Origin of the sequence: Corallococcus sp. AS-1-12 (assembly GCF_020036995.1) — a bacterium.
Lineage (GTDB): Bacteria > Myxococcota > Myxococcia > Myxococcales > Myxococcaceae > Corallococcus.
In genome coordinates, this window is record NZ_JAIQDD010000032.1 from 1 (window position 1) to 57,671 (window position 57,671).

Here is a 57,671-nt window from a genome sequence, read left to right on the forward strand (position 1 = left end):
CTGGGGGCTTCTTCTTGCGATGTCACCCCACCTCTATGCGGCTCGTAGGACTGCTTATTCCGCGCAGACCTCCTGTCCGACAAGTTTGAGAAGCGCGGCCAGGACGGGCTCTCCCCTCCGAACCGCAAGAACCTGTCCGACTGTCCGACAAGTTTGAGAAGCACGGCCAGGAGGGGCTCCGCCCATCCGCACCACGCGAAACCTGTCCGACTGTCGGACAGGTTTTGGGCGTCCGAGTCGGGCGGGGAGACTGGTCAACATGGAGGGCCGGCGCTTGGAGCGTGGCGGACTTCGGCCGCTTGCGCGTCACCCGGTGGCGCTCAGGTGAACATCCCGAGGACTCGGTCCTCGCTGTAGCCGGGGAACACCTTCGTCAGGGCCACTCCAGGACGACAGGTCCGGAGGGCTTCGGACAGGGGGGCGCGGACGTCGGTCCAGGAGGGCACGTCCCGTCCGTCCTGGAGGCGGTCCACCGTGAGGGACTCGAAGCGGCCGTGCACGCCGCCCTTCACTCCGCCTCCCAGCGCGAACATCACGCCGCCCACGCCGTGGTCCGTGCCCTGATTGCCGTTCTCCTTCACCGTGCGGCCGAACTCCGTCATCACCAGCACCGTCACCGTGCCGAGCTTCGGGCCCAGGTCCGCCGCGAACGCGGCCAGCGCGTTGCCCAGCTCCTCGCACCGCTTCGCGAACGCCCCCTGGGTGACGCCCTGCGCGACGTGCGTGTCCCAACCGCCCATCTCCGTCGCGGCGACCTCCAGCCCCACGTCGCCCTTGATGAGTCGCGCGATGTCCTGGAGTCGGCGGGCCAGCGGCGTCGCCGGATACGTCACGCCGGGCGAGGCGGGCAGCTTCGCGAGGCGGGCTCCATCCAGCTTCTTCATGGCCTCGAAGGCGTCCGCGCCCGCGCCTTTCAGGGCCTGATCCACCGCCCCGGCGTAGAGCGCGGAGAAGCCCTGACGGGCGTCGCCATGCTGGCGTCCGGTGCGCAGCCGGAAGTCCTCCAGCCGCCCCAGCGCAAGAGCCCCCGCGTTGCCGTAGAGCGCGCGGGGCAACGTGGGTTGCAGCGCCACGGCTCGCAGGGGTGCGTCGTCCTTCGCGTCCAACAGCGCCCGGTTGAGCCAGCCGTCCGCGGTGGACTTGCGGCCCGGCGTGCCGGTCTCCAGGAAGTCCTGCGCGTCGAAGTGCGAGCGCGGCGCGACGGGCAGCCCCACGCCGGGGAGCACCGCGAACCTCCCTTCCGACCACAGGGGCATCAGTGCGCCGAGCGCGGGATGAAGACCGAAGGGGCCCGTGAGCCTCGGTGCGGCGTGCTCGCCCTCGAACTTGAGCGCGAGCGTGGGCCTTGCGCGCTGATAGGCGTCGTCTTCAACGGGCGGCACCAGCGACAGGCCGTCCGCGCCGCCGCGAAGGAACACCGTGATGAGTGCGCGACGGGCGGGCGCATCGCCTGGACTCGAGGCCCAGGCGCGGGACAGGAAGGACGGCGCCAGCACGAGGCCCGCGCCCGTCATGCCCAGGGATTGAAGGAATCGCCTTCGGGAGAGCCGTGCGGTCATTGTTTCTGGAACTCCGGCGAGCCGAGCAGCAGCCCCGCGATGAGCGGCACGTCCACGGGTGGCGCTTCGTCCACGGCGCTCGCGGCCTCTCGCTTCTCCGCCAGCGCCGCGAGGATGGTGGCCTTTGTCTCTTCCGACGGCTTCGCTCCCAACAGCGCCTGTCCCAGGCCTTCCACCCACTCCACCGCCGTGGGTGCCTGCCTGGGCGCGAGCGCGTCCAATGACACACGCGCTCCGGGCAGCCTGCCTCCCACCAGGTCCAGGCCGAAGTTGAGCCTCGCCACCAGCGCTCCGCTGTTCACCCAGGGCTCCGCCACCTCCGGGAAGCCCGTGGGCGCGGGGGCCCGGTAGAGCGGCTCGCCCATCAAGGCCAGGTGACGCAGCAGCCGGGGCGTCACCTCCACCTGTGCGTTCGTCGCTCGCAGCGCGGATACCACGTATTCGAACGGCGTCTTCACCTTCGCGGCCCGTGCCCGCGGCGACTGGAACTCCGGCGACTGGAACAACGCCCGATACACCGCGCGCAGGTCCCCCTTCGTTTCGAGGAACACCTTCGCCACGCGGTCCACCAACTCGGGGGAGGGTTCATCCGCGACGAAGCGTCGCGCGAGCTTCAGCGCCATGTGACGCGCGGTCGCGGGATGGCTCGCCAGCAGATCCAACACCCGCTCCCCGTCCTTCTCCCCGCCTCCCGCCGGAATCGCCTTCCCCAGCACCACCTTCGCGTCCCCGTCATGCGCCACCTTGCGGAAGACGAACGCGGGCTCCTTTCGCGGCTTGCGGATGCTCCAGCCGGTGAAGCAGCGCGCGACCTCGCGCACGTCGTCCTGCGTGTAGCCGCCGTCCACGCCCAGCGTGTGCAGCTCCAGCAGCTCGCGCGCGTAGTTCTCGTTGAGCCCCAGCTTCGGCTTCGCGTCTTCTTCGTCCTCCGCGTCCTCCAGCATCGCGGCCTGCCGGCGGAAGCGGCGCGGGTGGCGCAGCTCCTCCTGGCTCAGCCCCTCACGCGTGCTGCGCCAGTTGTCCAGGTAGAAGAGCATCGCCGGGTGGTGCGCCGTCGCGCCCAGCAGCTCCCGGAAGGTGCCGAAGACATGCGGCCGGATGGCGTCGCGCTCGTAGGACGTGGCCAGCCACTTCACCACGCCATTGTCCTCGGAGACGTTGAAGTGGTTGAACCAGAAGTCCACCAGCACCTCCTCCAACTGGCGCGGACTCTCCACCGCGCGCAGCACCCGCGCGGAGGAGCGCTCGAAGACGACGCGCGCAGGGCCCCGCTCGCGCTTCTCCTCGGGGGGCATCTCCGGTGGTGGCCTGGGGTAGTCCTCCACGATCTGCTCCATGGACATTCCCAACGTGGGGAACGCCTGGAGCTTCGCGCTCAACCCGGGCGGCAGCGCGGCACCGGACGCGGGCTGGAGCTGGGCGTCCACCCACCCGTCCACGCCCAGCCGCTTCATCTCCGCCAGGTCGCGCGCCGAGGGGCCGTACGCCAGCCGCTGCAGCACGTGCACCGCGCGCGCCTCGTCGAAGGGCGCGGGCGCTTCAGGTGCCGTGACCTGCGACCGCGACGCACACGACAGGCACACGGCCACCAGGGACCAGACAGGGAGGGCGCGCATGGTGATGCATTCAACCCCGGACGCGCCCGGAAGTTACGTGCCGGCCTTGAAGCTCAGTGCAGCATCGCGCCGAAGAGCGACATGCCCAGGTTCACCGCCGACGCGATGACCAGGCCCGCGCCCACCAGACCCGCCGCCGTGAGGGCCATGGGGTTGCGGTCCGCGATGCGCAGGCCCTTGTGCAGGGTCTTCTTCAGCATCGTGCGCTGGCAGTGCACGTGGATGCGGCCCTCCAGCGCGGCCTGCAACTGCGCCACCATGTCGTCCACGGACTCGAAGCGGTCCTTGGGGTCCTTGCTCATCCCCTTCTTCACGAACCACATCAGCTCCGCGGGCACCGGGCCCTGCGCGCTGTGCTTGTGCATGGCCCCCATGCTCAGCTCGCGCGTCTGCACCGCCGTCATGATGTCCGGCACGGACTGGATGCCTTCCAGGTAGTGCGACAGCGACAGGAGCTCGTGGAAGAGCACGGACAGGCTGTAGACGTCGCTGCGCGCGTCCATCGCTTCATGCTCGCCGCGCGCCTGCTCCGGGGACATGTAGAGCGGCGTGCCCACCACGGAGCCCAGCTCCGTCTGGAGCGGCCGGGCCGAGTGCAGGTCGTTGTTCGGCGTGCCCTCCGGGAGGGCCCTGACCGCGGACGCCCCCACGCGGCGCGCGAGGCCCCAGTCCAGCACCGTCACCTCACCGAAGGGGCCCACCATGATGTTCGCGGGCTTCAGGTCGCGGTGGATGAAGCCCTTGCCGTGCGCGTACGCCACCGCGTGCAGCACGCCCAGGAAGATCTGCACCCGCACCTGGAACGGATAGCGCACCAGCGCGTCCAGCTCCGAGTTGCGCAGCCGGGCGATGATGGACTCCAGCGTCTCGCCCTTCAGGTGCTTCATCAGGAAGTAGTACCGGCCCTGCTCATCCACGCCCACGTCGTGCACGGGCGCAATGTTCGGGTGGTCCAGCATGCCCACCGTGCGGATCTCCTCCACGAAGCGCAGCACCCGGTCCAGGTCCGCGCCCGGGGGCAGCCGCTTGAGCGCGACCTCCCGCTCGATGTCGTGGTCGCGGATGAGCACCACCTCGCCCATGCCGCCCTGCCCCAGCGGGCGCACTTCCTCGAAGCGCTCGCGCTGCAGCGGAATCACGCTGGGCTGCTGCCCCTTCCACTCCACGCGCGGCAGCACCGTGTTGCGCCGCTGGGTCGTGGACGCACCCGGGGTGAGCGTGGGAGCCAGCGCCGCGGCTCCCGAGTTCGGAGAAATGAGCGTGTTTTCCAGGCCGGCCGCGAGCGTTTGACTCATGGGACGCCAGGAATAGCAGGCACTCCCCGCGCGCGCCCACCTACGCGCAGTCCATGACGCAACCGCGCGAAACCACTGGGCCGGCAGGCGGCCAGGCGTCACCCCGCCGGGGTGAAGGGCACGTCCAGCACCGGCAATTTCGTAGCGCCGGGCAGGTCGTAATGCCACCACTCCATCCGGTTGCGCTGGAAGCCGGCGCCCTCCATGGCCTTGCGCAGCACCTCGCGGTGCTCGCGGGAGGCCGGGGTGCCGCCGGTGTAGCCGTGGTGCGCCGCGGGGGTGAAGTCGTCGAAGGGGGTGGGCATCTCCACCTCCGCCCCGTCCTTCGTCACCAGGGTCAGGTCCACCGCCCCGCCCCGGTTGTGATTGGAGCCCTTGCGCGGGTCCGCCACGTAGCCGGGCTTGGGCAATATCTTCCACATCTCATACTGCACCGCGCGCGGCCGGTAGCAGTCGTACACCTTCAGCCGGTAGCCCTGGGCCCGCAGCACCTCCGCGGCCCGCGACAGGCGCTTCACCGAGTCCGGCAACAACAGACACCGCGCGCCGTCCGGGTACACCTGCCGCTTGAGGAAGTTATCCTTCGTCGCGTAGCGCAGGTCCAGCACCAGGTCCGGGATGACGGTGGCCGCGTCCACCAGCTCCGCCTTCGGCGCGCCTCCGAGCAGCGCCAGCGTCAGCGTGAGGCCTGCCGCCGGGAGCATCAGCGCACCCCGTCCGTGTACACGGTGGGGTCCGGCACGCCCGCCTCCTGGAAGCCCTTCGCGCGCAGGAGGCAACTGTCGCAGCGGCCACACGCGCGGCCCTGCGCGTCCGGGTCGTAGCAGGAGTGCGTCATCCCGTAGTCCACGCCCAGCTTCACGCCGGCCTGGATGATCTGCGCCTTGGTGAGGCCGGAGAGCGGCGCGTGCACCTTGAAGGTCGCGCCCTCCACGCCCGCCTTGGTGGCCAGTTGGGCCATGGACTCGAAGGAGCGGATGAACTCCGGGCGGCAGTCCGGGTAGCCGCTGTAGTCCACCGCGTTGACGCCAATGTAGATGTCCGTGGCGCCCACCACCTCCGCCAGGCCCAGCGCCATGGAGAGGAACAGCGCGTTGCGCGCGGGCACGTAGGTGACGGGGACGTCGTGGGACATGGCGTCCTCCGTGCGGTCCTTGGGCACGGGGATGTCGTCCGTGAGGGCGGAGCCGCCCACCTGCCGCAGGTCCACCGTCACCACGCGCACGTCGCGCACGCCCATGGTGGCCGCGACCTTCTTCGCCCGCTCCAGCTCCACCGCGTGGCGCTGCCCGTAGGCGATGGACAGGCACACCGGCTCGAAGCCGTCCGCCTTCGCCATCGCCAGGCACGTCGTTGAGTCCAGGCCTCCGGACAGGAGCACCACCGCACGCTTCGCCATTCCATCCTCCACTTCGGGGCGGCGCACGTTACACGACGGGGACGGGCCCCGGGTGTTTCAGTCGATGCGGTCGCCGCTCACCGTGTACACGGTGGTGCAGGTGCTGGGGTTGCACGTGCAGCTCTTGCTCCCGCTCTTGCTCGGCAGGAAGACGTCCGTGAGCGTGCCGCACGCGAGCGACACGTCGTAGCCGTTCTCCGTGGGCGCGGGGAGGTCGCCCTCCGGCACGCCGCCGTCCAGGCGCTTGCAGTCGCGGGCCACGTTGCGCGCCTGGCTGTCGCTCAGGAGCATGACGTCCATGGCCTCCTCGATTTCGGAGTCCTCGCAGCCGGTGCCGCACGAGTCGCGGCGCGCGATGGCGCGGTGGGTGGAGGACACGCTCTGGCCGGTGTAGCCCGCGTCGCGCGAGAAGCCCTGCACGGTGAAGAAGCCCGTGCCCGCGTCGGTGTCGCGGGAGAAGGTGCCCTCGAAGTAGAAGCTGCCCGCGTCGTCCAGTTGCGCGAAGTCGCGCGAGCCCGCGTCACACGTGGTGCGCGCCGCGTCCAGCTTCGCCTGGAAGCGGAACGTCCCCATCACCTGGTCGCCCGGGTAGACGGGGTCGTTGAAACAGCCCACCGCCACGGCCAGGGCCGCCGCGGGGAAGAGCGCCACTGCCAGTCGCTTCAGGTGCATGACGCGCTCCAGGTTAGGCGTCCAGCGACGCCAGGGCCAGTTGGCGGAAGGCCTCGCTGCGGGACAGCACCGCTCCCACATCCACGCCGGCCGGGTCACCGCCGCGCACGTCCGAGTCCAGCCGCGCCAGCACGCGCCCCGCCGCCAGCGACGCGGGCATCGCGCGCCAGGCCGCCACCGCCGCGTCCTCCCACGCCAGCACCGCGCCGGGACGGGTGAGCTCCACGCCCTCCGAGCCCAGCGCCAGCGCCAGCGCGCACAGCCAGCCCAGCTCCACCGCGCCGAAGCAGCCGAGCGCGCCCGCGCCCAGCACCAGCGCGTCCGGCGACGTGAGGTACGCCTCCACGCCGCCGCGCGGGTCGACGGACACGCGCACGCCCTGCGCGCCCAGCGACTCGAGCACCGGCTTCAGCGCGACGTGCAGCCGCGCGAGGCTGGCCTCCGTCACCGGCACCAGGCCCTCCGGCTCCGGGTGCTGGAAGTCCTGCACGGGCCGCTCCAGCCGGGACACGGGCGCGCGCGGCGCGGGGGCGTCGCTGCCCACGAGCGCGGCGCCGATGCCGTCCGTGCGCTCCGCCTCCGGACGGCCCAGGGCGCGCAGCGCCTCCGCGTACAGCGTCCAGCCGTCCACGTCCGGCCACTTCTCCCGCAGGAGCGCGGGCCAGAAGCGCACCGCGAGCACCGCGCCGTCCGGAGTCGGCGAGAAGCGCTCGGTCACCCACCGCGTCAGCGCGGGCGTGAGCTGGTTCGCGTCCGCGAGCCGCTCCGCCAGCCGCACCGCCGGGCCCACGAGCTGCGCGTCCAGGTAGCCGCGGAGGATGACCTCCAGCTCCGCGGGGTCCCGCGTGAGGCGCTCGCGCAGCCGCAGCGCCTCGCCCACCAGGCCGCGCGCCTCGGCGAACTTCACCCGGCGGGCCAGCCGCTCGTCCGAGTCCGGGAGCTGCTCCAACTGCGTGGCGGCTTCGGCCCAGCGCTGCTGTGCTTCGTAGGCGTCCGCCAGGCGCTCGCGGTACGGCGCCCACGCGTCGGCGCCCGCGAGCTTCGCGAGGGTGTCCGCCAGCGCGAGGAACACCGTGGACTCGCGCGCCTCGTCCACCAGCGCGAGCAGCGCCCGCACGGCGGCGAGGCTGTCCGCGTCGTCGGTGAGGGCGGCCTCGAAGGCCTCGCGCGCCTCGGCGGGCTGGGCCAGGGGGCCTTGCAGCAGCTCGCCGCGCTCCAGGTGCAGCAGCGCGCGCGCCTTCGCGTCCTTCGTGTCCTGGGCGATGAGCGCCAGCGTGCGCTCCGCGGACTCCAGGTGGCCCAGCTCGCGCTCCAGGGCGTAGCGCTCGCGCAGCAGCTCCTCGCGGCGCGCGGGCCAGCCGTCCGCGGCGAAGGCCAGGGACTCCAGCCGCGCGGGCTCCGGAAGCGCGCGCACGCGGGCGAGCACCGCCTCGGCCAGGGCCTCCGGCTCCAGGCCCAGCTCCGGCAACAGCAGCAGCAGGCGCGCGCCGAGGCCGGGCTCTCCACCCACCTCTTCCAGGGCGCGCAGGCGCGCGAGCGCCGGGGCCGGACGGGCGCGCAGCACCTCGTCGCGCAGCGCCACGGCGAAGGCGGCGTCCCGGTCGTAGGACAGGGCCGCCAGCTCCAGCAGGCCCTCCCACTCCGCGTCCTCGCGCAGTCCGTCCGCCAGCGCGGTGGCGTGGGCGGGGTCCGCGTCCGGCGTCGCGACCAGGGCCCAGAGGGCCACGCGCGTGCGGGCCGCGTCGCCCGCCTGCGCGGCCATGGCCAGCGCGTCGGTGTACTCGCCCGCGGCCATGGCGGGCGCGAAGCCCACGTCCAGGGCGCGCGCGAAGGCGCCCAGGCGGGCGAAGCGCTCGGCCAGCTCCGACGCGGACAGCATGTCCGGCGCGTCGGTGGCGATGCGCTCGACGACCTCCAGCGCCTCGCCCATCTCGCCCGCCTTCTCCCAGAGGCCGGCGGCCTCCAGCAGCAGCGGGGGGCGCTCGTCCGGCGCGGCGAGCCGGGCCGCCTGGAGCAGCGCGCGGGCGGCGCGGGGCGCGTCCCCGGAGGCGCGGTGCAGGTGCGCGACGAGCAGCGCGGCGCGCAGGTCCGGCTCCGTGGCGACGGCGGCCTTCGCGGCCTTGAGCGCGTCCTCCAGCAGGCCCGCCTTCTCGAAGGCGCGCGCGGCGGCCACCAGCAGCGACACGCGCTGCTCGCCCGACGCGAGCTCCGCGCGGGCCACGCGGACCTCAGCGCGGCGCGCGTGCGCGTCACCGAGCAGCGGCTCCAGGGCCTCCAGCGCGTCGGCGTAGCCGGCACCGGAGGCGCCCCGGGCCACCACCGCCTCCAGCGCGTCGCGAGCGGCCTCCTCGCGGGCCGCGTCCCTGGCCAGCCCCGCGAACTCCAGCCGGAGCACCGCGGACTCGTCCGCGTCGTCCGTGAGCGGGATGAGCCGCTCCAGCGCGGCGAGCAGCTCCGTGGACGCCTTGCGCGCGCGCAGGCCGTCCACCAGGGCGCGCAGGGCGGCCGGGTTCTCCGGGTCCGCCTCCGCCGCGCGGCGCGTGAGGGCCCAGGCCGTGTCCGCGTCCGACAGCGACTCGTTCGCCACGGACGCGGCGGCGAGCAGCAGCTCCGCGGCGCGCGAGCCTCCCGCGGCCTCCGCGCCCGCTTCGTAGATGCCCAGCAGGTCGCCATGGCGGCCCAGGGCGCGCAGGCCCTCCACCGCGCGGTCGATGACGCCCGCGTCTGCGGGGCGCAGCCGCGCCAGGGGCACCAGCGCGTCGATGGCCTCGCGCGGGTCGTCGAAGAGGTCGGCCGCGCGGCGCAGCAGCACCTCCTCCGTCGCCGCGTCCTGGGCCCTGCGCGCCAACTGCAACGACGCCCGGTACAGGCCGGGGCCGTTGCCCGTGCGCGAGTGCACCTCCGCGAGCAGCGACAGCGCCTCGCCGCCGCGCGCGCCCTCCGGCTCCAGCGAGACCACCGCTTCGAAGGCATCCGCCGCGTCGTGGAACGCGCCCGACGCGAGCGACGCGTGGCCCAGGCGCAACCACGTGCGCACGCGGACCGGCACCGGCAGCGAGTCCCCGCCCAGCGCCAGCACCCGGCGGTCATACGGCTGCGCGGCGGCGGGGCCTCCGCCCTGGGCGGCCAGCTCGGCGCGCGCGCAGAGGGCGTCCACGTCGCCGCCCGCGCGGCCCAGGTAGTCGTCGAAGGCCTCCGCGGCCTTGAGCGCTTCGCCCGCGTCCAGCAGGCGCTGGGCCCGCTCGCGCAGCAGGGGCAGCGCCTCCGTGGGGGCCACGGCCTCCGCGCGCTGGCCCAGCAGGTCCGCCAGCCGGCGCACGTCTCCGGCGGCGCGCTCGCGCACGTGCTGGAAGGCCTCCGCGTTGGCGGGGTCCAGCTCGAAGGCGCGGTCCTCGCAGAGGATGGCGCGCTCGCGGGCCCCTTCTTCGCGGAAGGCGCTGGCGGCGGCGAGGTAGCTCGCGGCGGCCTCGGCGGGCGTCTGGCGCTCGGCGCGGCGGAGCATCAGCTCGGCCAGGGCCTGGCGCTCGCCGCTCTCCTCCAGGTAGGCGCGGTGGCGCGTGAAGACGGGCTCCCGGAAGGGGTCCGCCTCCAGGAGGATGGCGTCGAACTCGGCGGCGTCCGCGGGGCGGCGCACCTGGTGCAGCAGCTCCGCGGCCTGCGCGGTCAGGTTCAGGTCGTCCGGCTTGGCGGCGCGCGCGGCGATGAGCGCGGCGGCGGCGGCCTCCGGCTTGTTCGCGCGGTCGCGGTAGAGGACCGCGGCCTGGTACAGCAGCGCCGCGTGGCGGTCGGCGTCGATCTCCGACTCCGCGCACTCCTCGTACCAGGCAGCCAGCTCCGCGAGCCGGCCGTCGCGCTCCAGCAGCTCCGCGAGCAGGCCTTCGGCTTCCGCGAGCCACCGGTCCTGGCGCAGGGCCTGGCGCAGGAAGCCCTCCGCCTTCGCCGTGTCCGCGAGCTCGCCCAGGTGCAGGCGGGCCAAGCGCAGCAGCACCGCCGCGCCCTCGCGCGTGCCCGTCATCCGGGGCAGCCCGCGCTCCCACCAGCGCGCCTCGGCGGCGGCGTCGTCGCGGCGCTCGGCCAGGGCCGCGCCCATGCGCGCGGTGTCCAGCTCCGCGGCCAGCCCGAAGGCGCGCTCCAGCGAGGCCTCCGCCGCGTTCAGGTCCAGCTTCACGTCGCGCAGCAGCTCCGCGCGGCGGCGCTCGCACGCGGCGGCCTCGGCGTTGCGCTCACCGGCGGCGAGCAGGTCGCGGGCGTTGGCGAGCGAGCGCAGCGCGTCGTCCGTGCGGCCCATCGACTCCGCGAGCCGGGCCTCCTCGTCGTAGGCCGCGAGCGCGGCGTCCACGTCTCCAGCCTCGAGGCTGAGCGCGGCCACCGGCTGGAGCTCCGCCAGCAGCTCCGCCGTGCGGCCCGTCTCGCGGTAGAGGGCGACGAGCCGGCGGCGCAGCGGCAGCGGCTCCTTCGCCATCTTCGCCGCGTGGGACAGCAGGGACGCGGCGATGCCCGCGTCCGCCAACGCCTCGCGCGCCCGCTCCGCCAGCGACACCAGCCGCGCGACGGTGTCCTCGGACGGCGCCAGCACGCGCGCGTGGGCGACGCGCACCTCGAAGGCGCCGCGCGGGTCGTCGCGCTCCAGCAGCGCGGAGAGCCGCTCCACGGCGCGCTCGCACAGCGGGCGCTGCGTGAGCAGGGACCGGTACGCGGCCACCGCGCGCTTCACGTCGCCGGCCTGCTCGGCCAGGTCGCCCAGGCGCAGGCTGGTGGCCTCCGCCGCCTCCGGGGCCGCGCGGAAGTCCGCCGCCTGGACCAGGGCCTCCTGCAACGGCAGGGCCTCGCGCACCGCGCCGCGCGCGTAGAGCAGGTCCGCCAGCGTGGCCAGGTCCTCGCCCTTCGCGGGCACCCGCTCATGCGCGCGACGCGCCAGGGCCAGCGCCCGGTCCAGCTCCTGGGCCTGCCGCGCGTAGGTGACGCCCTCGCGCAGCAGCGCCGCGGCCTCGGCGGCGTCGGCGTCCTCCGCCGCGGCCTCCAGCAGGCCCGCGGCCTCCAGCAGCTCGCCCCGGCCGGCCACCAGCGACACCAGCCGGCGGCGCACCGCCGCGTCCGCCGGGGCCAGCCGCAGCGCCTGGCGCAGCGCGGCCTCCGCGGGCGCGCCCTGCCCCAACCGGTCGAGGTAGAGGCTCGCGAGCTCCGAGTACAGCGACGCGGCGGCGGCGGGCGGCGCGTGGGGCGCCTCGGCGGCGAGCAGCTCCGCGAGCCGGGCCCAGTCCTCCAGGTCGCGCAGCACGCGCTGCAACGCGAGCGTCGCCTCCTCGTGGCGCGGCGCCAGGGTGAGCGCGGCCTCCAGGTCGCGCGCGGCGGCCTCGCGGTCCTCCTGGGCTTCGAGCAGCGCGGCGCGCAGCAGGAGCGCCTCCACGCGGCGGGCGATGGGCCCCTGGCGCGCGGCCTCGGCCAGCGCGGCGGCTTCGTCCGCGGGCTTGCCTTCGCGGCGGGCCAGCTCGGCCAGTTGGAAGAAGGCATCGCACCGCGCGTCGGCGGGCGGCTCCAGCGCGATGGCGGCGCGCAGCGCGTCTCCGGCGGAGGCGCGCTCGTCCTTCTCCATCAGCACGGAGGCCAGGGCCAGCAGCCGCTCGCGGGCGCGGGCGCCCAGGGTGGCGTCGGCGGCCACGGCGCGGCGCCACGCCTCCAGCTCCGCGGGCGCGTCCGACGCCTCGCGCGCCAGCTCCGCCAGCATCAGCAGCAGCGGCGCGGGCCGGCGCGACAGCTTCGCGGCCTGGGCGCAGTCATCGCGCGCGGGCCCCGTGCGGCCGGCGCTCCGGTGCAGCGCGGCGCGGCGCGCGAGCAGCTCGGCGCGGGCCTCCCCCGACGCGGCGGACACCAGCGTGCCCAGCAGCTCCAGCCGCTCGGACTCTTCCTCCGGCGTGCCCGTGCCGGGCGGGGGCAGCAGCTCCAGCAGCGCCTGCGCCGCCCACGCGTCCTGCGGCTCCTCCGCCAGCAGGCTGCGCAGCGAATCCGCCGAGGCGCTCGCGCGGCCCAGGGCGAGGCACAGCTCGGCCAGCTCGCGGCGGGCCTGACGGCGGGCGTCTCCGGAGAGGCGCGGCCACAGCTCCACCAGCAGGTCCGCCAGGGCCTCGCGGGCGCCGGCCTTGCGGTGCAGCGCGGCCAGCTCCAGGCGCGCGTCCAGGTCCTCCGGCGTGCGCGCGCAGAACTCCGCGAGCAGCCGCCGCGCCGCGTCCGTGCGGTTCGCGCGCACGGCGGCGGTGGCGGCCTTGCGCGTGAGGGCCACGCGCTCCGCCTCGCGCGGGGCGTCCACGTCCGCGGGCGGCAGGGCCAGCACCGCCTCGAAGTCCTCCAGCGCGGCGCGGGCATCCGTGGCCAGCCGCAGCTCGCCCCGGCGGATGCGCGCGGGCGCGAACGTCGCGTCGCGCTCCAGCGCCTCCGCGAGGAAGGCCTCCTCGCGGCTCGTGCCCGCGGCCAGCAGCGACGCGCGGAAGAGCAGCTTCGAGCCCGCCCGCGCATCCGGCACCAGCGTGGCCCGCCGCGCGTACAGCCGCGCCGCCTCCAGCTTCTCGCCGCGCTCCAGCTCCAGCTCGGCCAGGGCCTCCAGCACCTCCGCGGCGAGCGGACCCTCGGGGCTCGCCTCCAGCGCGGAGGCCAGGCGCATCAGCGCGGCGGCCTTCTCCCCGCGCTCCAGCAGGGCGCGAGCGCTCTGGAGGAACAGGGGCGCCGCCTCCTCCGCCCGGTCCGCGCCCGCCAGCGCCTGCGCGCGCGTGGCCCACAGCTCGGCCAGCGCCTGCGTCTCGCCGGCCTCCGTGTAGAGGGCCTCCAGCCGCGTGGCGAGCACGTCGTCCAGCCGCCGCAGCGGGAACGCCTGCGCGTACGCGGCGATGGCGCCCTCGCGGTCACCCAACAGATCGCACGCGCGTCCCAGCCGGGCGCGCACGTCCGCCAGCTTCTCCGGCGCCGCGGTGCGCGGCAGCGTGGCCAGCAGCGACTCCAGCGCGCGCCGGGCGTGCTCGGGCCGCTCGCAGCGCAGGCTCAGGTCCGCCAGGTCCAGCAGCACCGCCGCGTCCGGAGCGAGCCGCGCGGCCTTCTCCAGCGCCACCAGCGCGTCGCCCACGCGGCCCAGCCGCGCCTCCAGCACGCCGGCCAGCTCGCGCAGCGCCGCCGCCGCCAGCCGCTTGTCGCCCTGCGCCTCCGCCACCCGCGCGCGGTCCTCCAGCGCGGTGGCGAGCCCCGCCAGGTCGGAGCGCTTGCGCTGCAACGCGCACAGCTCCCCCAGCGCCGGCAGGTCGTCCGGCTCCGCGCGCAGCACCTCCTGCAACGCGTGCACGGCCAGGTCCAGATCAAAGGCCAGGTCGCGCGCGGCCACCGCGAGCCGGCGGTACTTCTGCGCCCGCTCCTTCGGCTCCGTCGTCAGCCGCGCCAGCGCCGCGAGGCACCGGGTGAGCTGCGCGCCGTCGCGGCGGGCCTCGGCCAGCGCCAGCAGCGACTCCAGCGCGGGCCGGTGGTCGCCGTCCGCCTCCAGCGCGAGCGTGAGCAGCTTGTCGGCCTTGTCCGCCTGCTGGAGCTTGCCCCGGTACAGCTCGCCCGCCTCGGCCCACAGCGCGGCGCGGGCCTTCGGCTCCTCCTTGAGGGCGGCGGCCTTCTCCAGCGCCTCGGCCAGCTCCTGCGAGCGGCCGGTGACGCGGAAGTACGGGATCAGCTCCTCCAGCGCCACCGCGTCGCGCGGATCCAACGCGAGCGCCGCTTCCAGGTGCTCACGCGCCCGCGCGGGGTCGCCCAGCTTCGCGCGCGACAGGCGCGCCAGCGCGTGGTGGCTCTCGTGCGCGGCGTGACGGACGCTCTCCGAGCGCGGCGCCGGCCCCGCCAGCTCCAGCGCCTGCTGGTAGCCGCTCAGGGCCTCCTGCAACCGGCCCAGGCCTTCCGCCACGCGCGCGGAGGCGAACAGCGGCTCCGGCTCACCGGGCAGCAGCGACACGGCCTCGCGGTAGCGCAGCAGCGCGTTCTCCGGCTGCTTCAGGCCCTCTTCCCACACCCGGCCCGCGAGCAGGTCCGCCTGTCCCACGCGGTCCAGCTCATGGCGCGCCATGGACACTTCACGCAGCCGGTCCAGCGCCTTCAGCGCGCGCAGGTGCTCACCGCCGCGGTGGCACAGCTCGCCCAACAGCAGCAGCGCGTCTGGCTGGTCCGGCGACAGGCGCAGCGCGGCCTCGCAGTGCAGCCGGGCCCCCGCGATGTCGTCCTCCGTCTGCGCGCACAGCCGCGCCAGATGCACGTGCGCGTCCGCGGCCTCCAACGGGTCGCGAGCCAGCGCCGCGAGCCGCCGGTACGCCCGCACCGCGCCCGCCCGGTCGCGCGCCTGATCCGACGCGCGCGCCAGCGCCTTCAGCGAAGGCAGGTGGTCCGGCTTGAGGCCCAGCAGCTCATGCAGCGCCTTCACCGCCACCTGGGGCGCGGTGTCGCGCGAGGAGCGCGCGGCGGCCTCGGCGGCGAAGAACGCGGCGGCCTCTTCGGAAGTCCTACGGGCCAGCGCGCACAGCGCCAGGTAGCGCTCCGCCGCGCGGGCACCTTCTCCCCGGCGCTCGCGCACCACGGCCTCGCCCCACAGCGCCGCGGGGCTGCGGTCCCGGCGGCGTGACAGCGTGGCCGCCACGTCCAGGGCCAGGTCATGCGCCTGCGGATCCGCGACCAGCAGCGCCAGCAGCCGCTCCGCCGCGAACGGGTGCGCGTCCTGCGCGTCCCCGGCCTGGAGGTACGCCTGCCGCGCCTCCGCGAGCCGTCCCTGCGCGACCAGCCCCTCCGCGTCCGCGAAGGCCCGGGCGCCCTCCAGCGCCAGCATCAGCTCCTCGTCCGGCGCGGCGGGCGGCGGCAGCCCTCCGGCGGCGAAGCGCAGGCGCAGGCCGGTGCTGGAGACCTCCGCCGCGGACAGGCGCGCGGTGTCCAGCGTGGGCACCTTGTAGCCCCGGCTCAGCGCGGCCCGCTCGCACAGCGCGGGCAGCACGCGGGTGGAGAAGCCGGTGGCGCCGCGCACCTCCACGTCCGGCAAGAGCCCCAGCGCGCCCACGGCCTCCGACAGCAGGCCCGGCAACTGCACGGACGGCGTGGCGGAGAAGCCATACAGCCGCACGTCGTAGACGTAGACGGCCAGCCGGTCCCCGTCCGCGTCGAAGGCGATCTTGAACGTGAACGGCGTGCGCTCCGGCGCCGGCAGCCGGCCCTGGCCCTCCAGGTAGCCGGGGCGGAAGTGCAGCCGCAGCTCCTCCACGCCCGCGAGCCGCCCAGCCAGCTCCGCCACCTTGCGCGTGACGAGGTCCGCGTCGACCGTCAGCTCCAGGAAGCCGAAGAGCAGCTTCTTGCGCTGGTAGCGCGTGGCGCCCGCGCTGACGTTGAACGGGAAGCTGACGTCCGGAATCTGGAGCGCGAAGTCGGCGATGCGCAGCCCGGGCTGGACCTCCAAGGCCGGAAAGCCCACGAACGCACGCCGATCCAACAGGCGAAGCTCGGGGGCGGCGCCGGATGCAGGCGCGACGGGCTTGGGGGACTCGCTATCGGTGGCCATCGGTGGAGGGTGGGGAGGCTACCATGACCCCTAAGCCCTGGAATTTTTAGGCAAACCCTTGGCTGGGAAGCAGGCGGCGGGGCACGGCATACCCAGGCGTTCTCCAGGTGATTCCGTCCTGGAGGAACGTCATGCGCCCAAAGCGGAAGCCGTGCAAGATGCCGCGCCGTGCTGGCCCCCGACGCACTGGTCCTCGACGGTCGATTCCGGGTTCTCAAGCCCCTGGGCTCCGGGGGCATGGGAGAGGTGTACCTGGGTGAGCAGGTCTCCCTGGGCCGCAAGGTGGCCATCAAGGTCCTGCACCACGACCTGCACGCCCAGGCCGGCATGGCCGAGCGCTTCAAGCGCGAGGCGCGCCTGCTGTCCGCGGTGGAGCACCCGGCGGTGGTGCGCATCGTGGACTTCGGCCAGTCCGGCGACGCCGCGTGCCTCGTCATGGAGTTCGTGGAGGGGCAGAGCCTCCATGACGCGCTCCAGGGCGGACCGCTGCTCGCGCCCCGGGCGCTGGCGCTGCTCCAGCAGTTGGCGGAGGGGCTGGCCGCCATCCACGACAAGGGCATCATCCACCGCGACCTGAAGCCGGAGAACGTCCTCATCTCCCCGTCCGCGCGCGGAGAGCAGGCGCGGCTGCTGGACTTCGGCATCGCGCGGCTGGTGGAGCCGGAGGCGGGCAGCGCGCTCAGCCAGGTGGGCGTGGTGCTGGGCACGCCGGAGTACCTGTCCCCGGAGCAGGCCGTAGGCGCGAAGGTGGACACGCGCAGCGACCTGTACTCGTTCGGGGTGCTGGCCTACCGCGTGCTGTCCGGGCGGCTGCCCTTCGACGGGCCTTCGCCGCGCCACTTCCTGTCGCAGCACGCCTCGCACGCGCCGCTGCCGTTGGACCGCGCGGCCCCGCAGTTGTCGCGCTACGTGGGGCTGCTGTCGCTGGTGATGCGGCTTTTGGACAAGGACCCGGCGAAGCGTCCGCAGACGGCGAGCGAGCTGGCGGACGCGCTGGGCCTGGCGCACGCGGCGCTGATGGCGTTCACGCCGAGCCAGGGCACGCCCATCGTCCACGCGAACATGACGCCCTCCAGCGGCACGGCGGCCTTCGGGATGAACCCGGCGGCGCCGGCAGGCCCGGGCTCGGGCACGGCGGCCTTCGGCGTGGCGCCGGCGCCAGCGGGGACGACGCCCCCGGCGCAGGCACAGCCGCGCACGGGCACGGCGGCGTTCGGGACCACGGGCCGGCTGTCAGGCCCGATGGCGGCGGTGACGGGCGGCGCCGCGGCGGCGAAGGCGCAGAACGTGACGGTGATGCTCACCGACATCCAGGGCTTCACCGACCGGATGAGCCGGCAGACGCACGAGGAGAACGCGCGGATGCTGGACACGCACGACCGGCTGCTGCTGCCGCTGGTGCGAGAGCACGACGGCAAGCTGGTGCAGAAGCGCGGAGACGCGCTGGTCGCGGTCTTCCGGGCCCCCACCGCCTCCATCCGCTGCGGCATGGCGATGCAGCAGGCGCTGTGGCGCTACAACCAGACGGTGCCGGAGGAGCACCAGCTCCACATCCGCGTGTGCCTGCACGCGGGCGAGGTGCTGGTGACGAACGACGCGGTGCTCGGCGAGCCGATGGAGGTCGTCAAGGCGGTGGAGCACGTGGCCGCCGCGGACGAGGTGACCTTCACCGAAGCCGTGAACATGGTGCGGAACCGCGCCGACGTCCCCGCCGAGCCCTGCGGCACCATCCCCCTGCCCGGACGCGAGGAGAAGGTGCAGTTGTACCGGCTGGCGCGCGCGACGGAGGGCTCGCCGTTCGGCGCGGCGCTGGGCACCCCCGACTCCGGGGCGAAGCCGTCACCGCTCGATGTGCTGCGCGCGAAGGCGCTCCAGGGCGTGGCCTTCCTGCGGCAGCGTCCGCGCGTGATGGCGGGCGGCGCGGGCGCGCTGGCGCTGGTGGTGGCGGGCGCCGCCTGGATGGCGCACGCGAATGATCCGCGGGTGCAGGCGCGCGGGCTGCTGGACGACGACAAGCCCCGGGAAGCGCTCCAGCGGTTGGAGGCGCCGGACGCGCCGGATGACGCGGAAGCGAGGCAACTGCGCGCGGCGGCGAAGCACGCGCTGAACAGGCACAACGAGGAGCACGGCCTCATCCTGGGCCTCGACGAGGAGGGCCGGCGGGCGCCGGAGCCTCGGCTCCTGGACGGGCTGGCCGAGGACTTCGGCAACAACGAGAAGGACCTCTCCGCGCGCAGGGCCCTGGAGGCGCTGCCCGCCACGACGGTGCGCTCCCATCTCGAGTCCCTGGCCAAGGGGGCTCCCTCGATGAAGCAGTGGGGCGCGCTGCGCTATCTGGACGCGAAGGACAACGCGGGCCTGGAGCTGGTGGGGCTCTACTCCACTGCGCTGGAGTCCAGCGACTGCGGCGTGCGCACGAAGGCCGCGCTGCGGCTGGTGAGCCTGGGCAACCCCAGCGCCCTGCCCGCCCTCACGCGCGCGGCGGAGAACCCGCCCGGCGGCAAGGCCTGCAACCCGCAGACGTTCAACCGGGCCATCGAGGAGCTGAAGAAGAAGTCCGCGCCGTAGCGTGGCTCCAGGGCCGCGCATGCGGCACGCAGGCCGCACGTTCCGTGCGGATCCGCTGTGCACCCATCTTGCACTCGCGGCGGGCCTCCCTTGCCGTCCCCTTCCGGAGCCCCATGAACCCCCTGCGCTGCATCACCCTCATCACCGTCCTCGCCTGTGCCGCCACCGCCTCCGCGGCGCCGCCCAAGACGAAGAACTCCAAGGCCGCCAAGCCGGAGGAGACCGTGCTCGCGAAGGACGTGCGCGTGCGCCGCATCGCCCCTGGCGTGTGGATGCACATCACGAACGCGGGCAAGGACTGGGGAGGCACCGCCGCGAACGGGCTCCTCGTGGAGGACGGTGACGCGTCCATCCTCGTCGACACCGGCTGGACGCCCGAGCAATCCCAGGCGCTGCTCACCTGGGCGAAGGACACGCTCCACCACCCCGTGCGCGCCGCGCTGGTGACGCACTTCCACATTGACCGGACCGGCGGCATCCCCACGCTCGACGCGCAGGACATCCCCGTCCACGCCCGGGAGGACACCGCGCTGCGCGCGGGCAAGGAGAGCAACCCCGTCCCCTCGAAGCGGCTGACGGACGCGCAGGACTTCGGGCCGCTGTCCGTGTTCTTCCCCGGCGCGGGGCACTCGCCCGACAACCTCGTCGTCATGCACCCGGCGTCAGGCATCCTCTATGGCGGCTGCTTCATCAAGGACGCCCGCGCCAAGAGCCTGGGCAACCTGGAGGACGCGGACGTCGCCGCGTGGCCCGCGAGCTTCAAGGCCGCTCGCGCGCACTTCCCCGATGCCCGCATCATCATCCCCGGACACGAGCAGCCCGGTGGAACGGAGCTGCTCGACCACACCGAGGCCCTGCTGAAGAAGGCCTCACGCTGAACCGCGCGGGGCTTCAGTCGTCCCGGTGCGCGTGGCCCTTCTTCTTGCCACGCCCCGGGCCGTCCCAGTCGTCGTCGTCCCAGCCGCGGCCGCCCTTGTCCTTCACCTTGTCGTTCACCTTGATGAGGTTGCGCGAGTACGCGTCGTAGTCCAGGTGCAGGTGGCCCTTCTGGCCCCGGCCGTCCACGCGGAACTTCACCTTCCACACGTCGTTGCCGGTGAGGTGCGCCTCCTGCAGGTCACAGCGGTAGCCGCGCGAACGGCACTGGTCGAACCCGCGCCGCACGGCTTCGTCGTAGCCCATCGCCACGGGCCGTGACGGCGGAGGCCTCGGAGGCGGCCTGTGCGGACGCGTCTCCGCCACGATGCAGCCGGACGACAGCAACAGGCTTCCCAGGAGCAGGGGCAGTCTCATGCGCGGGATGACGCCACAGCCGCGTCTGGATTCAAACGCGCTCGCGGTGCGAGCAGGCCCCAGCGACTGCCGTGAGACTACAAAGCTCCAGGTGAGGCGAACGCGACGAACAGCTCACCCGCGAGGTACGCGCGCATCCCCTTGCTCGCCGGTCGGATGAAATCGTTGAGCAGCGCACCGGAGTTGAGCTTGTGCACCGTGGGGCGCGCCAGGTTCATGCGGCTGCGCGCCACGCCCTTGCCGCCCCGGTGGATGAACGTCACGGTGCCGTCCGGCGCCACGCTCTCCACGACCGCGATGTGCGTCATGCCGTCGTTGCGCTTGCCGTCGCGGTTGCGGTCGTACGTCTCCTTGAAGAACGCCAGGTCGCCCGGACGCGGGTTCAGCCGGTGCACCGCGCCCGCCGCCTGCGCGCGCCGGAAGATGCCCGTCACCGCGTTCTCTCCCGCGAGGAAGCCGTGCGCCACCAGGTCGATGCCGGCCTGCAGGTACGCCAGCCGCACCAGCCCCGAACAGTCATTGGGCACCGAGCGGTCCAACCGCCGCGCGCCCACCAACTGCGCCGCGCGCGCCACGATGCCGCGCGCCAGCTTCGACGGCGGCGGCAGCAGCTCATCCCAGAAGCCGCCCGGCCCCTGCGTGGGCCCGGTGAAGAGCGCCGCGGCCTCCAGCGCCGCCGCGATGACGCCCGCCTCCTCCGGCACCGGGTGCGGATCCGCCTCCAGCAGCGCCGCCAGTCCCTCGCTGCCCTCCGGCGTCACGAAGGCCAGCGGCGGAGGCGCTTCGGACTTCACGTTGAGTGCGCCCACCGCGCCCACCGGCGCGACGCTTGGGGCTTCCACGGAAGGCCGCGCGACGGGCGCGACCGGGAGTTCCACCGCCATGCGAGGCGCGGCGTCCGGGACGTGCGCACAACCCACCAGGCAGCCCAGCGACATCAGGGTGACGAGCGACGAACGGCGCAGCAGCAACAAGTCCTCCGGGGGTGAACGCGGGCGCATTCAACCCCGGATTCGTTTTACGTCAAACAGGGATCATCCCTCCCAGGTCGCGAGCAGGTCGCGCACCCGGGCGTACTTCTGGAGCAGGGCTGCGCGGTGGGCGCTGAGCACCACCATGAATCCCACCACGAGCAGCCCCAGCATCGACAGGAACAGGGCGCCCACGCGGTGGTCGCGCATGCCAAAGCGCACCAGGTTGGCGGCCACCGCCGTCACCAGGAACGCCGAGCCCAGGTACACGTAGGAGCGGATCCGCAGCGCGATGCCCGCGCCCACGCCCACGAGGCAGAGGAACACGCACAGGAGCATCGCCTCGCCGTCGTTGAAGAGCAGCGGCTTCCACGCGCCCGCCACGTAGATGCCCGTCACCGCCAGGGCGCGAAGCTGCGCGTAGGCGTCCTGGGACAGGGACTTGCGGAAGACGCGCAGGAGCAGGAGCAGGGAGAGGCCCGCGGGGATGACGTAGTACTGCGGCTCGCCGGAGCCCGTGCCCAGCCACACGAGGTACAGCGCCGTGTTGAAGGCGGCGACCGACATCGTCGACGCGAGGCCCCGCTGCTTCGTGAACGCCCCGAGCGCCGCGAAGTGCGCCGCGTAGCCCACGAGCAGCGCCACCGCGATGAACGGATGGCTCCACGGCACCGTCAACAGGCCCGCCAGCGGGAAGAGCCACGCGCCCGCCACGGCGGGACGACGGAAGGCCTGGAGGCCCGAGCCCTCGCGCCGCACGAAGAGGTGCAGGCCGATGAAGACCGCGCCGCCCAGGATGGACACCAGGCTGTCCGCGGCGTCGGGCCGTGCGTCCAGGCCGATGAAGCGCACGCAGAAGTAGCCCAGCGCCACCGTCGCCTGCGCGAGCCACGCCGCGGCTTCGTCCTCCTCGCGCGCCGCGTGGCGCACCAGGGCGAACAGCAGGACCACCAGCCCGCCGCACGCCACCCACGCCTCGCGCGCGGCGCCGCCCGGCAGACGCACCGCCAGCACCGCGAACAGGACCTCCGTGAGGGCGATGAGGGAGAACGCCCGCCCCATGCGCCCGCGCACCGCCCGGCCCGCCACGGACAGCACCAGCGTGGCGAGCAGCGCCGTCGCCGCGCCCAGGTACGGCAGGAGGAACTGCGCGCCCCGGCCGGTGGAGTGCGTCGCGCCGTAGTGCAGGAGGAAGGCGTGCTCGGCGAAGAGGGACGCAATCCATCCCACCCACTCGCGGTCGCGGCGGCGCAGCACCACCACCCACGCCGTGGTCCACGCGAAGAACACGCACAGCGGCATGCCCGGGTGCGTGAGCGAGCGCAGGCCCGCCAGGGACAGCAGCGCCAGCACCGCGCCGCCGTGGTGCAGCGCCGCGCCCACCGCCACGCCGCGCCTGTCCAGCGCGAAGCCGGCGGCGGCCAGCAGCAGGCCCGTGCCCGCCACCATCGCGGGCGCCCACAGCGGCGGCACCGCGGCGACCAGCACCAGCCCGAGCAGCGCCGTGGCGGCGTTCATCATCAGGCGCTCGCGCGTCACCATCAGCGTCAGCGACGCGGCGCCCGCGACCAGCGCCACGGACAGGGGCAGCTCGCCCGGCCCCGCGTCCAACAGCCGCATCCCCACGAGCAGCGCCACGGTGCCAGCGCCGCCGGCCCACAGCGGCTCGCTCCAGGTGCCCTCGATGCCGGGCGTCAGGCGCGCGGTGACGTTCGTCAGCGTGCGCTGCACGGCGCCGGACTGGCACAGCGCGGACAGCAGCGCGGAGGCCAGGCCCACGGCCGCGACGAGCAGGGCCCCCTCCGGACGCCACTCGCCCACCGCGTGGGTTCCCGTCTGGCCCAGCGGCGCCAGCGCGAACGCCGCCACCGCCGCGGTGAGCAGCCAGCGCTGCGACAGCAGGAACGCGGACACCGCCACCACCGCGCCCAGCACCGTCAGCGCGCCAGGGGTCGGCGACACCAGCGTGGACATCGCGGCCAGCGCCAGCGCCGAGCCCGTGGCGGAGGCGCGCAGCGCCGTGTCACGCGGGCTCCGGAAGAAGGAGGCCAGCGCCTGGGGCGCGTGGTGCTCCGCCAGCGCCAGGGCCAGCAGCAGGCCCGTGGCCCAGGGCCGCGCCTCCGGGATGAACATCAGCAGCAGGGACGCGCCGATGACGCGGACGGAGGGCAGCGGGCCCGGCATGGGCACCAGCGCGATGGCGCAGAACAGGGCCGTGCGCTGGCTCAGCTCCTGCTCCGGGACCAGCAGCGCCAGTCCCCCCAGGCACGCGAGCGCCACCTGCATGCTCATGGACAGCTCATGGCGTGGGCGCTCCTCCCGCGCGCGCAGGAGCAGCGAGGCGGCGGCCGGCACGTGCTCCACGACGCGCACCACCAGCAGCGGGAACAGCGGGAGCAGCGCGGTCCACGCGAAGGGCGGGTGCCACGCCATCAGGGTCACCACGCCGTAGGGCACCATCAGCGCCGCGGCGAAGGGCCGGTGCAGCGAGCGCGTCCACAACAGCGGAAGCAGCGCCGGGCCGATGAGCGCCAGTTGCGTGGCGCCGCGAAGCGCCGACAGCGCGTGCCCGTCCCACGCCAGGGTGGCGTCCGCCAGCACCACCATCGCGCTCAGCGTGGCGACGATGCGGAAGGACTCGCCACCCGCGGCGATGCGCCGCACCACGGGCACGTCCTCCAGGAGGGCCAGGACGCTGAGGAACGTGGCGAGCCCCAGCAGGGCCAGCGGGCCGGACGTGTGCAGCGCGAAGACGGCCTCGATGGAGGCCAGCATCAATCCCAGCGTCACGGGCAGCGTGCGGGCGGTGAAGAGCGCCGCCAGCGCCGCGCCCATCAGGAACAGGGTCTGTTCGCCGGAGCGGGACAGGGCCACCGGCACCAGCGGCAGGAGGAGCGCGAGGATGCCCGCCGTGGTGGTGCTCGCGCTCTTGCCCTTGCGCGCGGCGACGATGGAGCCCGCGAGCGATGCGGCGGCGAGCAGCACCAGCGACAACCCCGGCGACAGCCCCCATGCGGTGTAGCCGTGCGGCACGTCCGGCAGGAGCGCGAGGCCCACGAGCACGACAGCGAACGGCCGCACGCCGGGGAAGCTGCGCGAGGCCACCGCCACCGTCGCGGCGGCGGTGAAGAGCACGGGGCCCATGAAGATGTGGTTGGTCAGACCCCACATCACCGCGAGCCCGGCGTACAGGAGGCCCGGCACGCCGAACCGCTTGAGCAGGCCGCCGCGCTCGCCCAGGAGCGCCAGCGCCAGCGAGCCGCCCACCATCGCCGCGACCAGCGCCTGCGTGGAGTGGGCCGCCGCCAGCTTCGGCAGGATGGCGCCCGCGAGGAAGGCCCCGTAGGCCAGGAAGTTCTCGTCGCGCAGCCGGTACGCGGCCAGCAGCGCGCCCGCGGCCCCCAGCGTCATGCCCACGACGGGCGCGGCGACGGGGGTGGTGCCCAGCGCGATGGCGAACCCGCACGTCGCGATGACGCCGGCCACGGCGGAGATGAAGCGCCGCGTGCGCTCGTCCGCAAGACGCCACACGAGGCCCGCGAGGCCCAGGGCGAGGACGCCGGACACGACGGCCGCGGGGGCCGCGCCGTAGACGCGGAAGGCGCTGAAGGGCAGCAGGCCGAAGAGCACCGCCCCCACGGCGGACAGCGGGAAGCGCTTGAACAGCAGGCCCGCGCCCAGGGACATCCCGGCCAGGGCGAGCGTGGCGAAGAACGAGGGGCGCGAGTCGGGCCCCAGGTGGGAGTAGAGGGCGAACGCGGGCGCGGCCCAGGTGGTGCAGCGCAGCAGCACGTCCGCGAGCCCCAGGGCGCGAGCGTCACCGGTGCGCTCGCCGCGCCGCTGGGAGAAGAACGCGAGCACCAGGCCCGCGAGCACGAACGGAAGGGCCGTCAGCGCGCCGTACTGGAACGGCAGCGGCGCCGAGGGCGGGTAGCCCATGCGCGTCTTGATGGCGTTGAGGAGGAGCGTGAGGGCGTGGGGGATCAACTGCGCGCTGGACGCATAGCTGAAGTAGGCGCCCGCGTACGCCGGGTAGAGCCACGGCAGGCGGTTCACGGGGCCGCGCGACAGCGACACGAGCGTGCCGGTGAAGATGGCGGCGGTGAAGAAGAAGGCGGGCCGAGTGCCCACGACGGCGCCCGCGAGGCAGGCCACCTGGAGCGCGATGGTGATGACGGCGAGCGGATCCGCGGCGCGCTTCTCATCGAGCGTGCGGAAGCGCAGGCAGGTGGCGAGCAGGAACGCCGCGAAGGGCGCGTAGGTGCCAGGAGGAACGGCGGTCCCCAGGGCGCCCAGGGCCAGGTGCAACCGGATGGCGAACATCGCGGTGAGGAACAGGGGCGCGGCGAGCGCGAAGGTGAGCGCGCCGCCCTGCCGAGGGGTCGCGGGGGCCTTGCTCGACAGCAGGAAGAAGAGGAGGCACGGCAGGGCGTTGAGCCACACCGCCGGGACGCCCGCGCGCGCGGCCACGGGGGCCAGGCCCATGATGAGCGTGGCGCCAACGAGGCCCAGTTGGATGAACGCGCGCGAGGGCGCGTCGAAGGACTCGACGGGCTTGCGGGCGAGCCACGCGGCGACGCCGGACCAGGCGAAGAGGAGCGGCACGAGCAGCAGAGGGCGCACGCCGTCGAGTTGGAGCGCGTCACCGAAGCCCAGGGGCCCCAGCGCGACGCCGCCGAGCGGAGCCACCGCGGAGCCGATGAGACCGAGGATGTGACCCGGCTTGCGCAGCGACTCGCGGCGGGCGAGGAAGCCGCCCCACACGGAGAAGCCGACGGAGTAGCCCACGGTCATGAGGAAGACGGTGAGCGAGCGGGTGACGGACGTCATCCCGGCCCAGGACTCGAAGACGAAGTAGAGCGTGCCGGAGAGGATGAGGAACGCGCCGATGAACCACGCGATGCTCTCGTAGAGGAACGGCCGCCACACGCGGCTCCACGTCGAGGTCTCCTCGACGATGCGGGCGGTGCGGCTCTTCGGAGCGGGGGGCTCCATGAACGGCTCGGCCGGGTTCGGAGGCAACTGGCGAGCGGTCCGCTGCGCGTTGACGTCGCGCGCGCGGGATTCAGCGGAGACACGGCCCGCGTTCAACCGGCGAGCCGCGGAGCCATCCGACAGCGAGGCGATGCCCAGACACGCGATGAGGTCGAGCGAGTTGAAGTGGAAGGTCGCGCCCGTGCCCGTGGAGCCCGGAGTCGCGGATGCGTCGGAGGCAGCCTCGTTGGTGACAGCGGAGTGCGCGTCCTGAGCGACAGCGGCGTGTTCAACGGCGGCAGCAGAGGCGGAGGCGTCCGAGACGGAGTCATCGACAACAGCAGCGTGAGCGGCGAAGTCATCCGCGGAGCCCTGCGTGACGGACACCACCGCGGCGTCGGAGGTCACGGCCTGCGCGACAGGGGTCACATCGGAGGCCGCGTCCACGGTGGGAAGCGACACGGGGCCGAGGGCGACAGCGCCCTCCCCCATCGTCGGAGGCGCCACGGCCTCGTCGCGAAGCTCGACGGGCGCGGACGGCAGCGCGTCGACGGGCGTCTCGGTGAGGACGGAGAGGAGGATGCGGGCCTGGCGCTCGTAGCGCTCGGTGAGGCGGCGGGCGACGTGGGGTGGCACGTCGTGGACGTCCCAGCGGCGCACCTCGTCCAGGAGGAAGTGGACATGCGCGAGCTCGGCCTCGATGGCGGAGCGGGCGCGGGCGGCGAGACGATTGCCACAGACGACGCACTGGGACGCGCTTCCCAGGCGTTCTTGTCGGCAGGCAGGACAGTACATGGAACTTCCCCCTCTACAACGACCGTGCCACGGAGAATGCCCTGGAAAGGCACGGGATTGAAATCCACCGGGGTGCGTCGGGCGAGTGGCGGTTGTGCAGGGCGCTGCACAGGTGCACACCGGTCGCCGCTGGCCGGAGGCCGTGAGTCATGGGACCGTGGAGGTCATGAGCACGGAACTGACGTTGAGGCCCATCGAGGCCCGGGACGACGCGGCGGTGGCGGCGATCATCCGCGCGGTGATGCCAGAGTTCGGAGCGGACGGCCCGGGGTTCGCGATCCACGACCCGGAGGTGGACGCGATGAGCGCGGCCTACGGCCGTCCCCGGCACGTGTACTTCGTGGTGGAGCATGGGGGCCAGGTGGTGGGAGGCGCGGGCATCGCGCCGCTGGACGGAGGAGCACCGGACGTCTGCGAGCTGCGGAAGATGTACTTCCTGCCCACGGCCCGAGGCCACGGCATGGGCGAGCGCTTGTTGAGACACTGTCTGGAGTTCGCGCGAAGCGCCGGCTTCAAGCAGTGCTACCTGGAGACGCTGGCGGGCATGGATCAAGCCCAGAAGCTCTACCGCAAGGTCGGCTTCGAACCGCTCTGCGCCCCCATGGGCCGCACCGGCCACTTCGGCTGCGACCGCTGGTACGCGATGAACCTGACCCAGGGGACGTGAGCGCTAAGGCATGACCGCGCGTCGCCCGAGGACCTTGCCCTCGGGCGATACGGCATACAGCTCGAACCAGTCGAACTCCAATTGACTGCCCACGGGCCATCCACACCGGTCGAGCCGCCGGTCGACCCGGACGAAGTAGACGCCGCCCTCCAGCCCCACCACCACGTCCAGCGAACGGGCGGACGACTCACAAGCCCCCGCTTCCTGCTTGGGAAAACTGGCAAGGACGCGCTGGAGCGCGGCATGGGCCGCCAGGACAGCGGGCCCATCCAGCGTCGCGAGCGGGCGCAGGTCCGTGGGCCACTGGATGCCTGCGTCCGATGCGCCTCCATCCACCTTTGCAGGAACCCCGGCATCGGGCCGAAAGGGCGTGCTTCCACCATCCGCCACGAGCGACACCAGCAGCAGGACGTGATGAGGCTTCAGCAAAGGGCACCTCGCCAGTGGAAACGATGGACTCGCATCATCGGGGGTAGCACTTTGGAGGAGAAAGGGTCGACCCGATATTGCTGGGAGGCGCGGGCTCGCATCGGGCCGCGAGCCGCCAGCTTCGCTCCGGCTCGCTCCAGCGGAAGACCTCCCCCTCGAAGTTCCATTTCAGGAACCGAGGTTCGTCCGCATGTCCTGTCGCCAACCAAGCCCAGGCGGGAATGGGGCGCCCACGGGAGTCCCGAGCAGGCTTCCCACCAGGAGACACGGCGTACTCAATCATCGTCCAGCGTGCCTCGCCGAGTCTGACGGCCGGAAACACCCGCAGGTCCGCGCTGCTCATGTCCGTTCCGCATGGATGGTTATGGGCGAAGCCGAAGATGGGCAGGTCGCTTCCGAAGTCCTGGTCCACGACACCGCCCATGGGAGGCTGACAGCCTCCCCGCTCCCCCATCTGTTTCCGGACGGGCCAGGAGACACGCCAGTCCTTCGGCGTCCGATACACCGCAAGGCAGTACTCGGTAGCATCGGGTCGCGGGCGTCCCGTGTTCGCATCACACGCATCCGTGGCCCCTGGAAGCGCCATCAAGGCCTTGAGCGCGGGGAGCACCAGGTCATCAGGAACGGCGCCCATGTCCGCGTAGACCACGGGGACCTCAGGATGCGCCCAGGGTCCAGGCGCGACAATCAGCTTCGGGTTGTTCTCCAACTGGGGCAGCTCACTGCTCAGGAAATAGATCCTCGGACTCGCGCAAGCGAGCACCAGCAGCAGGAGCGTCCAGAAGGGATGTGGCCGTATCACCCCGCCAGCCTGACCGCCCGCCCACCGGCCCGGCAAGTGCGCCCGGCCCGTCATGAACTCCGGACCCAACTTCCCAGGTCAGGAGGCGCGCATGGCGCTCAAGAAGCAGACGACGGCAGGTCCACGGCGGGCGCCACGCATCCAGAGCGCCCGCGCCGTGCACGCGGCTCCGTCAGACACGGACAAGCTCCCCTTCGACATCGAGGAGGTCCTCCGCCGCGTGCGCCATGAAGTCCGCTCCTTCGCGGACGCCGCCATGTTCGAGCTCGCCGCGAAGGGCCACGGCTCCCTCTTCGAACAGCTCATCGCGTGCATCCTCTCCATCCGCACGCTCGATGAAGTCAGCCTCCCCGCCTCACTCCGCCTCCTGAGCCGCGCGCGCACGCCCGAAGCCCTCGCGCGCCTCACGCCCGAAGAAATCGACGCCCTCATCCGCCCCGTCACCTTCCACGAAGGCAAGGCCCACCAGGTCCACGCCATCGCCGTGCGCACGCGCGACGCGTTCCACGGGCAGCTCCCCGCGGATCCGGACGTGCTCCAGTCCTTCAAGGGCGTGGGCCCCAAGTGCGCGCACCTGGCGCTCGGCATCGCCTGCGGCCATGAGGTCATCAGCGTGGACATCCACGTCCACCGCGTCACCAACCGCTGGGGCTACGTGAAGGCCTCCACGCCGGAGCGCACCCTCGCCGCGCTCGAAGCCGTGCTCCCCCGCCCCCACTGGGTGGAGCTCAACCGGCTCCTCGTCCCCTTCGGCAAGCACGTGTGCACCGGCTCCCGCCCGAAGTGCTCCACCTGCCCCGTCCTCCCCTACTGCCGGCAGGAGGGCGTCACCTCCCACCGCTGAGCCCTACCGGTCGTGCCCCGCCCACTGCGTGGCCCGCCGCGCGAACCTCCGCCACGGGTTCGTCCGGCCGCCGTTCTCCAGGGAGATCTCCTTCGAGTGCCGCACGTCCTTCTCCCAGCACCCCTCCAGCTTCGAAGCAATCTCCCGGTCCTCGAACACCAGCGACCCCTCGCTCAACTTGTTGAGCGACAGCGGATCCAGGTTCGTGGAGCCCACGACGCACAGCCAGTCATCCACCAGCATCGTCTTCGAGTGCAGCATCGCCGGCTGGTACTCCCAGATGCGCACCCCCGCCGCCAGGAGCCGCTCATACGTGGACCGCTGCGACGCGCGCACCACCGGCACGTCGTGGTGCGGCCCCGGGCCCAGCACCCGCACGTCCACGCCCTGACGGACCTTCACCTCCAACTGCTCCAGGATGTCGTTGGGCGGCGTGAAGTACGCGTTGGCGATCCACAGCCGCTTCGTCGCGGCGGCCACCACCAGCCGCACCATCCGCTCCGCCTCGGTGATGCCCAACCGCCCGGAGCTGTCGATGAACGCCGCGCACCCTCCCCCGTCCGCCTCCAGCTCCGGGAAGCACTCGCGCGGCAGGAAGCTTCCGCCGGACTCCAGCCAGTGCTTGGCGAACGTCACCTGGATGCGCCGCACCTCCGGCCCCTCCACCCGGATGTGCGTGTCGCGCCAGTTGTCCTCCTTCAGCCCCTCCCCCTCCCAGACCTTCCAGATGCCGAAGCCGCCCGTGTACGCGATGCGCCCGTCCACCACGACGATCTTCTGGTGTGAACGGCTGAGCAGCCGCCCCAGCACCTTGCCCGCGAGCAGCCGGTAGTAGTGCACCTCCACGCCCGCGTCCTTCAGCCGCCCTTCAATCTGCTGGTCGAAGTCCTTGTCCCCCGTCGTCTCCTCGCTGCCCACGGGGTCCACCACCACGCGGCACTGCACGCCCGCGCGCGAGCGCTCCATCAGCGCCTCCACGAACCGGTCCGACAGCTCGCACGGCCGCCAGATGTACACGAGCATGTGCACGCTGTGCTTCGCCGCGCGGATGTCCTCCAACATCCGGTCGAAGACCTGGCTGTTCTCCAACAGGTGCATCCGGTGTCCCGGTGCCAGCCCCACGCCCGTGGCCTGGAAGAGCGCGAACGAGAAGCCCTCGGGCCCCGGTGGCAGCTCGAACGGGCCCTGCATCTCGTGCTTGCGCGTCTCGTCGCCACCGTCAAACCCATGCGCCCCCGGCTGGGGCAGCAACTCGTCCGTGAGCTCGCTCATGTCCCCGGCAACGTATGAACGTCCAGGCGCCGCCGGGAGTCACCGCCCGCCTTCCGCTCCGGCCGGTGAACAGGACCCCATTCCATCGTTGCCGGAGCCTTCCACCGTGGCGACACTGCCCGGATTCCGTTCCCTCGCCTGGAGAGTCCGCATGCTCGACGCCCCATCTCGCCCCTCCGCCCGGGAGCTCCTGTCCACCCCCAGCCTCGCCCCGCTGGTCCCCATGCTGTACGTCGCCTGGACGGACGGCGAGCTGACGGGCGACGAGCTGCGCGCCCTGGGCGCCGCGGCCCGCGCCCAGCCCTGGTTGGATCTCAGGTCCAGCTCCGTCCTGGCCCTCTGGGTGGATCCGCTGCGTCCGCCCCCGCCCCGCGAGCTGGCCCTGGTGCGTGAACACATCCGCGCCACCGCGGAGAAGCTGGCCACCAGTGAGCAGCAGAACCTGGCGGAGCTGGGCGTGCAGTTGGCCCAGGCGCTCGCGGGTGAAGCGCCCCTGAACATCCCGCCCGCGGAGCTGGCCCGGGCCCTGGCCTCCATCGAGGCCACCCTGGGCGTGGACGGAAAAGAGGCGGTGCGCTCGCTGGTGCCCAGGGCGTCGCGCGTGCCGCACGCGGAGCCCCGCTCGCACACGGCCTCCTTCGACCCGGCGGCGATGACGGCGGTGCTGGACCGCACCTACGCGGACGTGCGCCGGCGGGTGCGCGGTTGGCTGGAGGACGCGGACTTCCGCTACAAGGAAGGGCTCTCCACCACCGCCTACCGCGACCAGGTCTTCGACTGGCTCAAGCACCTGGCCAACGACGGCCTGGGGCAGCTCGCCTTCCCCAAGGGCCGCGAGGGCGGCGGGGACCTGGGCGCGTTCATCGCCGCGTTCGAGACGATGGCCTTCTTCGACCTGAGCCTCGTCATCAAGGCGGGGGTGCACTTCGGCCTGTTCGGCTCCAGCATCCTGTTCCTGGGCACGAAGCGGCACCACCAGAAGTACCTGCCCCGGGTCGCCTCGCTGGAGCTGCCCGGCTGCTTCGCGATGAGCGAGCTGGGCCACGGCTCCAACGTGCGCGACTGCGAGACGGTGGCCCGCTACGACGCGGCCACGGGCGAGTTCGTCCTCCACACGCCGTCGGAGACCGCGCGCAAGGAGTGGATCGGCAACGCCGCCCGCCACGCGCGCATCGCCACCGTGTTCGCGCAACTGGAGCTGGACGGGGAGCGGCTGGGCGTGCACGCGCTGCTCGTCCCGCTGCGCGATGAGAAGGGCCAGGTCCTGCCGGGCATCCGCATCGAGGACTGCGGCGAGAAGATGGGCCTCAACGGCGTGGACAACGGCCGGCTGTGGTTCGACCACGTGCGCGTGCCGCGCGACAACCTGCTCGACCGCTACGGCCAGGTGACGGAGGGAGGCGAGTACACCTCCTCCATCACCGGCGACTCCAAGCGCTTCTTCACCATGCTGGGCGCGCTCGTCGCGGGCCGCGTGAGCGTGGCGTGCGCGTCCCTGTCCGCCGCCAAGAGCGCGCTGACCATCGCCGTGCGCTACGGCGACCTGCGCCGCCAGTTCGGCCCCCAGGGCGCGCCCGAGGTGCGCCTGCTGGACCACCAGGCGCACCAACTGCGGCTGCTGCCGCTCGTCGCCAAGGCGTACGCGGTGGACTTCGCGCTGGAGTACCTGGTGGACCGCTACGTCCACCGCACGGAGGACGACGCGCGCGAGGTGGAGGCGCTCGCCGCGGGCCTCAAGGCCTACGCGTCGTGGAGCGCCACCGCCACCATCCAGGAGTGCCGCGAGGCGTGCGGCGGCCAGGGCTACCTCACCGCGAACCGGTTCGCGGCGCTCAAGGCGGACACGGACGTGTTCACCACGTTCGAGGGCGACAACACCGTGCTCATGCAACTGGTCGCCAAGGGCCTGCTCACGGGCTACCGCCAGCGCTTCGAGGACGACCGCGTCTTCGCCGTGCTGCGCCTCCTCGTGGACCAGGCCACCACGGTGCTCACGGACAGGAACCCCATCGCCGGCCGGCGCACGGACACGGACCACCTGCGCGACAGCGACTTCCAACTGCGCGCCCTGCGCTTCCGCGAGGAGGCCCTGCTCGCGTCCGTGTCCAAGCGCATCCGCAAGCGGCTCACCGCGGGCGTGGAGGCCTTCGACGCCTTCAACCAGGTGCAGGCGCACCTGCTGGCCCTGGCGCACGCGAGCGTGGAGCGCATCGTGCTGGAGCAGTTCCTGCGCGGCGTGGCGGACGTGAAGGATGAAGCGCTCAAGCCGGTGCTGGGGCGCATGGCGGACCTCTTCGGCCTGTCCTGCCTGGAGTCCGCCAGCGGCTGGTTCCTGGAGCACGGCTGGCTCACGGCCCCCAAGGCCCAGGCCATCCGCAAGGAGCGCGTGAAGCTGTGCGAGGAATTGCGGCCGGACGCGGTCGGACTGGTGGACGCGTTCGGCATCCCCGACACCTGCCTGGCGGCGCCCATCGGGCTGGGGCGGCTGGCGCCCGGCGGTGAACGGTTCGACGACACGGCGGCTGACAGCGCCCGTGCGGGCCCGGCAGATTCCCGCGCGTCATGAGGATCTGTGTGTCGTGGGTGGTGTTGGGGCTCGTGGGGCTCACCGGTTGCGCGACGGTGTCCCCGGCGGAGCGGGCCCGGCGGGTGGGCGAGTCCAACAAGGAGCGCGCCCGCCTGTTCACCGAGGAGATCTACAACCAGAAGCGCCTGGAGCGCATCCCGGAGTACGTCGCGGCCGACTACGTGGACCGCTCCGAGGGCGCGCCCCAGGACCTGCGCGGCCCGGAGGTGGTGCGGACGCAGGCGGAGGCCGGGTTCACCCTCTTCCCGGACCTCCAGTTCGAGCTGCTCCACGTGATGGCGGAGGACGACTGGGTGATGGTGCGCTGGCGCGCGACGGGCACGGACACCCAGGGGCCGCCCACCGCGGACGGCAAATCCCGCCCGCTCACGTTCCACGGGGACTCGCTGTACCGGCTGCGCGACGGCCGGCTGGTGGAGTCGTGGGACCTGACGGACCGGCTGGCCCCGCTGCTCCAGCGCGGGTTCAAGGTCGTGCCGCCCGGGTCCTGACGGCGACTTCCCGCCGCAACTCTTCCGCCTGCCGCGGGTTGATGGAGGCTCCCTCTCTTCAGGAGCCTCCTGGTGCCCCATCTTCGAGCGTTGCTGCTGGCCCTCACCCTGACCGCGTGCGGGAGCCCCCCCACGTCCGGAGGCCCCGCGGACGACGGCGGCACGCAGGAGACGCCGGACGCGGGCGCCACCGTTGACGCGGGCACCGGGGACGCCGGAAGCCAGGACCCGTGGGCGAGCGTGGACGCCATCGTCACGGCGGCCGTGGCGGACGCGGGCGTGCCGGGCCTGTCGCTCGCCGTCTACGACGCCCAGGACCGGCGCGTCTTCGTGAAGAACCAAGGCGACTTCGAGCCCACGCGCCGCGTGGCCATCGCGTCCGCGTCCAAGATGGTGTCAGGCCTGGTGCTGTTCCGGCTGGTGGACGCGGGGGTGCTGTCACTGGACACCACCACGGGCCAGGTGCTCGGGTGGACGGGCGCCCAGGGCACCATCACCCTGCGCCACCTGCTGTCCTTCACCTCCGGGCTGAACCCCACCGCCAACTGCAACGCGCAGTCCGGCATCACGCTGGCCCAGTGCGTGGATCAAATCGCCGCCGCGGCGATGGTGGCCCCGCCCGGCACGCGCTTCGACTACGGCTCCACGCACCTGCACGTCGCCGCGCGGATGGCGGAGGTGCTCACCGGCAAGGAGTGGAAGCAGCTCTTCGCGGAGCAGGTGAAGGCGCCGCTGGGGCTCACCGATGAGGCGCTCGCGTACTACACCTTCCCGCGCAACACCCTGGGTACCACCAACCCGCTCATCGCCGGCGGCCTGCGCGCCACCATGGACGAGTACGCGAAGCTCCTGGCCATCGTGTACCACCAGGGCGTCACCGTGGACGGCGCACGCTACGCGTCCCAGTCCCTCTTCGAGGCGCAGGCGCGCGAGCCCTACACCGTCGAGGTGGGCAGCTCGCCCATGGCGGACGTGGGGCTGCCGTTCCGCTATGGCCTCACCGCGTGGCTGGAGTGCGCCACGCCGTCCACCGGCTGCGCGGCGGTGTCGTCCCCCGGGGCGTTCGGCTTCACGCCGTGGGTGGACCGCGACAGCGGCTACTACGCCATCCTGGGCATGGAGCTGGAGGTCACCCAGGTCGAACGCGTGGTCGCCTTCGCCATGGCGCTGGAGCAGCAACTGCGGCCGGCCATCCGGGACGCCGTGGCCCAGACCCGGTAGCGCGGCGAACGGCCACGGGTCCTCCTCGACGCCGCCGGAGTCAGGAAAAACCGGGGCGTAGCGCGATGTCTCCCCATTGACACCTGTGCACCGGAGCCAGCAGGGTCCGGGGATGAGGATGAACGCGGGACCCATGCGGGCCGCGGACAAGGCCCGACAGAAGGCCTTCCGCACGGCCTTTCCCTCCTACGGCCAGAGGCCGTCCTGGGGCGGCAGGTTGTTGCGCCTGTTCGGATGGGGCCTGGTCCTCTTGGGTGCGTTCCTGCTGGTCGTCGTCATCGACGGATGGCGTGCGTTCGGCAGGGTGCCGGAAGGGGCGCGGTTGGAGCGGATGACGCGCTCGCCGCAGTGGCTGGACGGAGGCTTCGAGAACCCGCAGCCCATCCTCAACAACTGGGAGCGGACGCTGTCGGACCTGTTCCGCTCCAGCGAGGAGAGCACGCCCCGCATGCCGGTGGTGGTGGACCGCATCGACCCGAAGCGCTTCGCCACGCCGCCCGAGGACGGCCTGCGCGTCACCTGGATGGGCCACTCGTCCACGCTGGTGGAGGTGGACGGCCACCGCGTGCTCACCGACCCCGTGTGGGGCGAGCGCACGTCACCCCTGGGGTGGATTGGCCCGAAGCGCTGGTTCCCCGCGCCCATCGCGCTGGACGCGCTGCCGCCCATCGACGCGGTGGTGATTTCGCACGACCACTACGACCACCTGGACTTCGCCACCATTGAAGCGATGAAGGACTGGGACACCACGTTCGTGGTGCCGCTGGGCGTGGGCGCGCACCTGGAATACTGGGGCGTGCCGGCGAACCGCATCGTGGAGCTGGACTGGTGGGAGCGCACGAAGGTGAAGGGGCTGGACATCGTGTGCACGCCCGCGCGGCACGCGTCCGGCCGGTTCCTCCAGCAGAACAAGACGCTGTGGGCGGGCTGGGCGCTGGTGGGGCCCAAGCACCGCGTCTACTACTCCGGCGACACGGGCCTGTTCCCCGCCATGGAGGAGATTGGCGCGAAGCTGGGGCCGTTCGATTTGACGATGATTGAGGCGGGCCAGTACGGCGCGGGCTGGCCGGACTGGCACCTGGGGCCGGAGCAGGCGGTGCTGGCCCACCGGCTGGTGCAGGGCCGGTTGATGCTGCCGGTGCACTGGGGGCTGGTGACGCTGGCGTACCACGGCTGGACGGAGCCCATCGAGCGCTCGCTGGTGGCCGCGAAGCACGACGGCGTGGGCATCACCGCGCCCCGGCCCGGGCAGGACTTCCTCGCGCTGACGCCGCCGCCCCTGGAGCGCTGGTGGCCCGACCGTCCGTGGAAGACGGCGGAGGAGGCCCCCATCGTGGCCAGCCAGATTCCGCCCAAGCTGCGGGAGGGGCACCCGGCGCTGCCGCTGCTCCCGGTGCCCGCGGCCGTGAGTCCGCAGGGCGCGCAGACCGCGCAGACCGCGAAGCCGAGCGCACCGGCGGCACCGCTCCCCGTGACCCCGGCGGTCGCGACCCCGCATGAGTGAAGCGCGGCGGGACGCGCTGCACGCGGCCTTCAAGGCCACGGGCTACGTCGTGCGCCCGCATCCGCTGGTCGGAGACCGCAAGCACGTGCTGCGCGTGGAGGGCCTGCATCCGGAGCTCGACGCCGCGCTCGCCGCGCATGGCTTCACCACCTGGGCCTTCCTCACCGCGTGGAACCCGCGCGCGCACGCGCGTCCGCCCCGCACCAACGCGCGCCTCCAGCAGCGACTGCTCGCGCTGCTCGAAGCCCGGGGCCACCCGAGCGTGTCCGCCGTGGGCGTGGCCGAGGACCGCCGCTGGTCCGAGGAGAGCCTCTTCGTCCCCGGTCTGTCCCGCGAAGAGGCCGTGCGCATGGGCCGCCTGTTCGACCAGGAGGCCGTGCTCTGGGGCACCGTGGGCGGCGCCGCGGAGCTGGTGATGTGCCGGGCCCAGCCCCCGGCGCACGACCGCGTCACGCGGCGGCCGTAGCCCTCACTGGGGACCCGAGCCACCGGTCGCGGGGCTCGATTCGCTGGGCAGGGAGGTCCTGGGCATGGGCAGCAGGGAGGGGTTGAGGTCGATGCGCCGCGCCCCCGTCACCCGCTGCGCCAGCTCGTCGAAGTCCAGCTCCAGGAACTTCCCGGAGCCCTCCTGCGGGAGCGCGAAGCGGATCCGCCAGTAGTTGGGGCGGATGCGCACCGCCTGACCCGCCTCCGCCAGCACCATGCCGTTCTGCCGGGCGTACTCCGCCCCCGCGTCGACGACGTTGCGTTCCCCCAGTTGCTCCTGCACCGGTTGTGAGCTGGGGGGCACGGGCAGACGGCCCGTGGGGCCCGTGGCACAACCCACACCCGCCAGGAGTGCAGGCAAGAGAGCGACGGCAAGGAGACGGGGAGCCATGTCCAGACACTGGCCACGCTCCCGTCAAGCTGCACCGTGGGACGGCTTGCGGTGCCGCTACCCTTCGGATGCCTGCCCGGAGCAGCGGCGCGGGGCCTGCTCCTCCGGTCCCTGCTGGAATGGAACCTACTTGGGCGTGGGCACGCCCGAGGCGCGCTCCACGACCTCGTCGATGAGGCCGTACTGCCGGGCCTCCTCGGCGCTCATGAAGTAGTCGCGCTCGGTGTCCTTCTCGATGCGCTCGATGGTGTGGCCCGTGTGCTTCACGAACAGGCCGTTGAGGTACGTGCGCAGGCGGAGGATCTCCTTGGCCTGGATGTCGATGTCCGTCGCCTGGCCCTGCGCGCCGCCCAGCGGCTGGTGAATCATGATGCGGCTGTTGGGCAGGGCGTAGCGCTTGCCCTTGGAGCCCGCCAGCAGCAGCAGCGCGCCCGCGGAGGCCGCCTGCCCCACGCAGATGGTGGACACCGGGCACTTGACGTACTGCATCGTGTCATACATCGCGAGCGCCGCCGTGACGGAGCCACCGGGCGAGTTGATGTAGAGGTTGATGCCCTTGTCCGGGTCCTCGGACTCCAGGAACAGCAACTGGGCGACGATGAGGTTGGCCACATCGTCGTTGATGGGCGTGCCCAGGAGGATGATGCGGTCCTTGAGCAGACGGCTGTAGAGGTCGTACGCCCGCTCGCCGCGGTGCGTGGTCTCAATGACGAAGGGGACGTTCATGGCCCCCGTACCCTAATCGTCCCCCATCCCGCGCGCTCCTCCCTTCTTGCTGGAGCGTGCGCTGCCCCACGCTTGGGGGTGTAGGAACACGGCGCCCCGTCGCATGGCCAGGGCCCCCGCCCCGCCCCCTCCCCCCGCCGACACGCACCCACCGTTGGGGTGAACGGCGGGTCCGGCGGGGGCAGCCCCTGCGCTGACGCGGAAATCCTATCGGCTCACCGGAGCGTGTCTGTCCAAGGCTCCAGCGGATTTGATAGGGATTCCCGCCACGTTGGACCCGACACTGCGGGGCCAGCGCAGAGGGGGATGCATGTCGTCGAAGTCCGTGAAGCTGCTGCTGGCGGGTGCGCTGGTCCTGGGGATGGCCTGCGGCGACAAGAGCCCGAGCACGCCGGAAGGTCCCCGGGACGCATACCCCGTCTGGGATGGACAGACGGGAGACCGGCCCGGAACTAGGACGAGCGCGCCCCGCGACCTGATGGACCTGGGCACCACGCTCCTGTTCACCCAGGACGACGGCGTCCACGGCCGCGAGCTCTGGACGACCGACGGCTCCGCGCAGGGGACCGCGCTGCTGCTGGACCTGCTGCCCGGGTTTCCGGGCTCCGAGCCGGACTCCTTCACGCGGGCGGACGACGGCAGCGTGTACTTCGTGGCCCGGACGACCTACGCCCTCGACATCGTCACGCCTCGCGACGCGGACACCTTCGCGCTGTTCCGCACCCGGGGAACCGCGGAGAGCACCACCCAGTTGCTGGCGCTGCCCCGCCGCCCGGGCTTCCTCGTCGCCGCGAGCGGCGGCGGCGTCTACCTGTCGGCGCCGGACTTCACGGACTCCGGCGAGGACGCGGCGTCGCTCTGGTTCAGCGACGGCACGCCCGAAGGCAGCCGGAAGCTGGGATTGCCAGCCGACGCCCGCCTCTCCCTGAGGGACTCGAGCGCCGCGACGCTGGGCAACGCGGTGCTGGTCACCGCCCGGACCGCCGTTGGGGGCTGGCAGTTGGTGAGGACGGACGGGACGCCGGAGGGGACGCGGCGGCTGGTGCTCCTGCCCCCGACCGGAGTGGGAGCGACGCCGCGGCGCCTCACGACGCTGGGCGGCCAGGTGATCTTCTGGGCGGAGGCCCTGGGAGGCCTTCGCAAGACGGTCCTCTGGCACTCGGACGGAACGGAGGACGGCACCTTCCCGTTCGCGGACATCGCCCCGGGCCGGGACGCGGACGGCTTCTTCGTGCGGGACGGCGTGGCGTTCTTCAGCGGCGAGGACCCGCTGACCGGTAGCGAGCCCTGGCGGACGGATGGCACGACGGAGGGCACCGCCCTCATCGCCGACATGAACCCCGGCACCGCGAGCTCCCATCCCATCGCGTTCACGCGCCAGGGCGTCCACGTCTACTTCGCCGCGAGCACGGAGGCCGGGACGCGCCTGTTCCGCACCGACGGGACCCAGGCGGGCACGACGCGCATGAACGGCCGCGTCGGCGGTGAACGGTTGGATCCAAGCCCCACCGGGGGACGGATGATCGCCACCGACGACGCCCTCCTCTTCCTGGCCACCTCGCTGACGGACACGTCGCTCCGGCTGTGGCGCGCGGGAGCGACCGCCGAGGCCACGGCCGTGTCGGATGCGCTGCCGGTCCCCATGAGCCTGGAGCTGCGGGCGCGAGGCGTCCTCTACCTCGCGAGCCTGGAGGACGGGCTCTGGACGCACAATGGCAGTCCAGGCCCCGCGACCCAGGCCGTGCCGCCATCCCCCCTGCCCGCGGACGCCTGGGACGGGGCCACGGAAGCGGTGGACCTGGGAGGCACGCTGTACTTCACCCAGCGCGACCCCACCCGGATGGACGCGTGGAGGCTGTGGAAGAGCGATGGCACGGCGGAGGGAACGGTCCAGGCGAAGCCTCCCGTCACGGGCCCGGACGGCCGCGTGTCGCTGTCACCGGAGATGCTCACCGTCGTGAACGGACGGCTCCTGCTCGGGGCCAGGGCGCCGGAGCTCGGGGGGGCCTTCTCCCTCTGGCGCTACGATCCGGTGACCGGGAACGCCACCCGGCTCGCGTCCTCGCTGAGCCGCTGGTTCACGGCCACGGATCCGCTGCTGTTCACCTTCCGCCCCGTCATCGCGGGGGGCCAGGCGTACTTCATGGCCACCTCCGGGCAGTCGGGCAGCAGCCCGGACGAGCTGTGGAAGACGGACGGCACGGAGGCGGGCACCGTGCGGCTGAAGACCGGCCTCGCGCCCTACTACGCGACGAACCTCATGCCCGTGGGCTCGCGGCTCTTCTTCGCGGTGAGCAAGAGCATGAACCACGCGGAGCTGTGGACCAGCGACGGCACCGAGGCGGGCACCGTGCGCCTCACGCCCCCGGAGTTCAACTCGCTCATCTTCGGAGGTGCCGCCATGGGCAACCACCTCTTCTTCTGGACCGGAAGCGGCGGCGAGTCCCTCACGCTCTGGAAGAGCGACGGCACCCCCGAGGGCACGGTGTCCGTGGGCGTCATGCCCGGCGCCCATCCGACGCTGGGGGATCCCGGCGTGGCCCTGGGGGACGCGTTCTACTTCCCCTGCGGCTTCGGACAGGGCGCGCCCCAGGTGTGCCGGACGGACGGGCAGGTCATGAACCCCATGGCGGGCAGCTTCGGGCCGGAAGGCACGCCCCTGTGGCCCAGCCACCTGACGGTCCAGGACGGCCACCTCCTCTTCTGGGCCGCGACCCCCGCGAACGGCTACGGCCTGTGGCGCGCGGAGCCGGGGAGCGCCCCCACCCTGCTGATGCAGGCGCGGGCGGGGATGAGCGCGGTGGCGACGCCGGGCCCGCTCGTGCGGAGCAGGCCCGGAGGCCCCTTCCTCTTCGCCGCGTCGGACGGCGCCTCCGGCCTGGAGCCGTGGAGGACGGACGGCACGCCCGAGGGCACGGTGCGCGTCGGGGACATCGCGCCGGGGCCCCAGGCCTCCGCACCCGGTGGGCCCATGGTGCCCTCGGGTGACCGCGTCTTCTTCCCGGCCTGGACGCCCACCCAGGGCCGCGAGCTGTGGGCCCTGCCCATGCCGTGAGGCAAGGGCCTACAGGTTCCCGGTCATCTTCTCCGGGCGGACCCACTGGTCGAACTGCTCGGCGGTGACGAGCCCCAGCTCCACCGCCACCTCCTTCAGCGTCTTGCCCTGCTTGTGGGCCGTCCTGGCGATCTTCGCCGCGTTGTCGTAGCCGATGTGCGGGTTGAGCGCGGTGACGAGCATCAGGCTGCGCTGGAGGTTCTCCTGGAGGCGCGGGAGGTTGGGCTCGATGCCCACCGCGCAGTTCAGGCGGAAGCTGCGCATGCCGTCCGCGAGCAGGCGGCAGCTCTGCAGGAAGTTCTGGATGATGAGCGGCTTGAAGACGTTGAGCTCGAAGTTGCCGGACGCGCCGCCCAGGGAGATGGCCACGTCGTTGCCCATCACCTGGGCGGACAGCATGGTGAGCGCCTCGCTCTGCGTGGGGTTCACCTTGCCCGGCATGATGGAGCTGCCCGGCTCGTTCTCCGGGATGTTGATTTCACCAATGCCCGAGCGCGGCCCGGACGACAGCCAGCGGATGTCGTTGGCCACCTTGAACAGCACCGCCGCCAGCCCCTTGAGCGCGCCGTGCCCCTGCACCAGCGCGTCGTTGGCGGCCAGCGCCTCGAACTTGTTGGGCGCGGTGACGAAGGCGTGGCCGGTGAGCTTCGCGATCTCGGCCGCCACGCGCTCGGCGTAGCCCGGGGGCGCGTTGAGGCCGGTGCCCACCGCGGTGCCGCCCAGCGCCAGCTCCCGCATGTGCGGCAGGGCCGCCTCGAGGTGGCCCTTCGCGCGGTCCAACTGCGCCACGTAGCCGCTGAACTCCTGCCCCAGGGTGAGCGGGGTCGCGTCCTGCAGGTGCGTGCGGCCAATCTTCACGATGGACTGGAAGGCCTGGGACTTCTGGGCGAGCACGTCGCGCAGGGCCCCGAGCTCCGGCAGCACCTGCTTCACCACGGCCTCCACGGCGGCCACGTTCATCGCGGTGGGGAACACGTCGTTGGAGCTCTGCCCCTTGTTGACGTCGTCGTTGGCGTGGACCTTGCGGCCCTCGCCCCGCTCGCCGCCCAGGAGCTCCGAGGCGCGGTTGGCCAGCACCTCGTTGCAGTTCATGTTCGTCTGCGTGCCGCTGCCCGTCTGCCACACGAGCAGGGGGAACTCCTCGTCATGCTGGCCGGCGAGCACCTCGTCCGCGGCCTTCACGATGGCCTGGGCCTTCTCCCGGGAGAGGGAGCCGTTCTCCTGGTTCACGAGCGCGGCGGCCTTCTTCACCAGCACCAGCGCGTGCACGAGCGCCAGGGGCATGCGCTCCGAGGAGATGGCGAAGTTCTGGCGGCTGCGCTGCGTCTGCGCGCCCCAGAGCCGGTCGGCGGGGACTTCGATGGGACCCAAGGTGTCCTTCTCGATGCGAACGTTCTTCGTGCTCACGGTGGCTCTCTCCAGGGCAGGACCGCTGTCCCGCGCGATTAACACCGCCGCGCCACCGCGGCAGGACAGAGTGAAGGACCCGGCGTTAGTGTCACGTCGTGAGCACCCCTGGAATCATCAAGGCCCTCTTCCTGGCCCAGGAGCGCGGCACCCCCATGCGCCGGGTCCCGGAGGCGCGCGCCGTGGAGCAGCACGGCTTCGAAGGAGACCGCCACCAGCGCAGGCCGGTGGGCCACAAGCGCCAGCTCCTGCTCCTGGACGAAGCGCAGCGCGCGGCGCTGGACGTGCCCGAGGGCGCGCTCAAGGAGAACGTACTGGTGGAAGGGCTTGCCCTGGACGCGCTGCCCCCGGGACAGCGGCTGGCGCTGGGGGGCGAGGTGGTGGTGGAGCTGACCGAGCCCTGCGTGCCCTGCTGGAAGCTGGACGCCCTGCGCCCTGGCCTCTTGAAGGATGGCTGGGGCCGCAGGGGTCAGCTCGCGCGGGTGCTGAAGGCAGGCACCGTGCATGAAGGTGACACGGTACGCCTGCTGGACGTGAACCCGGACGCACCGCGCATCATCCGGCCGAAGCTGCCCTGAACCGTCACCGGAAGCCAACGGCCGACCGTGCCCGGCATGTGGAGGCAGCAAGACAGGCCCGTGCAACGCCGCCTGCCCTGAACCCGATGAAAACAAGCATTGCTTGAATTATTCAAATCGCGCCTGCCTGGGTGACTCCGCCAGGGGGTCCGTGACACACTTTTTCAATCGTTCTCACGGCTCCTGGGGCGCCTGCATGTCCATTCAATGGCTGGGTTTGGCGCTGGCGGCCTGGGGGCAGTTGCCTCCGGACGGCGCCGCGCAGCTCCGGAAGGTGGACCGGGTGATGCCCCACCTGCGGCGCCTGGCGGAAGACCCGGAGGTGGTGCGCGCCCTGCGCGCCCAGAACGCGCGCCGCACGCCGCTCGCCACCATCCAGCAACTGGACGCGGAATGGCTGGCCACCCCGGCCCTCACGCCGCACAAGCAGCGCGTGCTGGACGGCCCCTGCACGGGCGCGCTCCGCCGCCTGCGGGAGCACCTGGGCCCGGCGCTGGCGGAGGCCTTCGCCATGGATGATCAGGGCGCGCTCGTCTGCGCCAGCCGGCGCACGTCCGACTACTGGCAGGGCGACGAGGACAAGTGGCGCCTCACCTACGCCGGGGGCCGCGGCGGCCCCGCGCTGAAGGAAGCCCCCTTCTTCGACGAGTCCTCCCAAGCCTACGTCATCCAGGTGTCCCTCCCCGTCCGCGACGGCGCCCGGGTGATTGGCGCGCTCACCGTGGGCCTGTCCCTGCTCGACCTGTGACACCGACCGTCCACCCGGGGTCCTCACGCATGCGACTGCTGTCCGGATTGAAGTTGCGGGGCCGCCTCACGCTGTGGATCTGCCTGCTGCTCGTCGCGGCCCTCGTCCCCGCCATCGGGGCCGGGGTCCACACCCTCCGCCGCAACGTGGAGCAGCAGGTGCGCGGCGTCCTCCAGGTGGAGGCGGACAGCCTGCAGGACCTCATCGAATCCTCGCTGCACGAGCGCGAAGCGAACGCCCGCGCGTGGACCGAGGACGCCATCGTGCGCGGCGCGCTCCTCTTCGACACCTACGCCAAGAGCGACGCGGTGCTCGCCTCGCTGAACGGCCGGCACACCAGCTTCGCCGGGCTGGTCCTGTTCACCCCCGACGGGCGCGCCGTCTCCGTGAGCCGGCCGGAGCTGCGCCAGGCCTTCGCCGGCCGCGACCAGGAGGTGCGCGCCGCCCCCTGGTTCCAGGCCGCGCTGGAGGACCGGCTGGACCCCGCCATCCTCACGGACGCCGTCACGAAGAAGGACCCCTTCCTCGACCGCCCCGTGATGCCCCTGGCCCTGCCCGTGCTCAGCCCCATCTCCGGCGCGCGGGTGGGCGTGCTGCTGGCCGCGTATGACTGGGGCCAGTTGGAGACGGTGGTCGCGGGCGCGCTCCAGCGGGCCCAGGACCGGGGCCAGAAGAGCTTCACCCTGGAGCTCCTCACCCCGGGCGGCGCCCGCCTCTTCAGCGCCCGCGCCGAGGGCACGCCCCTCCTCGCGGACCCCGTGCGCGCCGAGGCCCACAACGACGCCACCCACCGCTTCGCCGCGGGCGAGGGCTGGCGCTTCGTGGCGGCGATGGAGGCGGACGAGGCCTTCCTGCCCCTGCGGCGCTTCCTGCAGCTCAGCCTGCTCTCGGGGGCCGCCCTCCTGGGGCTGGCCGTCCTGGCCGCCTGGGCGCTGGCGCGCGGGGTGACGCGGCCCATCGCCACGCTGAGCGAGCTGGTGTCCCGCGTGGTGCGCGAGGGCGACCTCACCCAGAAGGTGGAGGCCCACGGCCACCAGGACGAGGTGGGCGAGCTGGCCTCCGCCTTCTCCCGGATGATGGACCACCTGCGCGAGTCCACCACCAGCCTCCAGCAGGCCACCCGCGTGCTGGGGCAGACGGTCAGCGAGCTGACCGCGGCCACCGAGCAGCAGGAGCGCAACCTCACCCGGCAGGGCACCGCCATCCAGGAGACGCAGGTCACCGCGAGGGAAATCCAGCAGACCTCGCAGCTCGCCGCGGAGCGCTCGCAGGCGGTGCTCGCGCTGGTGGCGCGGGCGCGTGAGGCGGGCGGCTCCGGCCAGCTCGCGCTCGGCGCCAGCCTGGACGGCTTCGAACAACTGCGCGACCACGGCGAGCGCCTGGCCGAGGGCATCTCCTCCCTCAACGAGCGCACGCAGCAGATTGGCGGCATCACCCAGACGGTGAAGGACCTGGCGGACCAGTCCAACATGCTCGCGCTCAACGCGGCCATCGAGGCGGCGCGCTCCGGCGAGCACGGCAAGGGCTTTGGCGTGGTGGCGCGCGAAATCCGGGCCCTGGCGGACCAGTCCATCCAGGCCACCGGCCGGGTGCGTGAAATCCTGGACGCCATCCGCGGCGGCATCCACGACACCGTGGCGCTGTCGGAAGAGGGCCAGCGCCGCTCCGAGGCGGGCCTGGCCCAGGTGCGCGAGAGCGGTCAGAGCCTGCGCGCGCTGACGGACATCATCCAGGACAACGCGTCCGCGGCCCAGCAGATCGCCGCCGCCGTCATCCAGCAGAACGCCGGCATCGCCCAGATTTTCGCCGCCGTCACGGACCTGTCCCGGATGATGGACGACACCCTCCAGGCCATGCACGGCACCCAGCGCATGACGCACGCCCTGCGCGGCGTGGCCGAGCGCATGGAGTCCGTGGCCGGCGTCTGGCGCGTCTGAGGGACGGCGCGCCAGGGGCCCCACCTCCTAGACGCGCTTCTCCCAGCGGGGCGTGTCGTCGTCCACGGGCGCGTTCGCGACCTTGGACACCCAGTCCAGCGTCCCCTGCAGCGGCGCCCGGCCGTACGCCTTCGCCGGGATGAACGCCCAGAGCAGCAGGTAGAGCGCCGCGCTCATCCCCGCGGACGCGAACAGCATCAGCACGAACGCCACCCGCACCAGCGACACGCCCACGCCCAGCTCGCGCGCCAGCGCCGCGCAGACGCCCAGCAGCGCCCGCCCCTCGCCCCGGTGCATCGGCACCGTCCGCGCGCGGCAGTGCGGGCAGCGCAGCGCCTCCCCGGACAGCTCCCTCGAACAAGCCCTGCACTGTGTCGTGACGTCCATGAGGTGACCTCTCCGTCAGGCCCCCGCTTGGCACGATGGGGGTCCCATTCCTACCTACGGAAACCCGCTGTCCCTGATTGCCCTTCCCCTCCGGCGTCGTGATTCCGGGGGGTTATGGCCGGCTGCGTCAGTCGATTTACAGATTTAATCCCGGCGATGTTGACAGCCTTACAGGCAAGCAGCTTCTAATTCACCAAGGCTTCCCTTCCCAAGACGGGAGGGACATCTTTCAGCCCGTTGAGCCGCTTTTACAACGCATCTCGTCAGGAGCCGACATGGACGCGCGCACCTCCCAGAATCCCCCGGCCTTCGGCCCCGGCGTGACCGTGGAGGGCGCCTGGCATCCGGATTACGCGGAGGTGCTGACGCAGGAGGCCATGGCCTTCGTGGCGAAGCTGGTCCGCACTTTCGGTGAACGGCGGGAAGCACTGCTGGAGCGGCGCAAGAAGGTGGCGCAGGCGTGGCGCAAGGGCGAGCGGCCCCACTTCCTCCCGGAGACGGCGGACCTGCGCAAGGGCGACTGGACCGTGTCCCCGGTGCCCGCGGACCTGCAGGACCGGCGCGTGGAGATCACCGGTCCGGTGGACCGCAAGATGATCATCAACGCGCTCAACTCCGGCGCCAGCGTGTTCATGGCGGACTTCGAGGACGCCAACAGCCCCACCTGGGACAACGTGGTGCGCGGCCAGCTCAACCTGCGGGACGCCGTGCGCAAGACCATCTCCTTCACGGCGGAGAACGGGAAGCACTACGCGCTGAATGAGAAGCACGCGGTGCTCTTCGTGCGCCCGCGCGGCTGGCACCTGCCGGAGCGCCACGTGCGCATCGACGGCAAGCCCATCTCCGGCGCCCTCTTCGACTTCGGCCTGTTCTTCTTCCACAACGCGCGCGAGCAACTGAAGCGCGGCACGGGCCCCTACTTCTACCTGCCCAAGATGCAGAGCCACCTGGAGGCCCGGCTGTGGAACGACGTGTTCCACCTGGCCCAGAGCGAGCTGGACATCCCGCGCGGCACCATCAAGGCCACGGTCCTCATCGAGACGCTGCCCGCCGCGTTCGAGATGGACGAAATCCTCTACGAGCTGCGCGAGCACTCGGCCGGCCTCAACTGCGGCCGCTGGGACTACATCTTCAGCTTCATCAAGACGCTCCAGTCCGACGCGTCCGTGGTGCTGCCCGACCGCGGGCAGGTGACCATGGACAAGGGCTTCCTCAACGCCTACTCGCAGTTGCTCATCCAGACCTGCCACCGCCGGGGCGCGCACGCCATGGGCGGCATGGCCGCCTTCATCCCCATCAAGGGGGACACCGCCGCCAATGACGCGGTGATGGCCAAGGTCCGCGCCGATAAATTGCGCGAGGCCAGGAACGGCCACGACGGCACCTGGGTGGCGCACCCCGGCCTGGTGCCCGTGGCGAAGGAGATCTTCGACGCGCAGATGAAGGGCCCCAACCAGGTGGCCAACAAGCGCGAGGACGTGCGCATCACGGAAGGCGACCTGCTCCAGGTGCCCTCCGGCACGCGCACGGAGGAGGGCCTGCGCCACAACATCCGCGTGGGCATCCAGTACACCGCCGCGTGGCTGGGCGGCCTGGGCTGCGTGCCGCTCTACAACCTGATGGAGGACGCGGCCACGGCGGAGATCTCCCGCGCCCAGGTGTGGCAGTGGATCCACCACGAGGCCACGCTGGAGGACGGCCGCAAGGTGACGCCGGAGCTGTTCCGCACGCTGCTCGCGGAGGAGATGGCGCGCATGGACCGCGAGGGCGCCACCGAGCGCTACGGCCAGGCGCACATGGAGAAGTCCCGCGCCCTCTTCGAGCAGCTCTCCACCGCGCCCGCCTTCGAGGACTTCCTCACGCTGCCGGCCTACGAGGCCCTCGACCCGCGGTCCTGACGCTTCTCAACCGTTTCAACGAAGTCTTTTCAACCCTTCACCAGAAGCCCGAGGAGTCCTGGCATGTACGACGCGACGCCGACCACTTCCGATGCCTCCCCTCACGCGAAGCTCCACGCCCAGCGCTTCGAGGGAATCAAGCGCAACTACACGGAGAAGGACGTGGAGAAGCTGCGCGGCTCCATCCGCGTGAGCTACACGCTGGCGGAGCTGGGCGCCCGCCGCCTCTGGGAGCTGCTCCACACGGAGGACTACATCAACGCGCTGGGCGCCCTCACCGGCAACCAGGCCGTGCAGATGGTGCGCGCGGGCCTCAAGGCCATCTACCTGTCCGGCTGGCAGGTCGCCGCGGACGCGAACAACGCCGGCCAGATGTACCCGGACCAGAGCCTCTACCCGGCGGACTCCGTCCCCTCCGTGGTGAAGAAGATCAACAACGCCCTGCGCCGCGCCGACCAGATCGACCACGCCGAGGGGCGCAAGGACCGCTACTGGTTCGCCCCCATCATCGCGGACGCGGAGGCCGGCTTCGGCGGTCCGCTCAACGCCTATGAGCTGATGAAGGGCATGATTGAAGCGGGCGCCGCGGGCGTCCACTTCGAGGACCAGTTGGCCAGCGAGAAGAAGTGCGGCCACATGGGCGGCAAGGTGCTGGTGCCCACCAGCCACTTCGTGCGCACGCTGACCGCGGCGCGCCTGGCGGCGGACGTGATGGGCGTGCCCACGCTGCTCGTGGCCCGCACGGACGCGGACAGCGCCAAGCTGCTGATGAGCGACGCGGACGAGTACGACCACGCCTTCATCGACAAGGCGGCGGGCCGCACGGGCGAGGGCTTCTACCGCATCAAGGGCGGCCTGGAGTGCGCCATCGCGCGCGGCCTGGCCTACGCCCCGTACGCGGACCTGGTGTGGTGCGAGACCAGCACGCCGGACCTGGCGCAGGCCAAGGCCTTCGCCGAGGGCATCCGCAAGCAGTTCCCCAACAAGATGCTCGCGTACAACTGCTCGCCGTCCTTCAACTGGAAGAAGAACCTGGACGACAGCACCATCGCCAGGTTCCAGCGTGAGCTGGGCGCCATGGGCTACAAGTTCCAGTTCGTCACCCTGGCGGGCTTCCACGCGCTGAACTTCTCCATGTACGAGCTGGCCCGTCAGTACAAGGACCGCGGCATGGCGGCCTACAGCGAGATGCAGCAGTCGGAGTTCGGCGCGGAGAAGCACGGCTACACCGCCACGCGCCACCAGCGCGAGGTGGGCACCGGCTACTTCGACCAGGTCGCCGAGGTCATCTCCGGCGGCAGCGCCAGCACCCTGGCCCTGCACGAGTCCACCGAGGCCCACCAGTTCTAGGCCCGGCGGATCATCCCTGCGCCTGAAGAGGCGCTGAAGGCCGCGGCGTCCCGGGGAAATTCCCTGGGATTTCGCGGCCTTCGCCGTTCGTTGGGCGAATCAGGCAACTTCCCCGGCGCCGGGGCGATAATGCAGGGAACGAACTTGAAGCCCCACAGGCACGCCTCCGGGCGCGCCTCGCAGACCGGGGCCTTTTGACGGGAGCCGCCATGAACCGCATCACGTCTCTCTCCGGTCCTCGGGTGCAGCCGGCCGCGACGAACACCGCCTCCTCCGTGTCGGGCAGCCGCTTCGGCTCGCTGCTGTCGGGCGCGGCCGCGCAGCCGAAGATGGGCGCGCAGTTGACGGGCGGGTCGGTGGTGTCGTCGGCGCTGGCGCAGATGGGGGCCACGCCGCACGGCGGGCTGGTGAACGCCTACACCGCGGGCGCCACCTCCACGCCCATCAACGTCTCGGGCAACCAGGCCCAGCCGCAGCAGGCCGCGGGCTCGCAGACGGGCGCGGAGCCCAAGAGCGAGGAGCTGCAGGCCATCGAGGACCTGGCCATCATGTCGTCGGTGTCCATGTCCCAGTCCATCCTGCACATGGGCGGCATGAAGCTGGACCTGGAGCGCGAGTAGTCCCCGCGCCCCAGGCCGTCCTTCACGGCATTGGATTCACGTGAGCCCTGGGGGAGACCTCAGGGCTTTTTCTTGTCGCTGTCGTCGCTGTACTGGTCGCGGATGCCCGCGTGCCGGTGCCGCGTGTCGTTCCAGGGCTGATCCACGTCGGTGCGCTGCCCGCCGTTCTGCCCGGTGACGTCGTTGAGCTCCTCGGGGCGGCCTTCGGCGGGCACCGTGTCGCCGTGCTCGTCCGGGTCCTTCTGCTTGCTGGGGTCCAGCGGGATGCCGGCGCTCTTCTTGAGGTATTCGTCCTTGGGGTCCATGCCGTCATTCCTCCCTTGAGCCCTCAAGGTGGTGACGGAGTGCCGGACCGGGAGCGGCCGGGCGGCCAGGGGGGCGGCTCCTCAGTTGAGGTACTTCGGCCTCGCCGGAGCCGTGGCGGCGTCCGGGGGCTGGGCCTTCATCATCTCCAGGCCCTGGCGGGTGAGCACGAAGCGGACGACGCCGGAGCCGCGCTCGGTTTCAATCTCGGCCTCGAAGGCGGGCCCGGCGATGCCGCCCAGGGACACGTCCTTGCGCAGGTTGTTCACGCGGCCGGAGAGCAGATCGCCGCCCACCTCGCGTGAGCCCTCGCCGCGCGTGTACAGCTCGAAGGCGGCCTCGTGCAGCGTCATGGCCAGCGCCGGGGTGAGGGGCTGGGAGCTGAAGAGCACGGAGATGAGGAGCCAGTAGGGCGTCTGTTCAGCCATCGCTGGAGTGTAACGGGTGCGGCTAGCGGGCGCGCGGCTGTCTGCGGGCGGCGATGGCCTCCGCGAGCACGCCCTGCGCCCTCCAGTGGCCATACAGGCGGCCCTGGGACGCGAGGAAGTCCAGCCGCTGTTGGGTGCGCGCGTCCAGGCGGCCGGGGGCCGCGTCGCGGAACGGCGTGCCGGGCAGCGGCATGAAGGTGTGGCCGTGCACGCGGGCGCCCAAATCGGACAGCCGCTGCATGAGGTCCAGCGTGGCGTCCACGTCCGAGGGCTCCTCCCCGGGCAGGCCCAGGATGAAGTCCACGTTGGGCACGAAGCCGCCCTCCACGGCGAGCCGCGCGGCGCGCACCACGGTCTCCACGTCGTGGCCGCGCCGGGTGGCCTGGAGGATGCGCTCGGAGCCGGACTGGCCTCCGATGATGAGGTTGTCGTTGGCCACGTAGCGCTTGAGCAGGGCCAGGGCCTCCGGCGTGACGTGCTCCGGGCGCACCTCCGAGGGGAAGGTGCCGTAGTAGATGCGCCCCTCCGGGGCCATGGCCTCCGTCACGGCGGCGAGCAGCTCCTCCACGGCGGCCAGGTTCACGGTCTCGTCGGGGGTGCCGTAGGACAGGGACGTGGGGGTGATGAAGCGCAGGTCGCGCCGGCCCGCGCGGCGCAGCTCGCGGGCCCAGCGGGCGATGTTGGCGACGGTGCGGTGCCGGAAGCGCGCCTTGGACATGAAGGGCGTCTGGCAGAAACGGCAGGCGTAGATGCAGCCGCGGGTGATTTCGATGGCGCCGAACTTCACGTGCTTCGCGGCGAACGGGGGGAAGTCGTCCAGGCGCACGCCCTCGCCGTGGCCGTGCTGCACGAGCTTGCCGTCCTTGAGGTGCGCGGTGCCGTGCGTGGCGCGGGGGTCCTCGCCCTGGAGGACGCGGGCCAGGAGGGCGCGCAGGGTGTGCTCGCCCTCGCCCACGGCGACCAGGTCGAAGCCGGCCTGGAGCGTCTGGAGCGTCTCGGCGGTGGCGTGCACGCCGCCCGCGATGCAGAGGACGTCGCGGCCCTCCAGCCGCTCGCGCACCCAGCCCAGCTCCTCCACGGAGGGGCCGAAGCTGGCGGAGTAGAAGGACCACGCGGCGACGACGGTGTCGCCCGCGTCCGCGCGCTCGCGCACGGTGGCCAGCAGGTCTTCGCGGTTGCGCGGGAAGTGCAGCGACACGTCCGCGAGCGCGGGGTCCGCCTCCACGGCGCCGGCGAGCACGGTGAAGGCGTACTTGCCGGGGTACTGGTAGCTCAGGACGAGCGAGACCTTGCGAGGCGTCTGCGACATGACGGCCGGGGATGATGCCACAGCGCGGTCAGAGGAAGCGGCGCTCCCACTGGCGGACCTCGGCTTCGGTGAAGTCGCCCCAGGAGCCCTTGTGCGCGTAGAGCCACGGTTCCAGAACGCGGGCCAGCTCGCGATACGCGGGCAGTGTGTCACCAGCCTCGAGGTCCCCCGCTTCGGGAACAGGGCCCAGGGACACCACGGCGCGTTCTGGCGACAGGGCTTCGACCCGGGTTGAAGGCGAGTGCAACCGGGAGCGAAGTGCCTCCGCGCCCCCCAGTTCGTGAAGCACGGGCGGCCCCAGGAACGTGAGCCACGCGGGGGGACGGAGCTTCGTGCCCAGGTACGACGCCAGTGCGCCAAGCCCTGGCCCTGGCAGATCGAAACCCGGATGCCGGGCACTCCGGTCCCGGAGAATGGGAGTGGTGTGGTGCCCCCAACTCCACGCCTCCAACGCGGGCCCGGCGTGCCCGGAGCTGAAGGGAAGTCCCCTTCCCAGCTCGACGATCAACGAACGAACAGCTTCATTCCCCCGCGTCTCAAGAAATCCGGTGGGCAGCCAGAACTCCACCGCGCACATGGGCTGCGGGAAGTCCCGAGCGAACAGGGCTGGGATGGTGGAGTGCCCGACATACGAGAACCTGATACCCGTCACTGAATCAGGACGCCCGCGCGCTTCGATACTGGCCCCACGAGGGTCCATCAATTTCCGCTGGAGGAACCCGGGTTCCTCTTCGGCCAGCGCCCACCAGTACCCGTCGTAGTCCAAGTACCAGCCGAGTGATTCCAGCTCCAGGGCATGGAGGTAACGGTCCAGGGCCTGTGTGACCGCGCCCATCACTTCTTCATGAAAGCCCGGCATGTAGAACACAACACGCAGGCCCTCCCGGAGAATGGTGACCTCCTCCCCTTCGATGTTCAGCGTGGTTTGAACGCGGGGAAACCGTACAGCCATCACTGGACTCCGAGGTTGGGAGAGACCGTCTTGGGAGTCAGCCCTTCGCCGAGCAAGCGCCGATAGACGGTGCCTTGATCCAGGTTCTCAAAGACGTGTCCGGGAGGATAGCGGCCCCATGAGGGGTCATTTGTCACCGGACACGGGAACTTGAAGTCGTAGACCCGCTGAACTTCAAGCGGGTTCCCCAAGGCGTGCAGTACCACATCCGGCGCGATGCTCCCCGTGAGCAGGTGGAGCAGGCCGTCCCGCAGCCATTGCGCCACCTCCTCCGGCGCCAACCACCGCGTCCGCCCGGTCTTCGTGTCCCGCAGGTAGCGGGGCTCCAGGCTGAACCGTCCTTCATCCGTGACGCCCAGCGCGCGCTGCACGCACTCCAGCGCGGCGGCGTGCTTCGCTTCCCCCAACTGCATCGCCCGGGTGATTTCCCTGCCGTTCGCGTCCACCACCTTCTCCCGGCACACCGCGGGAGAGGTCCTCCCTCCTGGACCCAGCAGCCGCTCGTTCACCTCCAGGTTCGCCCGCTTCGCGCACTCCACCAGCACGCGCTCCACGCGGGCCACCTCCGCCGCATCCCACAGGCGCATCACCGCAGCGGACTGACCTGCCCGGGCCGCCGCCCTGGACAGCCACGGCAGGATGGCGTCCTGCCCCACCTGAGACGCACACGCCGGATTGCGCAGGCACCCCGCGGTCGCGGAGTCCATTGTCGCCTGGGAATAGCTTCGCGGCGCTCGCACCTCCGGGCCCGCGCACGCGGTCCACAGCAGGAGGCAGCACAGCCATCGGGGAGGAGTCATGCCGCGCCTCCTCGCATGGAGGCGCGGACTCCTTCAACCCACCTCCCGCCCCGGACACACCGGAGCGGGAGGGACCTTCATCCGCCCGTGCCTCAGCTCCGGCGACGGCGCGCCCGCGCCAGCCCCAGCAGGCCCAGCAGCGAGAACGCGGCCAGCGAACCACCGCTCGCGGAGCAACCGCCCTGGAAGTTGGCGTCGCCCCCGCTCTCGTCCAGCGGAGCCGGCTTCACGCCCGTGTTCGTCCCCGCGTCCACGGGCGTGCCCGCGTCCACCACCGGCTCCGGGCCCGGGTCCACCGGGGAGCCCGCGTCCACCACCGGCTCCGGATCCACCGGGCTGCCCGCGTCCACCACCGGCTCCGGGTCCTTCGGCGTGCCCGCGTCCACCGGCGTGCCCGCGTCCACCACCGGCTCCGGATCCGGCTTCACCACCGGGAACACGTCCTCGCGCTTCGTCGCCTGGATCATTCCGTCGTGGTAGACGACGCCCACCGGCTTGACGGTGTCCGCCCGGTACAGGCCCAGCTTCAGGTAGTTGTTCTGCCCGGAGAACATCGTCTTGGCATACGTCTTCTTCAGCACCTGCGTGCCGTTGAGCCACAGCTCCACGTAGCCCACGGACGCGTCCGGGGACCACTTCACGTGGAAGATGAACTCCTGCCACGCGCCGCGCTTGAGCGCCGTGCTCCACACCGTGCCGCTGTCGTTCAACGTCAGGCGGATGAGCTCCCCCTTCACGAAGAACTCCACCGGCGGCGACCCGCAGCACCCGTCGTGGTGCCACTGCGTGAAGAGCTGCCACGCGTCCACGCTGGGGAAGTCGTTCGCGAACATCACCTTCCAGCGGTACCAGTACTCCGACCCCACCTTCTCGTTGCTCAGGTAGACCAGCTCGTTGCGGTTGCCGCTGGAGTTGATGGGGTCATCGCCCTGCTTCACCGTGGCCTTGAGGGCGTACTTCCCCTCCGCCACCGGGCTCGTCACCACCTGGAGCCGGTCCGAGCTCACCATCTGTTCCGTGCTGTACTGGGAACGGTTTCCCGTCTCGAAATCGCCCCGCCAGACGATTTCCGCCGCAGCGAGGCTCGGGAGCAGACAGGCCACGAGCCAGAGGTGCAGTGCTTTCAATGCTGATTCCTTGGGGAGGGGGAAGTGCCGAAGCTTTGACGGCAAAGCTTTGACAGACACTACCCCAACTCATTCCCTCACTTCATTCCCCCGCCAAACCATTCCCAGACGCCTGACAACACAGCATGCAACCAGGCAGGCCCTCTCCTGGATTGACACATGTTTCACGATGGGAACGGCCTGCCCGTACCCACCGAGCGGACGGCGGAGCGATGTCCTGAACGCAACGCGTCATTGACAAGGGAGCATCCGGGGGGCTGACGGGACGGGGGCGTGGTGTAAGGTCACGGGCCCTTCCGGCGCTCCCTTCCCGGGGCGCCCTTCCGTGTGCCCCATGCTCGTGCTGCGAGACGTCCAGAAAACCGATTTGCCCGGCCTGAAGCGTCTTGCCGCGGTGCTGAACACGGTCAACCTGCCGAACAACGAGGAGACGCTCGAGGCCATCATCGACAAGTCGGTGAAGAGCTTCGCCGGCAAGGTGAAGGACCCGTTCGAGCGCGAGTACCTCTTCGTGCTGGAGGACGTGCGCAACAACCTCATCATCGGCACGTCGATGATCATCGCCCAGCACGGAACATACGACGCGCCGCACATCTACTATGAGGTGAGCGAGCGCGAGCACTACTCCGCCTCGCTGGAGCGGCACCTGCGGCACAAGGTGCTGTCCATCGCGTACAACTACGAGGGCCCCACGGAGATTGGCGGCCTGGTGGTGGACCCGCCCTACCGCGCGACGCCGGACAAGCCCGGCAAGCAGTTGTCCTTCGTGCGCTTCCTCTTCATCGCCATGCACCGGCGGCTGTTCCGGCCGCGCGTGCTGGCGGAGCTGCTGCCGCCGCTGCTCCCGGACGGGCGCAGCCTGCTGTGGGAGGCCTGCGGGAAGAAGTTCACCGGCCTCACCTACCTGGAGGCCGACCGGCTCAGCCGCCAGAACAAGGAGTTCATCAAGGAGCTGTTCCCCTCGTCGGACATCTACGCGTCGCTGTTCCCGGACCGCGTGCAGAAGGTGCTGGGCGAGGTGGGCCCGGCCACGCGCGGCGTGCAGCGGATGCTGGAGCGGGTGGGCTTCCGGTACGTGGAGCGCATCGACCCGTTCGACGGCGGCCCGCACTTCGAGGCGGACACGGCGGACATCTCCCTGGTGCGCCGCTACCGCACGGTGAAGCTGGCGGAGGAGGACTTCGAGCTGGAGGGAGACGACGTGCTGGTCGCCGCCGAGCGCGAGTCCGGCCGCAACCGCTTCCGCTCCGTGCGCTGCCAGGCCCGGCTGGACAACACCGTCATCCACCTGCCCGCCCGCGCGAAGGAAATCCTGGAAGTGAAGCCCGGCGCGAAGCTGTCCGTCATTCCGTTCGAGTAGCGCGCACCACGCGCCAGTCCCCGCGCAGGAGCGCCAGCCAGCGCTCCCCGGCCTCCAGCGCGGGGCCCTCCGGCGGCACCAGCGCCAGCGCCAGGTGCGTGTCCGGGCGCACGGGGTCCAGGGACGTGGGGTCCAGCTCCAGCGTCCCGCCACCGCGCAGCGCCACCCGCACCCAGGCGTGCGGCCGGGCGGGGCCGCCGTCCACCACCAGCAGCCCGTGCACCAGCCCCACCCGCTGGCCCCGCTGGCGGGCCAGGGCCGCGTAGCGCAGCGCGTGCGCCAGACAGCCTCCGGCCTCGCCCTCGCCGCCCGCGCGCCAGTCCGCCGCCGAGGGCCCCTTGTCCGGGAAGGCCGCGTGCACCTTCGCGGACAGGGCCCGGGCCTCGGCCGGCGTCCACTCCGTCATCTCCGGGAGCCGGGCGGGGACCGTGCCGCCGGGAACGAGCCTCAGCGCGCCCTCCGTGCCGCCCTCCACGGGCACCCCTTGCGCGAAGAGCTCCGGTGGCGCTCGCAGCCGCTCCCCGGGAGCCGCCAGGGTGAAGCGGGAGTCGCCCACCTCCAGCGCCTGAAGCAGGCCCTGGTCGTCGTAGCGGGCGCGGAAGCGGGCGCCCAGCATCGTGCCCTCCGCGCTCGTGGGGCCTCTGGCCGTGACGCAGTGGGGGCCCTCCTGGCCGGACAGCTCCTCGCGGCCCTTCACGCAGCCCTCGGGGGGCGGGCCCCGCCACAGCCACAGCGCCTGGGGCACCGCGTCCGCGCCCGTCACGCGCCCCGCCGCGTCCACCCGCAGGGCCACCTCTCTCACGCGCTCGCCCGCGTGGCCGTCACGCACGTGCAGGTGGCGGCTGGTGTACGTGAACCGCCCGGCGTCCAGCGACAGCCCCACCGTCCCCACCGGCACGCCCCGCCAGGAGAACACGTACCGCGCCGACCTTCCGGCCTCGGCGCCCGTGCTGGCGGGGTTTGCGGGGAGCGCCAGCATGGCGATGGCGAGCAGGGCCTTCATGTCTCATGAAGCATGCGTCGAAATCAGGACCGGCGCGAGAAGGCGGGTTAGCGTCCACCCCGTCCATGGGCGCCAAACGGTACCTCTTCTCGTTCGGGTTGGTGGCGGCCCTGGTCTCCGCCCTCATCCTGGGCTTCGTGTTGTTCTGGGTGACGGGCAAGCCGGATGACACGGCCGGGTGGATGGTGCTGCTGCTCGGCGTGCCGTTCCTCTGGCTCATCGGCAGCTACCTGTCGTGGTTCCGCTTCGCGGCCATGCGGCGGCGCGAGCGGCGCGACCTGATGTCCCGGCTGG

Annotated in this window: 41 protein-coding genes (1 of these 41 running past the window's edge); 18 read left to right on the top strand and 23 right to left on the bottom strand. The window is 72.2% G+C overall.

The window, feature by feature from the left end; all coding sequences use genetic code 11:
- Nucleotides 1–320: 320 nt before the first annotated feature.
- The 7 genes from K8556_RS33195 to K8556_RS33225 form a co-directional block, all read right to left on the bottom strand.
- Nucleotides 321–1,559, bottom strand: coding sequence for a DUF1501 domain-containing protein (locus K8556_RS33195; protein ID WP_223744124.1), 1,239 nt, complete (start codon nucleotides 1,557–1,559; stop codon nucleotides 321–323).
- Complete coding sequence (locus K8556_RS33200; RefSeq protein WP_223744125.1) at nucleotides 1,556–3,175, bottom strand: DUF1800 domain-containing protein; 1,620 nt, start codon at nucleotides 3,173–3,175, stop codon at nucleotides 1,556–1,558. Before K8556_RS33200 ends, K8556_RS33195 begins: the two co-directional genes overlap by 4 nt.
- Nucleotides 3,176–3,228: 53 nt before the next feature.
- Nucleotides 3,229–4,470: a serine/threonine-protein kinase gene (locus K8556_RS33205; protein ID WP_223744126.1), complete on the bottom strand. Its 1,242-nt coding sequence runs from the start codon at nucleotides 4,468–4,470 to the stop codon at nucleotides 3,229–3,231.
- Between the two features lie 98 nt (nucleotides 4,471–4,568).
- On the bottom strand, nucleotides 4,569–5,174 hold the full coding sequence (ddpX, locus tag K8556_RS33210) for a D-alanyl-D-alanine dipeptidase (RefSeq protein WP_223744127.1): 606 nt from the start codon (nucleotides 5,172–5,174) through the stop codon (nucleotides 4,569–4,571).
- A complete protein-coding gene (queC, locus tag K8556_RS33215) occupies nucleotides 5,174–5,869 on the bottom strand; it encodes a 7-cyano-7-deazaguanine synthase QueC (protein ID WP_223744128.1) in 696 nt (231 codons plus the stop codon). The genes ddpX and queC overlap by 1 nt, the downstream gene beginning before the upstream one ends.
- A 57-nt stretch (nucleotides 5,870–5,926) precedes the next feature.
- Nucleotides 5,927–6,541: a hypothetical protein gene (locus K8556_RS33220; protein ID WP_223744129.1), complete on the bottom strand. Its 615-nt coding sequence runs from the start codon at nucleotides 6,539–6,541 to the stop codon at nucleotides 5,927–5,929.
- A 13-nt stretch (nucleotides 6,542–6,554) separates the two neighbouring features.
- Nucleotides 6,555–16,094, bottom strand: coding sequence for a flagellar hook-length control protein FliK (locus tag K8556_RS33225; RefSeq protein WP_223744130.1), 9,540 nt, complete (start codon nucleotides 16,092–16,094; stop codon nucleotides 6,555–6,557).
- A gap of 168 nt (nucleotides 16,095–16,262) precedes the next feature.
- Here K8556_RS33225 and K8556_RS33230 point away from each other — a divergent pair, with 168 nt between their 5' ends.
- On the top strand, nucleotides 16,263–18,662 hold the full coding sequence (locus K8556_RS33230; protein WP_223744131.1) for a protein kinase: 2,400 nt from the start codon (nucleotides 16,263–16,265) through the stop codon (nucleotides 18,660–18,662).
- Nucleotides 18,663–18,775: 113 nt separating this feature from the next.
- Complete coding sequence (bla, locus tag K8556_RS33235) at nucleotides 18,776–19,540, top strand: subclass B1 metallo-beta-lactamase (protein ID WP_223744132.1); 765 nt, start codon at nucleotides 18,776–18,778, stop codon at nucleotides 19,538–19,540.
- Between the two features lie 13 nt (nucleotides 19,541–19,553).
- Here the strand turns inward: bla and K8556_RS33240 are convergent, their stop codons facing one another.
- The 3 genes from K8556_RS33240 to K8556_RS33250 all read right to left on the bottom strand — a co-directional run bounded on the left by K8556_RS33240 (nucleotide 19,554) and on the right by K8556_RS33250 (nucleotide 26,695).
- A complete protein-coding gene (locus K8556_RS33240; protein WP_223744133.1) occupies nucleotides 19,554–19,955 on the bottom strand; it encodes a hypothetical protein in 402 nt (133 codons plus the stop codon).
- Between the two features lie 77 nt (nucleotides 19,956–20,032).
- Nucleotides 20,033–20,956 carry a CHAP domain-containing protein gene (locus tag K8556_RS33245; protein WP_223744134.1) on the bottom strand — a complete coding sequence of 308 codons (924 nt, stop codon included), beginning with the start codon at nucleotides 20,954–20,956 and terminating at the stop codon, nucleotides 20,033–20,035.
- Between the two features lie 33 nt (nucleotides 20,957–20,989).
- On the bottom strand, nucleotides 20,990–26,695 hold the full coding sequence (locus K8556_RS33250) for a hypothetical protein (protein WP_223744135.1): 5,706 nt from the start codon (nucleotides 26,693–26,695) through the stop codon (nucleotides 20,990–20,992).
- Nucleotides 26,696–26,861: 166 nt separating this feature from the next.
- On the opposite strand from K8556_RS33250, the gene K8556_RS33255 reads away from it, so the two are divergent.
- Nucleotides 26,862–27,362 (top strand): GNAT family N-acetyltransferase, encoded by a 501-nt coding sequence (locus K8556_RS33255; protein ID WP_223744136.1) that lies wholly within the window; start codon nucleotides 26,862–26,864, stop codon nucleotides 27,360–27,362.
- A 3-nt stretch (nucleotides 27,363–27,365) separates the two neighbouring features.
- Here K8556_RS33255 and K8556_RS33260 read toward each other — a convergent pair whose 3' ends face one another.
- Nucleotides 27,366–27,791, bottom strand: a complete 426-nt coding sequence (locus K8556_RS33260; protein WP_223744137.1) for a hypothetical protein — start codon at nucleotides 27,789–27,791, stop codon at nucleotides 27,366–27,368.
- Between the two features lie 893 nt (nucleotides 27,792–28,684).
- On the opposite strand from K8556_RS33260, the gene nth reads away from it, so the two are divergent.
- Nucleotides 28,685–29,437 carry an endonuclease III gene (gene nth / locus K8556_RS33265; protein WP_223744138.1) on the top strand — a complete coding sequence of 251 codons (753 nt, stop codon included), beginning with the start codon at nucleotides 28,685–28,687 and terminating at the stop codon, nucleotides 29,435–29,437.
- Between the two features lie 3 nt (nucleotides 29,438–29,440).
- Here nth and K8556_RS33270 read toward each other — a convergent pair whose 3' ends face one another.
- Nucleotides 29,441–30,709 carry a phosphatidylserine/phosphatidylglycerophosphate/cardiolipin synthase family protein gene (locus K8556_RS33270; RefSeq protein ID WP_223744139.1) on the bottom strand — a complete coding sequence of 423 codons (1,269 nt, stop codon included), beginning with the start codon at nucleotides 30,707–30,709 and terminating at the stop codon, nucleotides 29,441–29,443.
- A 151-nt stretch (nucleotides 30,710–30,860) separates the two neighbouring features.
- Between K8556_RS33270 and K8556_RS33275 the strand changes: the two genes are divergently transcribed.
- From K8556_RS33275 to K8556_RS33295, 5 genes are all read left to right on the top strand, one after another.
- On the top strand, nucleotides 30,861–33,275 hold the full coding sequence (locus tag K8556_RS33275) for an acyl-CoA dehydrogenase (protein ID WP_223744140.1): 2,415 nt from the start codon (nucleotides 30,861–30,863) through the stop codon (nucleotides 33,273–33,275).
- Nucleotides 33,272–33,787: an ester cyclase gene (locus K8556_RS33280; RefSeq protein WP_223744141.1), complete on the top strand. Its 516-nt coding sequence runs from the start codon at nucleotides 33,272–33,274 to the stop codon at nucleotides 33,785–33,787. The genes K8556_RS33275 and K8556_RS33280 overlap by 4 nt, the downstream gene beginning before the upstream one ends.
- A 72-nt stretch (nucleotides 33,788–33,859) precedes the next feature.
- Complete coding sequence (locus K8556_RS33285; protein ID WP_223744142.1) at nucleotides 33,860–35,008, top strand: serine hydrolase domain-containing protein; 1,149 nt, start codon at nucleotides 33,860–33,862, stop codon at nucleotides 35,006–35,008.
- A gap of 133 nt (nucleotides 35,009–35,141) precedes the next feature.
- The gene (locus K8556_RS33290; protein ID WP_223744143.1) at nucleotides 35,142–36,512 is read left to right on the top strand and encodes an MBL fold metallo-hydrolase; all 1,371 of its coding nucleotides are present in this window, start codon (nucleotides 35,142–35,144) and stop codon (nucleotides 36,510–36,512) included.
- Nucleotides 36,505–36,978, top strand: a complete 474-nt coding sequence (locus K8556_RS33295; RefSeq protein ID WP_223744144.1) for a DUF3293 domain-containing protein — start codon at nucleotides 36,505–36,507, stop codon at nucleotides 36,976–36,978. The genes K8556_RS33290 and K8556_RS33295 overlap by 8 nt, the downstream gene beginning before the upstream one ends.
- A 3-nt stretch (nucleotides 36,979–36,981) precedes the next feature.
- Here the strand turns inward: K8556_RS33295 and K8556_RS33300 are convergent, their stop codons facing one another.
- Nucleotides 36,982–37,302: a hypothetical protein gene (locus K8556_RS33300; protein WP_223744145.1), complete on the bottom strand. Its 321-nt coding sequence runs from the start codon at nucleotides 37,300–37,302 to the stop codon at nucleotides 36,982–36,984.
- Between the two features lie 213 nt (nucleotides 37,303–37,515).
- A complete protein-coding gene (clpP, locus tag K8556_RS33305; protein ID WP_223744146.1) occupies nucleotides 37,516–38,115 on the bottom strand; it encodes an ATP-dependent Clp endopeptidase proteolytic subunit ClpP in 600 nt (199 codons plus the stop codon).
- Between the two features lie 310 nt (nucleotides 38,116–38,425).
- On the opposite strand from clpP, the gene K8556_RS33310 reads away from it, so the two are divergent.
- The gene (locus K8556_RS33310; RefSeq protein WP_223744147.1) at nucleotides 38,426–41,170 is read left to right on the top strand and encodes a hypothetical protein; all 2,745 of its coding nucleotides are present in this window, start codon (nucleotides 38,426–38,428) and stop codon (nucleotides 41,168–41,170) included.
- Between the two features lie 9 nt (nucleotides 41,171–41,179).
- Here K8556_RS33310 and fumC read toward each other — a convergent pair whose 3' ends face one another.
- Nucleotides 41,180–42,577, bottom strand: a complete 1,398-nt coding sequence (gene fumC, locus K8556_RS33315; RefSeq protein WP_223744148.1) for a class II fumarate hydratase — start codon at nucleotides 42,575–42,577, stop codon at nucleotides 41,180–41,182.
- A gap of 98 nt (nucleotides 42,578–42,675) precedes the next feature.
- On the opposite strand from fumC, the gene K8556_RS33320 reads away from it, so the two are divergent.
- From K8556_RS33320 to K8556_RS33330, 3 genes are all read left to right on the top strand, one after another.
- Entirely contained in the window at nucleotides 42,676–43,155 is a 480-nt protein-coding gene (locus K8556_RS33320; protein ID WP_223744149.1) for an MOSC domain-containing protein, read from the top strand.
- A 196-nt stretch (nucleotides 43,156–43,351) separates the two neighbouring features.
- On the top strand, nucleotides 43,352–43,903 hold the full coding sequence (locus K8556_RS33325) for a PDC sensor domain-containing protein (protein WP_223744150.1): 552 nt from the start codon (nucleotides 43,352–43,354) through the stop codon (nucleotides 43,901–43,903).
- A 29-nt stretch (nucleotides 43,904–43,932) separates the two neighbouring features.
- Entirely contained in the window at nucleotides 43,933–45,840 is a 1,908-nt protein-coding gene (locus K8556_RS33330; protein ID WP_223744151.1) for a methyl-accepting chemotaxis protein, read from the top strand.
- Between the two features lie 27 nt (nucleotides 45,841–45,867).
- Here K8556_RS33330 and K8556_RS33335 read toward each other — a convergent pair whose 3' ends face one another.
- The gene (locus K8556_RS33335; RefSeq protein WP_223744152.1) at nucleotides 45,868–46,227 is read right to left on the bottom strand and encodes a PspC domain-containing protein; all 360 of its coding nucleotides are present in this window, start codon (nucleotides 46,225–46,227) and stop codon (nucleotides 45,868–45,870) included.
- Nucleotides 46,228–46,502: 275 nt separating this feature from the next.
- On the opposite strand from K8556_RS33335, the gene aceB reads away from it, so the two are divergent.
- The 3 genes from aceB to K8556_RS33350 all read left to right on the top strand — a co-directional run bounded on the left by aceB (nucleotide 46,503) and on the right by K8556_RS33350 (nucleotide 50,095).
- A complete protein-coding gene (gene aceB / locus K8556_RS33340) occupies nucleotides 46,503–48,125 on the top strand; it encodes a malate synthase A (protein ID WP_223744153.1) in 1,623 nt (540 codons plus the stop codon).
- Nucleotides 48,126–48,188: 63 nt separating this feature from the next.
- Nucleotides 48,189–49,475: an isocitrate lyase gene (aceA, locus tag K8556_RS33345; RefSeq protein WP_223744154.1), complete on the top strand. Its 1,287-nt coding sequence runs from the start codon at nucleotides 48,189–48,191 to the stop codon at nucleotides 49,473–49,475.
- 209 nt (nucleotides 49,476–49,684) lie between these two features.
- A complete protein-coding gene (locus K8556_RS33350; protein WP_223744155.1) occupies nucleotides 49,685–50,095 on the top strand; it encodes a hypothetical protein in 411 nt (136 codons plus the stop codon).
- A 59-nt stretch (nucleotides 50,096–50,154) separates the two neighbouring features.
- Here the strand turns inward: K8556_RS33350 and K8556_RS33355 are convergent, their stop codons facing one another.
- The 6 genes from K8556_RS33355 to K8556_RS33380 form a co-directional block, all read right to left on the bottom strand.
- Complete coding sequence (locus K8556_RS33355) at nucleotides 50,155–50,400, bottom strand: hypothetical protein (RefSeq protein ID WP_223744156.1); 246 nt, start codon at nucleotides 50,398–50,400, stop codon at nucleotides 50,155–50,157.
- Between the two features lie 81 nt (nucleotides 50,401–50,481).
- The gene (locus K8556_RS33360) at nucleotides 50,482–50,826 is read right to left on the bottom strand and encodes a hypothetical protein (protein ID WP_223744157.1); all 345 of its coding nucleotides are present in this window, start codon (nucleotides 50,824–50,826) and stop codon (nucleotides 50,482–50,484) included.
- A 22-nt stretch (nucleotides 50,827–50,848) separates the two neighbouring features.
- A complete protein-coding gene (locus K8556_RS33365) occupies nucleotides 50,849–52,135 on the bottom strand; it encodes a TIGR04013 family B12-binding domain/radical SAM domain-containing protein (protein ID WP_223744158.1) in 1,287 nt (428 codons plus the stop codon).
- A gap of 28 nt (nucleotides 52,136–52,163) precedes the next feature.
- Nucleotides 52,164–53,087, bottom strand: coding sequence for a type VI immunity family protein (locus tag K8556_RS33370; protein WP_223744159.1), 924 nt, complete (start codon nucleotides 53,085–53,087; stop codon nucleotides 52,164–52,166).
- Nucleotides 53,087–53,887: a hypothetical protein gene (locus tag K8556_RS33375; RefSeq protein ID WP_223744160.1), complete on the bottom strand. Its 801-nt coding sequence runs from the start codon at nucleotides 53,885–53,887 to the stop codon at nucleotides 53,087–53,089. The genes K8556_RS33370 and K8556_RS33375 overlap by 1 nt, the downstream gene beginning before the upstream one ends.
- Before the next feature lie 92 nt (nucleotides 53,888–53,979).
- The gene (locus K8556_RS33380) at nucleotides 53,980–55,014 is read right to left on the bottom strand and encodes a polysaccharide lyase (RefSeq protein WP_223744161.1); all 1,035 of its coding nucleotides are present in this window, start codon (nucleotides 55,012–55,014) and stop codon (nucleotides 53,980–53,982) included.
- Nucleotides 55,015–55,348: 334 nt separating this feature from the next.
- Between K8556_RS33380 and K8556_RS33385 the strand changes: the two genes are divergently transcribed.
- Nucleotides 55,349–56,374 (top strand): arginine N-succinyltransferase, encoded by a 1,026-nt coding sequence (locus tag K8556_RS33385; RefSeq protein ID WP_223744162.1) that lies wholly within the window; start codon nucleotides 55,349–55,351, stop codon nucleotides 56,372–56,374.
- On the opposite strand, the gene K8556_RS33390 is transcribed toward K8556_RS33385, so the two are convergent.
- Entirely contained in the window at nucleotides 56,358–57,377 is a 1,020-nt protein-coding gene (locus tag K8556_RS33390) for a lasso peptide biosynthesis protein (RefSeq protein WP_223744163.1), read from the bottom strand. The genes K8556_RS33385 and K8556_RS33390 overlap by 17 nt on opposite strands.
- 65 nt (nucleotides 57,378–57,442) lie before the next feature.
- On the opposite strand from K8556_RS33390, the gene K8556_RS33395 reads away from it, so the two are divergent.
- Nucleotides 57,443–57,671, top strand: partial view of an ABC transporter substrate-binding protein gene (locus K8556_RS33395; protein ID WP_223744164.1) — the 5' end (the start) only. Its footprint extends 2,921 nt past the window's final position; 229 of the gene's 3,150 nt are visible here — the first part of the coding sequence; the start codon lies at nucleotides 57,443–57,445; its stop codon lies beyond the right edge, outside the window.

What these genes read in the sequence shown, in the direction of transcription:
- K8556_RS33375 (WP_223744160.1), bottom strand. Translation starts at nt 53,887, where the DNA reads ATGACTCCTCCCCGATGGCTGTGCTGCCTCCTGCTGTGGACCGCGTGC.
- K8556_RS33290 (WP_223744143.1), top strand. Translation starts at nt 35,142, where the DNA reads ATGCGGGCCGCGGACAAGGCCCGACAGAAGGCCTTCCGCACGGCCTTT.
- aceB (WP_223744153.1), top strand. Translation starts at nt 46,503, where the DNA reads ATGGACGCGCGCACCTCCCAGAATCCCCCGGCCTTCGGCCCCGGCGTG.
- K8556_RS33385 (WP_223744162.1), top strand. Translation starts at nt 55,349, where the DNA reads ATGCTCGTGCTGCGAGACGTCCAGAAAACCGATTTGCCCGGCCTGAAG.
- K8556_RS33225 (WP_223744130.1), bottom strand. Translation starts at nt 16,094, where the DNA reads ATGGCCACCGATAGCGAGTCCCCCAAGCCCGTCGCGCCTGCATCCGGC.
- K8556_RS33220 (WP_223744129.1), bottom strand. Translation starts at nt 6,541, where the DNA reads ATGCACCTGAAGCGACTGGCAGTGGCGCTCTTCCCCGCGGCGGCCCTG.
- ddpX (WP_223744127.1), bottom strand. Translation starts at nt 5,174, where the DNA reads ATGCTCCCGGCGGCAGGCCTCACGCTGACGCTGGCGCTGCTCGGAGGC.
- K8556_RS33350 (WP_223744155.1), top strand. Translation starts at nt 49,685, where the DNA reads ATGAACCGCATCACGTCTCTCTCCGGTCCTCGGGTGCAGCCGGCCGCG.
- K8556_RS33365 (WP_223744158.1), bottom strand. Translation starts at nt 52,135, where the DNA reads ATGTCGCAGACGCCTCGCAAGGTCTCGCTCGTCCTGAGCTACCAGTAC.
- K8556_RS33390 (WP_223744163.1), bottom strand. Translation starts at nt 57,377, where the DNA reads ATGAAGGCCCTGCTCGCCATCGCCATGCTGGCGCTCCCCGCAAACCCC.
- K8556_RS33370 (WP_223744159.1), bottom strand. Translation starts at nt 53,087, where the DNA reads ATGGCTGTACGGTTTCCCCGCGTTCAAACCACGCTGAACATCGAAGGG.
- K8556_RS33280 (WP_223744141.1), top strand. Translation starts at nt 33,272, where the DNA reads ATGAGGATCTGTGTGTCGTGGGTGGTGTTGGGGCTCGTGGGGCTCACC.
- K8556_RS33245 (WP_223744134.1), bottom strand. Translation starts at nt 20,956, where the DNA reads ATGCGCCCGCGTTCACCCCCGGAGGACTTGTTGCTGCTGCGCCGTTCG.
- K8556_RS33195 (WP_223744124.1), bottom strand. Translation starts at nt 1,559, where the DNA reads ATGACCGCACGGCTCTCCCGAAGGCGATTCCTTCAATCCCTGGGCATG.
- queC (WP_223744128.1), bottom strand. Translation starts at nt 5,869, where the DNA reads ATGGCGAAGCGTGCGGTGGTGCTCCTGTCCGGAGGCCTGGACTCAACG.
- clpP (WP_223744146.1), bottom strand. Translation starts at nt 38,115, where the DNA reads ATGAACGTCCCCTTCGTCATTGAGACCACGCACCGCGGCGAGCGGGCG.
- aceA (WP_223744154.1), top strand. Translation starts at nt 48,189, where the DNA reads ATGTACGACGCGACGCCGACCACTTCCGATGCCTCCCCTCACGCGAAG.
- K8556_RS33255 (WP_223744136.1), top strand. Translation starts at nt 26,862, where the DNA reads ATGAGCACGGAACTGACGTTGAGGCCCATCGAGGCCCGGGACGACGCG.
- bla (WP_223744132.1), top strand. Translation starts at nt 18,776, where the DNA reads ATGAACCCCCTGCGCTGCATCACCCTCATCACCGTCCTCGCCTGTGCC.
- K8556_RS33310 (WP_223744147.1), top strand. Translation starts at nt 38,426, where the DNA reads ATGTCGTCGAAGTCCGTGAAGCTGCTGCTGGCGGGTGCGCTGGTCCTG.
- K8556_RS33270 (WP_223744139.1), bottom strand. Translation starts at nt 30,709, where the DNA reads ATGAGCGAGCTCACGGACGAGTTGCTGCCCCAGCCGGGGGCGCATGGG.
- K8556_RS33330 (WP_223744151.1), top strand. Translation starts at nt 43,933, where the DNA reads ATGCGACTGCTGTCCGGATTGAAGTTGCGGGGCCGCCTCACGCTGTGG.
- K8556_RS33295 (WP_223744144.1), top strand. Translation starts at nt 36,505, where the DNA reads ATGAGTGAAGCGCGGCGGGACGCGCTGCACGCGGCCTTCAAGGCCACG.
- K8556_RS33205 (WP_223744126.1), bottom strand. Translation starts at nt 4,470, where the DNA reads ATGAGTCAAACGCTCGCGGCCGGCCTGGAAAACACGCTCATTTCTCCG.
- K8556_RS33355 (WP_223744156.1), bottom strand. Translation starts at nt 50,400, where the DNA reads ATGGACCCCAAGGACGAATACCTCAAGAAGAGCGCCGGCATCCCGCTG.
- K8556_RS33240 (WP_223744133.1), bottom strand. Translation starts at nt 19,955, where the DNA reads ATGAGACTGCCCCTGCTCCTGGGAAGCCTGTTGCTGTCGTCCGGCTGC.
- K8556_RS33250 (WP_223744135.1), bottom strand. Translation starts at nt 26,695, where the DNA reads ATGTACTGTCCTGCCTGCCGACAAGAACGCCTGGGAAGCGCGTCCCAG.
- nth (WP_223744138.1), top strand. Translation starts at nt 28,685, where the DNA reads ATGGCGCTCAAGAAGCAGACGACGGCAGGTCCACGGCGGGCGCCACGC.
- K8556_RS33200 (WP_223744125.1), bottom strand. Translation starts at nt 3,175, where the DNA reads ATGCGCGCCCTCCCTGTCTGGTCCCTGGTGGCCGTGTGCCTGTCGTGT.
- K8556_RS33360 (WP_223744157.1), bottom strand. Translation starts at nt 50,826, where the DNA reads ATGGCTGAACAGACGCCCTACTGGCTCCTCATCTCCGTGCTCTTCAGC.
- K8556_RS33335 (WP_223744152.1), bottom strand. Translation starts at nt 46,227, where the DNA reads ATGGACGTCACGACACAGTGCAGGGCTTGTTCGAGGGAGCTGTCCGGG.
- K8556_RS33275 (WP_223744140.1), top strand. Translation starts at nt 30,861, where the DNA reads ATGCTCGACGCCCCATCTCGCCCCTCCGCCCGGGAGCTCCTGTCCACC.
- K8556_RS33325 (WP_223744150.1), top strand. Translation starts at nt 43,352, where the DNA reads ATGTCCATTCAATGGCTGGGTTTGGCGCTGGCGGCCTGGGGGCAGTTG.